The following is a 56,087-nucleotide window of genomic DNA, read 5'->3' as shown; positions in this document are numbered from 1 at the left end:
CCTTGGTAGGGACCTGTGGCAGGCTAGGCTCCGCGGCTTCTTCGCGCTTGAGCCGGTTGATGACCTTCACACCCATGAAAATCGCGAACGCGACGATCACAAAATCAATGATGCTTTGAATGAACTTGCCGTAGGCCAGGACAACGGCAGGCAAATCGCCCTGAGCAGCCTTCAGCGTTACAGCCAGGTCCCCGAAGTCCACACCACCGATCAACAGACCGATGGGAGGCATCACTACATCGCCTACAAAGGAAGAAACAATTTTGCCGAAGGCGGCGCCGATGATAATACCGACGGCCATGTCGACCACATTACCTTTGACCGCGAAGGCCTTGAACTCACTGATCACGCCCATAGGTTATTCCTTGTTACAGTTGAGGGGGGGTAGAAGCCAGTGTAAGTCAGTATCGCCGGACCTGCGCGACATAGCCGTTAACACTGTTCGCTGCTATCGACACATTAAAACGCAAATAGTTTTCAAAATGCCATCAGTCGCGCGCGAATTACGCGCCATTTCAGTGATTTACCACATTATTTTTTCAATCGGGCTGGTCAGGCTTTTCTATTTATCTTCTGGCCTTCAGGCCACTAGCCTCTGGCAAGCACTTGTTCAAGTGCATACAACAACCAGAGGAATTGCTGATGAAAAACCTTATGAGTCGCAGGCCCTTTGCTGCGCGAAAGCTGATGGTGATTGCCACTGCCAGCCTGTTATCCCTCTCTGTACAGGCCGCCAACTTAACCCGTGATAATGGCGCGGCAGTCGGCGATAACCAGAATTCGCAAACCGCCGGCGCAACCGGGCCGGTCCTGCTTCAAGACGTGCAGTTGATCCAGAAACTACAACGCTTTGACCGCGAACGCATTCCCGAACGTGTCGTCCATGCCCGTGGCACAGGGGCCCATGGTACTTTCACCGTAACGGATGATCTCAGTGACTTGACCAAAGCCCAAGTCTTTGCCGCAGGTGTTGCCACCCCGGTGTTTGTGCGCTTTTCTGCCGTAGTCCACGGCAACCACTCCCCGGAAACCCTGCGCGACCCCCGTGGCTTCGCAACCAAGTTCTATACCGGCGAAGGTAATTGGGACTTGGTTGGCAATAACTTCCCGACGTTCTTTATCCGCGACGCCATCAAGTTCCCGGACATGGTGCATGCCTTCAAACCGGACCCGCGCACTAACCTGGACGACGACTCGCGCCGCTTTGACTTCTTTTCCCATGTACCGGAGGCCACTCGCACACTGACCGAGCTGTACTCGAACGCCGGTACTCCTAGCAGTTACCGAGAGATGGATGGCAACGGTGTACATGCCTATAAGTTGATTAACGCCAAAGGTCAGGTGCACTACGTCAAGTTTCACTGGAAGAGTTTGCAGGGCCTGAAGAATCTTGACCCGAAACAAGTGGTTGAGGTCCAGGGTCGTGATTACAGCCATATGACTAACGACCTGGTCACGCATATCAACAAAGGCGACTTCCCCAAGTGGGACTTGTATGTGCAAGTGCTCAAGCCCGACGAACTTGCACAGTTTGAGTTCGATCCATTGGATGCCACCAAGATCTGGCCTAATGTGCCGGAGCGTAAAGTTGGACAAATGGTGTTGAACCGGAATCCGGCGAATGTCTTCCAGGAAACCGAGCAAGTTGCCATGGCTCCGGCCAATCTGGTACCAGGCATCGAGCCGTCGGAAGATCGCCTGCTGCAAGGCCGTGTCTTTTCCTATGCCGATACACAGATGTATCGCCTGGGGGCCAATGCCCTGCAACTGCCGATTAATGCGCCGCGGGTGACCGTCAACAACGGTAACCAGGACGGCGCGATGAACTTCGGCAAAACCACCGGCGGCGTGAACTACCAACCGAGCCGCCTGGCGCCACGGGAAGAACCACAAAGCGCGCGCTATAGCCAGATGGCACTGTCAGGCAGCACGCAACAGTCGAAGATTCAGCGCGAGCAGAACTTCAAACAGGCAGGTGACTTGTACCGTTCCTTCAGCAAAAAAGAGCGTCAGGACTTGATCGACAACTTCGGTGGCTCTCTGGCCACCACTGATGACGAGAGCAAGCACATCATCCTGTCGTTCCTGTACAAGGCCGACCCGGAGTACGGCACGGGCGTGGCCAAGGTTGCGAAAGGTGACCTTGCGCGGGTCAAGGCGCTGGCTGAAAAGCTGACTGACTGATCGTTGGTCCCTGTCGACGCCCGGTCAAGGGCGTCGACACTTGGCAGGAGACGTCTCATGCGTATCTATCTTGGTTTATTCACGGCATGCCTGACGTTCGGCGTCTGTGCCGAGCCCTCTGACCCGGATGCGGTCAAGGCGCAACTGCAGGCTTATTACTTTGATGCCGCCCGTCGGGGCGATGTGGACATGCTCAACACCTTTATCGAGTCCGGTTACTCACTCAATACCCGGGACGAGAAGGGCTATACCGCGTTGATCCTTGCGTCGTATCACGGCCAAGGCGCGTTTGTGGAGCGTTTGCTGGCGGCTGGCGCCGATGCCTGTGCGCAGGACCAACGCGGCAATACCGCGCTGATGGGCGCGATTTTCAAGGGTGAATTGACCATCGCCCGACGTTTGCTGGCCACCGACTGCAATCCCGACCAGCGCAACGGTGCCGGGCAGACGGCGGCAATGTATGCCGGGCTGTTCAAACGTGTCGAGTTACTGGACGCGCTGGAGGAAAAGGGCGCCGACTTGAATGCCGAAGACCCGGTGGGTAACAGCGCTTCACGATTGGCCAGCGGCGAAATCCGTACTGCGGCGCCACGCTGAGCTATCATCGCGGTTTTTCGGTTGGAGGTTTTCTACGATGGCAAAGGCCAAGCGCATGTACGGCTGCACGGAGTGCGGCGCGACCTTTCCCAAGTGGGCTGGCCAATGCGGTGAGTGTGGCGCGTGGAACACCCTCACTGAAACCATGGTGGAAAGCGGCGGCGCAGCGCCACCCAGCGGTCGTTCCGGCTGGACGGGCCAACAAGCCCAGATCAAGACCCTGGCCGAAGTCAGCGTCGAAGAAATTCCGCGTTTTTCTACTGCATCCGGTGAGCTCGATCGAGTGCTCGGCGGCGGTCTGGTAGACGGTTCGGTGGTATTGATCGGCGGCGACCCGGGCATCGGTAAATCCACCATCCTGCTGCAAACCCTGTGCAGTATCGCCAGCCGCATGCCGGCGCTGTATGTCACAGGTGAGGAGTCCCAGCAGCAAGTGGCCATGCGCGCCCGTCGCCTGGGCTTGCCACAGGACAAGCTGCGGGTCATGACCGAAACCTGCATCGAGAGCATCATCGCCACCGCCCGCCTGGAAAAGCCCAAGGTCATGGTGATCGATTCGATCCAGACGATTTTTACCGAACAACTGCAATCCGCTCCCGGCGGCGTTTCCCAGGTGCGGGAGAGTGCCGCACTGTTGGTGCGTTACGCCAAGCAAAGTGGCACGGCGATTTTCCTGGTCGGCCACGTGACCAAGGAGGGCGCGCTGGCCGGCCCGCGGGTGCTGGAGCATATGGTTGACACCGTGCTGTATTTCGAAGGGGAATCGGACGGTCGCCTGCGACTGCTGCGAGCGGTGAAAAACCGTTTCGGCGCGGTCAACGAGCTGGGTGTGTTCGCCATGACCGACCGGGGCCTGAAAGAGGTCTCCAACCCGTCAGCGATTTTTCTTACCCGGGCTCAGGAAGAAGTACCGGGCAGTGTGGTGATGGCGACGTGGGAAGGCACTCGGCCGATGCTGGTAGAAGTCCAGGCACTGGTGGATGACAGCCACCTGGCCAATCCGCGCCGCGTGACCCTTGGCCTGGACCAGAATCGCCTGGCGATGTTGCTGGCGGTCCTGCATCGCCACGGCGGCATTCCGACCCATGACCAGGACGTGTTCCTCAACGTGGTGGGCGGGGTCAAGGTGCTGGAAACCGCGTCCGATCTGGCCTTGATGGCGGCGGTGATGTCGAGCCTGCGCAATCGGCCGTTGCCCCATGACCTGCTGGTATTTGGTGAAGTGGGTCTGTCGGGCGAGGTGCGCCCGGTGCCCAGCGGCCAGGAGCGTCTCAAGGAAGCGGCCAAGCATGGCTTCAAGCGGGCCATCGTGCCCAAAGGCAACGCACCGAAAGAGGCGCCGCCGGGGTTGCAGGTGATTGCGGTGACACGCCTGGAACAGGCATTGGATGCTTTGTTCGAATAGTTCGCAACACCACAAGGCCAATGTGAGAGGGGGCTTGCCCCCGATTGGTCTGTGCCTGGTGTTAGTGGCCGTCACCCTGTGACCAATGTTTTACAAACAGCGATTAGCGAGTGCGCTGCGACGTAGCATGCACGGGGGCAACCTCTGCGCGCCTAAACATCTCCCTATTTGCGCTTTTTTCGTCGGTCCAAGGCTCTAGACCAACGTAGGGGGCTGGTCTTTAGGGCCGGGCGCGCTAAACTCGCAATGGCTGTCTTTCTGTCCACCCTGGCTGGAATATAAAAATGAAAAATAATAATGGCCTGCTACGCCATCTACCCTGGCTGGTGCTGGCAATTGTAGGGGCGTGCGCCTTGGGCGTAGTGGCATTGCGCCGAGGCGAGGCGATCAACGCCTTGTGGATTGTGGTCGCTGCGGTGGCCATCTATCTGGTTGCGTATCGTTACTACAGTTTGTTCATCGCTAATCATGTGATGCAACTCGATCCACGGCGGGCCACCCCCGCAGTGGTCAACAACGACGGTCTGGACTACGTGCCGACCAACAAACACATTCTTTTCGGCCACCACTTCGCGGCAATTGCCGGTGCAGGCCCCCTGGTCGGCCCGGTGTTGGCGGCGCAGATGGGCTATCTGCCCGGTACCTTGTGGCTGATAGCCGGCGTGGTGCTGGCGGGTGCGGTACAGGATTTCATGATCCTGTTCCTCTCCACGCGGCGTAACGGTCGCTCCCTTGGGGATATGGTTCGCGAAGAGATGGGCCGCATTCCCGGAACCATTGCGCTGTTTGGCTGCTTCCTGATCATGATCATCATCCTCGCGGTGCTGTCGCTGATCGTGGTCAAGGCCCTGGCTGAAAGCCCGTGGGGCATCTTCACGGTGATGGCAACCATCCCGATCGCGATGTTCATGGGCGTTTACATGCGCTACATCCGCCCGGGTCGCATTGGCGAGATTTCGATCATCGGTGTGCTGTTGCTGCTGGGTTCGATCTGGCTGGGCGGGCAGATTGCCGCTGATCCTGTGTGGGCCAAAGCCTTCACCTTCACCGGGATCCAGATCACCTGGATGCTGGTCGGCTACGGTTTTGTAGCGGCTGTGTTGCCTGTGTGGCTGATCCTTGCCCCGCGTGACTACCTGTCTACCTTCCTGAAAATCGGCACCATCATCGCCCTGGCTATCGGCATCCTGGTGACCATGCCTGATCTGAAAATGCCGGCGTTGACTCAATTTGTCGATGGCACTGGCCCGGTCTGGAAAGGCGGTCTGTTCCCGTTCCTGTTCATCACCATTGCCTGTGGCGCGGTTTCTGGCTTCCACGCGCTGATCTCCTCGGGCACCACGCCCAAGCTGCTGGCCAATGAGGCGCACTCGCGCTACATCGGTTATGGCGGCATGCTGATGGAGTCGTTCGTGGCCATCATGGCCATGGTTGCTGCATCGGTGATCGAGCCTGGCGTGTATTTCGCCATGAACAGCCCGGCTGCGGTAGTCGGCAGTGACGTGGTGACAGTGGCGCAGACCGTCAGCAGTTGGGGTTTTGCAATTACCCCCGAAGCGTTGCAAGCGGTGGCCAATGACATCGGTGAAACCACCATCCTGGCTCGTGCCGGCGGTGCGCCGACTCTCGCCGTGGGTATCGCGCAGATCCTGCACAGCGTGTTGCCGGGTGAAAATACCATGGCGTTCTGGTACCACTTTGCGATCCTGTTCGAAGCGCTGTTCATCCTGACCGCAGTCGACGCCGGCACCCGTGCCGGGCGCTTCATGCTCCAGGACCTGCTCGGTTCCTTCGTGCCGGCTCTCAAGCGCACCGAGTCGTGGACGGCCAACCTGATCGCGACCGCAGGCTGCGTGGCGATGTGGGGTTACCTGCTGTATCAAGGCGTGATTGATCCGCTGGGTGGCATCAACACCTTGTGGCCGTTGTTCGGTATCTCCAACCAGATGCTGGCCGGTATCGCGCTGATGCTCGCCACTGTCGTACTGATCAAAATGAAGCGCCAGCGCTACATCTGGGTAACCATGCTGCCAGCCGTGTGGCTGCTGATCTGCACCACCGCTGCAGGGTTTATCAAGTTGTTCGACGCCAATCCGGCAATCGGCTTCCTGTCGTTGGCGAAGAAATACAGCGATGCGTTGGCCAACGGGCAGATCCTGGCTCCGGCCAAAAGCATTGACCAGATGCAGCACGTGATCTGGAACGCCTACACCAACGCGACATTGACAGTGCTCTTCCTGTTCGTGGTCTTCAGTATCCTGTTCTATGCGCTCAAGGTTGGCATCGCCGCCTGGGGCACCAAGGAACGCACGGATAAAGAAGCGCCATTCCAGGCTGTTCCGGATGCGTAATAGAGGGTTGCAACCATGTTCAATGACTTGAGTCGCCTCGGTAAATACCTCGGTCAGGCCGCGCGCCTGATGGTCGGCATGCCCGACTACGACACCTACGTCGAGCATATGCAAACCAAGCACCCGGACAAGCCGATGATGGACTACGAGGCGTTCTTCCGGGAGCGCCAGGAGGCCCGTTACGGCGGCAAGGGTGGGCCCAAGTGCTGCTGACCCTGTAAGGGCAGCGGCGAACCTGTGGGAGCGGGTTTGTGTGGGAGCGGGCTTGCTCGCGATAGCATCACCTCGGTATACCAGATAGACCGAGTTGCCTGCATCGCGAGCAAGCCCGCTCCCGCACAAGCCCGCTCCCATATTTGTTTCTGTGTTCCTTCAAGGAGAATCTCTTTGTCCTCTCCCATTCCCGTCACCGTCCTCAGCGGCTTTCTCGGCGCTGGCAAGACCACTTTGTTGCGTCACCTGCTCAAGGCCGAGCACGGCTTGAAAATCGCCGTGATCGAAAATGAATTCAGCGACGCCGGTATCGACACTCAACTGTTGGGTGATGAGCCGGTGCAAGTCATGACCCTGTCTAACGGTTGCGTGTGTTGCACCATCCACACCGACTTGACCAAAGCCCTGTACCTGTTGCTCGAACGCCTGGACAGCGGTGAAATCGCATTTGATCGCCTGGTGATCGAATGCACCGGCCTGGCTGACCCGGCGCCCGTGGCCCAGACGTTTTTCATCGACGAAGAACTGCGCGAGCGCTACATCCTCGACGGCATCATCACCCTGGTGGACGCGGCCCACGCCGAGCACCACCTGACCCAGACCATCGCCCAGGCGCAGATTGGTTTTGCCGACCGCCTGTTGGTCAGCAAGCGCGACCTGGTGGACGACGCCACTTTCGATGCCCTCAGCGAGCGCCTGACTCGCATCAACCGCCGGGCGCCGATACGGGTGGTGGAACATGGCCAGATCGACTTGGCTGAGCTGCTGGATGTGCGCGGTTTCAACCTCAATGCCGGCATGAGCTTGCGCCCGGTGAGCCAGGCACCGTCCATCGACCGCATTTCCAGCCTGGTGCTGCGCACCGATCAGCCGCTGGATATCGACCGGCTCAGCGAGTTCATGAACGAACTGCTGGAAGACCACGGCAAGCAACTGCTGCGCTACAAAGGCGTGCTGAATATCGCTGGGGAAGAGCGGCGCATGGTGTTTCAGGGTGTGCTCAAACTCTACGGTTTCGACTGGGACACTGAGTGGGCCGAAGGCGAGACGCGCGAAAGTGTAATTGTGTTTATTGCCGACGAACTGCCGGAAGACAAGATCCGCGAAGGCTTTGCAAAGATCCACCAAGCCTGATTTGGAATACGATCAAAAAATGTGGGAGCGGGCCCGCTCCCACATGTCGACTGCATTCCAAATGCCAGCCGGCACAAAAAAGCCCGGCTGTTGAGCCGGGCTTCTTATTCACGCAATTGCAATCACGCGCCGTACACCGGCAGCTTCTTGCAGATAGCCTTGACCTTCTCACGAACGGCATCGATCACCGCTTCGTTGTTCAGGTCGGCCAGAATGTCGCAGATCCAGCCAGCCAGTTCCTTGCACTCTGCTTCCTTGAAGCCACGAGTAGTCACGGCCGGGGTGCCGAAGCGCAGACCCGAGGTGACGAACGGCGAACGCGGGTCGTTCGGTACCGAGTTCTTGTTCACGGTGATGAAGGCTTTACCCAGCGCGGCGTCAGCATCTTTGCCGGAGATGTCCTGCTTGATCAGCGACAGCAGGAACAGGTGGTTTTCAGTACCGCCGGAAACCACGTCAAAACCGCGCTCGATGAAGACGCTGGCCATGGCCTGGGCGTTTTTCACCACTTGTTGCTGGTAGGTCTTGAACTCAGGCTGCAAGGCTTCCTTGAAGCAGATGGCCTTCGCGGCGATCACGTGCTCCAGCGGGCCGCCCTGGGCGCCAGGGAATACTGCGGAGTTGAGCTTTTTCTCGATCTCGGCGTTGGCGCGAGCCAGGATCAGGCCGCCACGTGGACCGCGCAAGGTCTTGTGGGTGGTGGTGGTGACCACGTCAGCGAAAGGCACTGGGTTCGGGTACACGCCAGCGGCGACCAGGCCGGCCACGTGGGCCATGTCGACGAACAGATAAGCGCCGACCTTGTCTGCGATTTCACGGAAGCGCGGGAAATCCAGGATCTGCGAGTAGGCAGAGAAACCGGCAACGATCATTTTTGGCTTGTGCTCGACCGCCAGGCGCTCGACTTCGTCGTAGTCGATCAGGCCGTTGGCATCGATACCGTATTGAACGGCGTTGTACAGCTTGCCCGAGGAGGAAACGCTGGCGCCGTGGGTCAAGTGACCGCCGTGGGCCAGGCTCATGCCCAGGATGGTATCGCCGCCTTGCAGCAGGGCCAGGTAAACGGCCGCGTTGGCTTGGGAGCCTGCGTGTGGCTGGACGTTGGCGTAATCGGCACCGAACAGTTCCTTGGCGCGGTCGATGGCCAGTTGTTCAACGATGTCGACGAATTCGCAACCGCCGTAGTAACGCTTGCCCGGATAGCCTTCGGCGTACTTGTTGGTCAGAACCGAACCTTGAGCTTCCATCACGGCGGGGCTGGTGTAGTTTTCCGAAGCGATCAGCTCAATGTGCTCTTCCTGGCGCTGAGCTTCTTGCTCCATGGCGGCAAAGAGATCGGCGTCGTACTTGGCAATAGTCAAATCACGGCTGAACATGGCGGTCCTCAAGGATCGGGGGCAGAAAAGGAGGGCATTCTAACTCAATGGGTTTTAGAAGGCATATGAAACGAGGTCATGGCGATGAATCGCCAGATTCAAGTTGCAAGCGGCAAGCTTCAAGTAAAAGTGGATCCACTCCTACTTGCCGCTTCTAACTTGAAGCTCAGCGCTGCGCTCTTCATGTTCGATTGATTGGAGCTTTTGCTCCAATCAATCGAACATGAAGAGCGCATCGTTGCTGAACTGCGCCTCAAACCGATTGGCCGGCATCGGCCGCCCAAACAGGTAACCCTGGACTTCGTCGCACCCGTGCTCGCGCAGGAAGTCCAGTTGCTCGTGGGTTTCCACACCTTCGGCGATCACCGCAAGGTTCAGGCTGTGGGCCATGGCGATAATGGCCCGTGCGATCTGGGCATCTTGCTCGCCGCACGGCAGGCCGTCGACAAAGGTGCGGTCGATTTTCAGCACGTCGATGGGGAACTGTTTGAGGTAGTTGAGCGATGAGTAGCCGGTGCCGAAGTCATCCACGGCGATGCTCAGGCCCAGGTTTTTCAGGCTGGCGAGGATCTGCATGGCTTCGTTGACTTCGCGCATCAGGATGCTCTCGGTCAACTCCAGCTCCAGGCACGCTGGCGGCAGGCTGGTGTCCTTGAGGATGTTGGCGATCCGCCTGCCTAACTGGCCGTCGGAGAACTGTCGCGCCGAAATGTTCACCGAGACCTTGGGCACTCGCACCTTGTTCTGGTGCCAAGTCTTGAGTTGACGACAAGCCTCGCCGATCACCCAGTCGCCGACGTCCACTACTAGCCCCAGCTCCTCCAGCACCGGGATGAAGTCCCCAGGCGGAACCAGTCCTCGACGTGGATGACGCCAGCGCAACAGAGCTTCGGCTCCGGTCAGGCGTTTACCGTCGCCACTGAATTGCGGCTGGTAATAAAGCACGAACTCGTTCTGCTCCAAGGCATGGCGCAAGTCGCTTTCCAGCTCCAGGCGCTCCAGAGCGCTGGCGTTCATGTCCGCCTGATAGAACTGGAAGTTGTTTTTGCCACGCTCCTTGGCGTGGTACATCGCCGTGTCGGCGTTTTTCATCAACTGGCTCAGCTCGTTGCCGTCCTGAGGGCTCAGTGCGATGCCGATACTGGCGGTGACAAAAAACTCACGGCCTTCCAGCACAAAGGGCTTAACCAGGCTTGCCAGGATCTGTTCGGCCACATGAATCGCTCGGTTCAATGCCATTTCGCGGCTGATCCTGGGTTGCAGGAGCAGGGTGAACTCATCGCCGCCCATACGCGCCACCGTATCGTCCTCGGCCACACAGCCCAGCAGACGAGTGGCCATCTCCTTGAGCATGCGATCGCCGGCGGCGTGGCCCAGGGAGTCGTTGATCGGCTTGAAACGGTCGAGGTCAAGGAACATCAATACCACCCACGACTTTTGCCGTTCTGCCGACTGTAACGCTGTGTGCAGTCGATCCTGGAACAGTGTGCGGTTTGGCAGGTGCGTCAACGCGTCATAGTAGGCCAGGCGGTGAATGCGTTGTTCGCTGGCCTTGCGCTCGCTGATATCGCTGAAAAAACACACGTAGCTGGCCAGGTCGCCTTCATCATCGAGCACGGCGGTGATTCCGACCCAGGCCGGATAATGCTCGCCGCTACGGCGCTTGAGCCATACCTCGCCTTCCCAGGTGCTGTGTTGGTGCAATTGCTTGAGGACGTAACGCAGGTGGGCTTCCTGCTGTTCATCGACGGTCAGCATGTTCGGCAATTGATCGAGCACATCGGCTACGGCATAGCCACTGACACGGCTGAATGCCTCGTTGGCCTGCACGATGTAGCCGGCCGGGTCGGTGATCAGGATGGCCGAGGTGGAGTGCTCGAATACCGTGGCCGCCATGCGCAGGTCTTTCTCGGCCCGGCGTTGCTGGCTGATGTCACGGCCCACCCCGAGAATGCCTTCAAACGTACCCTGTTCGTCCCACACCAGCACCAGCCGCAATTCGATGGGTACTTTCCGCCCGTCGGCGCGCAGGCAGTCGAACAGAAACAACTGGGTCTGCACATCATCGCGCAGCCGGGCCAGGGCTTGGGGGTTGCCCAGGGCGCGGCTGACGCGCTCTATCAGGGTGTAGATGCCCATCAGTTGCTGCGGGTTGGCGATAGTCGATTGCCAGCCGTTCTTGAAGACCCAGTCGACCTCATAGCCCAACACCGTGTTCACCGAGGGACTTACATAGTTGAGGGCCAGTTTGCTGTCGGTGGAAAAGATCACATCGCTGATGCTTTCGGCCAGCATTCGGTAGCGCTGCTCGCTGTCACGCAGGGACTCGCTGGCTTCGATCTGGTCGGTGATGTCCTTGGCCACGCCGATGATCCGGGTGACTTGATCATGCTTGTCCCGCGCCAGCGCCTGTTCGCGAATCTCGAAGCAGCGCCATTGATTGTTGCGGTGGCGAAAGCGCAGTTGGCATTGCAGCTGGCTCTTGTAGCCGGCAGTACGCTGTTGCTGGCGCAGATCGTGATAATGCATGGCGTCTTCGGGGTGCAGCAGGATTTCCCAGAAGTACTCACCCATTTGCTGCAGTTCGGGCTTGTTGTAACCCAGGGTGTACCCCAGATGGTGGTTGCTGAAAATCATCCGCTGGCTGACCACCTCCTGCACGTATAGGTGATCGGGCACGGTACGCACAACATCCGACCAGAATCCCTCGCGCTCGACCAGTGACAGTTCGATCAGCTTGCGGCTGGTGATGTCGCTGATGCTGAGGATCACGGCCTTATAGTCGTGCTGTTCTTCCGGCAGGCGCATGACCAGCCACAGGTATTGGTCGTTGCCTTCGACGTCGCTGAGTTGAATCTCCAATTCCAGCTGTTTCTGCTGGGTAAGTACCGCCTCGAGCACGCGATAGCCAATGCCCGTGTGGTTGAGCGGGCAGCCGTCAATCAGGCGTTGCCAGGCTTGCTCGCAGGACGCCACGTTGAGCAGGCGCACCGCTACCTGGTTGACTTCGGTGATGCGCAGCTCTTTAAGCAATTGTTGGCGTTGCTCGGGGCTGTTTTGCAGCCAGTCCTGCAACTGCTCACGGGTTTGCAGGCGGCCCTTGTCGAAATGGCTGCGCAGGCCCGACAAATCGAGGACACACAAGGCCACGCCGGTGCCTTCGAAAATATCCTGGTAACGCCGCCGGCCTTCATTGACCTGGCGCTGACGCCGCCGCATGTTGAGCAGCACAATCACCGGAACCAGCGAAAAGGCCAGGCCCAGCAGGCACTTGCCGATAAAGGCGGGTAACAGTTGTTCCAGTACGGCCACGCGGTCAAACAGCCCACGCAGTTGCCAGTCACTATTGCTCAAGGGTGTGAGCAGTACGGTTTGGTTCAACTCGTCCGGGGTCAGGGTTCCCGACCACTGGGTTGGCATGCCGCTGTCACGGCTGACAATCCGGTGGTTCAGTCGATTTTCGACGACCCACATCGGCCGCTGCCAGTGACCATCCTGAAGTGTCAGGTTGCTCAGGTAGTCGGGAGTCAGGCGCAGTGCCCAATACATCTTGGCGCCGCCGCTTGGCTGATGCAGCAACAGATAAATCAGCGTGCCATCGTTGTTGTTGCTCAGGTAATAGGATTGGGCATGGCTGCGCTTGACCAGCTCTTGCAGCCAGGCACTGTCCTGGTTGTTATCGGCGGTATCGCTGATCATGGCGCCGCTTGGGGAGAGCAGGGCGATGCTGCGTAGTTGCGGCAACGAACGTTGCAGGGTGCGCATCAGGGCTTGTTGCTGCTCGGTGTCGTGCGGTGGCTCGACAATCGGCAGCAGATTGAGGGCGATCTGTGCGCTCAGGGCCATGTTCAGGCTGAACTGCTCGGCAAGGTCGGCACTGTAGTCGATAGTGTGCTGCTGTTGGTCTTTCTGGTTCTGTTGCAGTTGGTCCAGCAGTTGCCAGAACAGTAAGGCAAGCAGCATCAAGACCAGCGTCGCCAATGCACCCTTGAGCGGGCCGTGCAGGGGTGCGCCCGGCGCAATGTGGGCTGCGCGCAGGGGACTTGGCTTTGTTACGTTGGTCAAGCTGTGATCCTGCGGTTTGGCTGGAATGGCGCGCGACGTGCACTATAAACCGGACGCCCGAAGGGCGGTTAGCATGCCTTGTGTTGTGGCAAAGTGCCAGCGCTGCTTGGCTGGACGGGTCAGGCGCATTCAGGTAGCTTTGCCGGTTACGCGAGGGCGTTCCAGCCCCAGACAATCAGGTTTTTTCCGCACGCAGGCATTGATCACGATCAACGGCCCGCGCCGCGCATGGCCTGGCACGGGTTACGCCCGCTTAATTCATCGGTCACTGACGCTAGGTTCATCATGGCTCAATACGTATTCACCATGCATCGGCTGGGAAAAGTTGTTCCGCCGAAGCGGGAAATCCTGAAAAACATTTCGCTGTCTTTTTTCCCCGGCGCCAAGATCGGCGTGCTCGGCCTCAACGGTTCGGGTAAATCCACGCTGTTGAAAATCATGGCCGGCGTCGACACCGAGTTCGAAGGCGAAGCCCGCCCGATGCCGGAGCTGAACATCGGCTACTTGCCACAGGAGCCGATCCTGGACCCGACCAAGACCGTGCGTGAAGTGGTCGAGGAAGCGGTCAGCGTGATCAAGAACGCTCAGGCTCGTCTGGATGAGGTCTACGCGGCTTACGCTGAAGAAGATGCCGACTTCGACAAACTGGCTGCCGAACAAGCCAAGCTGGAAGCTATCCTGCAAGCCAGCGACGGTCACAACCTGGAACGCCAGTTGGAAGTCGCCGCCGATGCGCTGCGTCTGCCAGCGTGGGACGCCAAGGTCGAATTCCTGTCCGGTGGTGAAAAGCGCCGCGTGGCCTTGTGCCGCCTGCTGCTGTCGGCGCCTGACATGCTGCTACTCGACGAACCGACCAACCACCTGGACGCCGACTCCGTCGCGTGGCTGGAGCATTTCCTTCACGACTTCCCAGGCACCGTGGTTGCGATCACGCACGACCGTTACTTCCTGGACAACGTTGCTGGCTGGATCCTCGAACTCGACCGTGGCGCCGGTATCCCTTACGAGGGTAACTACTCTGGTTGGCTGGAAGCCAAGTCCGATCGTCTGGCCGCCGAATCCAAGCAACAGTCGGCCCATGAAAAAGCCATGAAGGAAGAACTGGAGTGGGTGCGCAAAGGCGCCAAGGCCCGTCAGTCAAAATCCAAGGCACGCCTGCAACGCTTCGAAGAAATGCAATCGCAGGAATTCCAGAAGCGCAGCGAAACCAACGAAATCTACATCCCTGCCGGCCCACGCCTGGGTGACAAGGTTATCGAGTTCAAGAACGTTACCAAGGGTTATGGCGATCGCGTGCTGATCGACAACCTCTCGTTTGCCATGCCTAAAGGCGCCATCGTTGGCGTGATCGGCGGCAACGGTGCCGGTAAATCCACACTGTTTCGTATGTTGATGGGCAAGGAAACGCCGGACTCGGGTAGCATCGAGATCGGCGAGACCGTACAGCTTGCCTGCGTGGATCAGAGCCGCGACGACCTCGACGGCAGCAAGACGGTTTTCCAGCAGATTTCCGACGGGTCCGACCAGATCCGCATCGGCAACTACGAAATCCCGTCACGCACCTACGTCGGCCGCTTCAACTTCAAGGGCGGCGACCAGCAGAAGTTCGTCAAGGACCTGTCCGGTGGTGAGCGCGGTCGCTTGCACCTGGCCCTGACCTTGAAAGAGGGCGGCAACGTCCTGCTGCTCGACGAACCGTCCAACGACCTCGACGTTGAAACCCTGCGTTCCCTGGAAGAGGCCCTGCTGGACTTCCCGGGCGCTGCGATTGTGATCTCTCACGATCGGTGGTTCCTGGACCGTGTGGCCACGCACATCCTGGCGTACGAAGACGACTCGCAAGCGGTGTTCTTCGAAGGCAACTACACCGAGTACGAAGCCGATCGCAAGAAGCGCCTGGGCGAAGCTGCGGCCCAGCCGCACCGTGTACGACACAAGAAGCTGGCCTGATTCAGGTTGGTGGGTTGAATGAGCGGAGCCTTCGGGCTCCGTTTTTTTGCGCGGTTTTCAGAACGACCGAGGTGAATTCATCGCAGGCAAGCCAGCTCCCACATTCCCCCGCGTTACAAGGGACGTACTCGATCAAATGTGGGAACTGGCTTGCCTGCGATGACGGTTTACTTATTGGTGCAAGGTTTAGTCTCGACTCCCTATCGAGGTGCAAAAAAGTCATTTATTTATATTCAATGCACCATTTAAATTCACAAATGCGACATGTTGCCCTGTCGCAGTGCGACATGAGTTGTTAAAGTCCGGCTCAAATCTGCGCTAACGACAACAAATTTGCCGAGACTTTTCATGATCGAATCCGTTGAAACCTTCCTTGCCCGCCTCAAAAAACGCGACCCGGACCAGCCTGAGTTCCATCAGGCCGTAGAAGAAGTATTGCGCAGTCTGTGGCCGTTTCTTGAAGCCAATCCCCACTATCTGACATCGGGCATCCTGGAGCGTATTTGCGAGCCGGAACGCGCCATTACCTTCCGAGTGTCGTGGGTGGATGATCACGGCAAGGTCCAGGTTAACCGTGGCTTTCGGATCCAGATGAACAGTGCCATCGGCCCGTACAAAGGCGGCCTGCGCTTTCACCCGTCAGTGAATCTGGGTGTGCTGAAGTTCCTCGCCTTTGAACAGACCTTCAAGAACTCCCTGACCTCGCTGCCCATGGGCGGAGGCAAGGGCGGCTCGGACTTCGATCCCAAGGGCAAAAGCGACGCAGAGGTCATGCGTTTTTGCCAGTCGTTCATGAGCGAGCTGTATCGCCATATCGGCGCAGACGTTGACGTACCCGCCGGCGATATTGGCGTTGGCGCCCGGGAAATCGGCTTTTTGTTCGGTCAATACAAGCGCCTCGGCAACCAGTTCACATCGGTACTAACCGGCAAGGGCATGAGCTACGGCGGCAGCCTGATCCGCCCGGAGGCCACCGGTTTTGGCTGTGTGTACTTTGCCGAGGAAATGCTCAAGCGCCAGGGCCAGCGGGTCGAAGGCAAGCGCGTGGCCATTTCCGGTTCCGGCAACGTGGCGCAATATGCGGCGCGCAAGGTTATGGACCTGGGTGGCAAGGTGATTTCCCTGTCCGACTCCGAAGGCACCCTGTACAGCGAAAGCGGTTTGACCGAAGCGCAATGGTCCGCTGTGCTGGAGTTGAAAAATGTCCAACGTGGCCGCATCAGCGAGCTGGCCGAGCGTTTTGGCCTGGAGTTCCGTGCAGGTACGCCTTGGGAGCTGGCGTGCGACATCGCCCTGCCATGTGCGACCCAGAACGAACTGGACGCCGATGCAGCCCGTACCTTGTTGCGCAATGGCTGTATTTGTGTGGCCGAAGGCGCGAACATGCCCACCACCCTGGAGGCTGTGGATATCTTTATCGAGGCTGGCATTCTGTTCGCCCCCGGCAAAGCTTCCAACGCCGGTGGCGTAGCGGTGAGCGGCCTGGAAATGTCGCAGAACGCCATGCGCCTGCTGTGGACTGCCGGCGAAGTGGACAGCAAGCTGCACAACATCATGCAATCGATCCACCATGCTTGTGTGCACTACGGCGAAGAAAACGGCCGGATCAATTACGTGAAGGGGGCGAATATCGCAGGCTTTGTGAAAGTCGCGGATGCGATGCTGGCGCAAGGTATCGTCTAAACGCCGGGTTCGATGCGCAGGATCTCGATCAATTGATCACCGGCGGGGCGCTTCCACAGCACCTCATCGCCGACCTGCGCACCCAACAGCGCCCTGCCCAGGGGGGACCCCCAGTTGATCAGGCCCAAGGTGGCGTCGGCCTGGTCTTCACCCACCAGTTGAATGCGCAGCTGTTCATCCTGCTTGTTGGCGAACGTGACCCAACTACCGATCTGCACTTTCTCGGTAGAAGTGGCCGGTGCGACAACCTGTGCGCTTTGCAGTCGCTGCTTGAAATAGCGCAAATCACGCTCAAGGTCGGCCAGGCGTTGTTTGTCTGCCTGTTCACCCTTGGCGGATTCCAGGCCATGCTCGTGCTGCAACTGCGTCACCTTGGCCTGTAGCAGCTCCAACCCTTGAGCGGTGAGGTGATTGGGTTGCGTGCTGACCTGGCGTTCCACAGGTTGGTTGGCCTGGGCGGCGGCGCTGTCTTCGTTGACGAAAGCTCGACTCATGGCATTTTCTCCTCAATAGAGTTTGGGCCATGATCGCAGGTGATTAGTTTCGATGAATGTCTGAAAGCGTCCTGTTTCGGGCGATGGTGGGAACGTCAGATGAGGGGTGATTATTGCGCCGATCACAGAGGTCGAAACCTACGCTTCTCTATGTATTGGCCTAAGCCTTGGACTCCTTCGAAAGCACAGCGTGCTCAGCCAATTCCTGCTGGATAAACGCGGCAATCATCGCTCGATAAACCTGTTCGGTTACGTCAGGGTTGGCGCCCAGGCTCTGTGATAAATCGCGCACCTTGTCAATCACCTGTTCAACACGCTGAGGCGCTTTAACGCTATCACTGTCTTTTTTGAAGCGAGCGGCCTGGGACACGAATCCCCCTCGCTCGGCCAGCAGCGCAACGATCTGGTGATCAAGGCGATCGATGTTTTTCCGGACTTGTTCAAGAGTGGTGCAAATAATGGCCATGTCGTAAGAACTCAACGGGGTGGGATGCAATTAATACGAACCAAGTGTGAGAGCGGGTTTGCTCGCGATGACGGTGTGTCAGCACCGAAAATATCGACTGACCCACCGCTATCGCGAGTAAGCCCGCTCCTACATTTTCAGGTGTGTGCCGGGGCGGCGAGCTGGGTCAGTAGTGATACCACTTCACTTCCAGCATCACTTCATTGACCGGCGTCGCCAGGTGGCTGAACTCACGTTGCGCACTCAAGCGTACGCCGAGATTACGCGACACTTCCCACTGTTGATTCAGGCTGATACTACGCCGCACTTCTCCATTGGTGAAGAAATCGCCCTTGGCTTCCAGGCTGAGGTTGCCCAGCGGGTTTTTCCACAAGAGGCCGGTGTTGAAGCCGGCAGCGGGGGAGATGAATTCGCTGAAATCATTGTTATGTTCCACGCGCACGGTGCCGAGGGCGAAGCCGAGCATGTCGTCGCGCAGTTGCCAGGTACCGCCGGCACCGCCGTTGACGTGGCTGACCAGGGTTTCGTCGTCATGTTTGCCCGGTACACGCTCAAGACCGCCAGTGACTTGCCAGGACAATGGTTGCAGCAACTCGTTACGCGGGGTCAACGAGCGGATGGTCGCCAGGTCCAGTTGTTGCAGCTGCCAGTTATTGCCTTCGTACTGGCGCAGCTTCATTTGCAGGATTTCGATCTGTGCGCCCAAAGGGAAACCTTCGGCGTTGTCGTTAAGGTCGTGGTAGGCCATGCGCAGGCCGTATTCGCCGAAGGCCTTGTCGCTGCGCGTGCCGATACCGGCTTGCCAGGTGCGCGATTCGTGACCGTTTTCGGGCAGGCCGGGAGGCTCGATCTGCAGGTTCGGGGCCGGGTTTTGATTGATCGCCCGCAGCAGTTCGTAGCTACGCTGGGAGCGCTCAGGGTCGCGCTCAAGGCCGTTGGCGCGGTAGCGGCCCAGGCGATAGGCTGCGTCGACGATCAGGGCCTGACGTTCTTTGGTCATGGTTTTGAAGACTGGGTCCTGCAATTGTTTCTGGTCGTCGCTGATCCTCAACACCCATTGTTGTTCCTCGCTGTCCAGCGGCTTGGCACGTTCCAGCAATTCGCGTTCGCGAGAAGGGCGGTAATCGATTCTTTCCACCAGGCCTGCTTCTTTCACGGCTTTTACGGTGTCGGTGGGAATGGCCGTCAGCGGGAACTGTTCCGTCAGGCGCAAACCGGGGCGGGCTACCTGGAGCAGCTCCAGAAGGCGGTAAGAGCAATTTTCGTCGAAGAAGAAATAGTCGAACTGGATCTGCTTGAGTTCCCATACGTGCTCGACCATACGCTCGGTCTCGACCTGGGTCAGGTTCAGCCTGTACTCCCACAAGTCACGGTTTTCCAGGCTACGGTATTCCGAGAGTTTTTCCTGGTATGGCACCAGCGCGAACAGCCCGGGGTAGCCGCCCATCAGGCCTTTCCAGGCATACAGTAAGCTGTTGTCCGAGCCCTCGATATAGGCGCCGAAGTTGATTGCGTAGCTGAGCAGGGCGGTCTTGTTGCTCTGCACGTCAGCCTGATCGATGCGCAGCAGAGTGTGGCCAAACATCGACGATGGGCTGTTGAGATACGCCGCCGGAAAGATCATCACGGCGCTGTGTGGCGCGACGTCCTTGAACCATTGCTTGAACTCCTTGCAGTCCACGGCGGGCAAGTCAGTCAGCTGCAACTGATCCTTGAGCCAGCGGGTGCGTGCCGGATAAACGCATTGGGTGTGTTTTTCACCGAGGCTGGCGGGGGCGTATAGCGCATCAACCGTGGCTTTGAGTTCGGCGTCCGGGCGGTGGGCGCCGTCTTTGGCGAGGAAGAACTTCTGGTCGCTGACATAGCTGCGCCAGCCGCTGATCTTGCCGCTTTCATAGTGACCCAGTGACAGCCAGAACGGATCGTTGGCCAGTTGCTGCAAACGTTGATCATCAATATGCGGGGCCGCGTACAGCGGAGCGCAGGCGAAGAGTGCCAGGCAGGCAAAGCGTTTGAGCATAGGGGCATCTTAAGTCGGAATAAAATAAAGACCCAAAAAAGGGTAGGTCCAAAAAAATAAAACCCGCGCCTTACAAGGCGCGGGTAGCTGGAGCTTAAGCCTGGGTGGCGTACTTCGCCAGACGGGCGTCACCTTTGAGAACAGCGATGGTATTGGAGTGCACGTCTTCTGCGGTCACGTCAGCCTTGCTGAAGATCTGCTGGAAGTGTTCGTGGGTCACGGCTGCGAAGTGGTCGCGATCTTCAGGTGCAACGCCCAGTACCACGGCGTAGGTGGTCAGTGCTTCGCCATTGCCTTTAGCCATGTCTTCGGATAGCTCGTTCATCATGCCATTCATGGCAATCCACGATTTGCCGCCGTAAGTCAGCGCGCTGTTGGTGCTGCAGCCGTTAGTACCCGAGGTCATGCCAAAGGTGGCGTTACCCGAGGTGCCGTTGGTGGTGGAGGCCAGGAAGTGAGCGGGAGTACCGCGCTGGCCTTCGAACAGCATGTTGCCCCAACCGCAGTTCGGGCCGCCTGGCGCTTCAGCCATTGCATTGAGGGAGACGACGGTGAAGAGAGTACCGAGAAGGATCCGTTTCATAGCTTTGTTCTCTTTGTGTGCAAACCAATGGACAAGGATTCAGGCACTTCTTAGCGCCCTAGGGGCCGGTTATTATTCCAGTCCGCGCAATTTGGAGTTTAGGCAGGTTCTAAGGGTTCCGTGAGTTTTTGTAAAACAATCGGCTAAAGCCTGTTTTTTTGTAGGATGAGTCCTGTGTCTATGCTTTCCCTCAGCCGTGCCTTGCCAGCCAGCCATACCCGGCGCCAGAATGCCGTCATCTGCCCCGCCTGATGTAAGGAAGCCCGATGCCTGATCCTGTAGCTGCCAGCTTGCGTCTAGCGCCCGAAGCGCTGACTCGCCCTTTCTCCGCTGAACAGTTCAGCTTCTCGACCACCAATGATTTGGAGCCCTTTCGCGGTGTGCTTGGCCAGGAACGTGCGGTCGAAGCCTTGCAGTTCGGTGTGGCCATGCCACGCCCCGGTTACAACGTGTTTGTCATGGGCGAGCCGGGTACCGGTCGCTTTTCGTTCGTCAAACGTTACCTGAAGGCCGAAGGCAAGCGCCTGCAGACCCCGGCGGACTGGGTCTATGTGAATAATTTTGACGAGCCTCGCGAGCCGCGTGCCCTGGAGTTGCCAGCGGGCGGCGCAGCGGCGTTCATTGCCGATATCAATGCACTTATCGATAATCTGGTAGCAACTTTCCCGGCGGTCTTCGAACACCCGACGTACCAGCAGCGTAAAAGCGCCATCGACCGCGCCTTCAACCAGCGTTACGACCGTGCCCTGGACGTGATCGAACGCCTGGCCCTGGAAAAAGACGTAGCGCTGTACCGCGACAGCTCCAACATCGCCTTTACGCCAATGCTTGATGGCAAGGCGCTGGATGAGGCTGAGTTCTCGCAGTTGCCGGAAGCCGATCGCGAGCGTTTCCACACTGATATTTCTGAGCTGGAAGAGCGCCTCAACGAAGAACTCGCCAGCCTGCCGCAGTGGAAGCGCGAGTCCAATAACCAGTTGCGCCAGTTCAACGAAGAGACCATCACCCTGGCCTTGCAGCCTCTCTTGGCGCCACTGTCGCAGAAGTATGCGGAAAACGCCGGGGTGTGCGGTTACCTGCAGGCGATGCAGGTCTACCTGCTCAAGACTGTGGTCGAGCAGTTGGTGGACGATGCGAAGACTGACGCCCAGGCCCGCAAGCTGCTGGAGGAGCAGTACTGTCCGAGCCTGGTGGTAGGGCATCCGAGTACGGGCGGCGCGCCGGTGGTGTTCGAGCCGCACCCGACCTACGACAACCTGTTCGGTCGTATTGAATACAGCACCGACCAGGGCGCGCTCTACACCACCTACCGGCAATTGCGCCCGGGCGCATTGCACCGCGCCAATGGCGGCTTCCTGATTCTGGAAGCCGAGAAAATGCTCAGTGAACCGTTTGTCTGGGACGCGCTCAAGCGCGCCCTACAGTCGCGCAAGTTGAAAATGGAATCGCCGTTGGGCGAGCTGGGCCGCCTGGCCACGGTGACCCTGAACCCGCAGGTGATCCCGTTGAATGTCAAGGTCATCATCATCGGCGCCCGCTCGCTGTACTACACGCTGCAAGACCTGGATCCGGATTTCCAGGAAATGTTCAGGGTGCTGGTGGATTTCGATGAAGACATCCCGATGGTCGACGAAAGCCTGGAGCAGTTCGCCCAGTTGCTCAAGACCCGCACTTCGGAAGAAGGCATGGCACCGCTGACCTCGGATGCGGTGGCGCGCCTGGCAACCTATAGCGCGCGATTGGCGGAGCATCAGGGGCGCTTGTCGGCGCGCATTGGCGATCTGTTCCAGTTGGTCAGCGAGGCGGACTTCATCCGTCACCTGGCGGGCGACGAGATGACCGACGCCGGTCACATCGAACGGGCGCTCAAGGCCAAGGCCACGCGCACCGGACGTGTCTCGGCGCGGATTCTCGACGACATGCTCGCCGGGGTGATCCTGATCGATACCGCTGGTGCGGCCGTGGGCAAATGCAATGGGCTGACGGTGCTTGAGGTGGGCGATTCGGCCTTCGGCGTGCCGGCGCGGATTTCCGCCACGGTATATCCGGGGGGCAGCGGGATCGTCGATATCGAGCGCGAAGTCAATCTCGGGCAGCCGATTCACTCCAAGGGGGTAATGATCCTCACCGGTTACCTGGGCAGTCGTTATGCGCAGGAATTCCCCCTGGCGATCTCTGCCAGTATTGCCCTGGAGCAGTCCTACGGTTACGTCGATGGCGACAGCGCCTCTCTGGGTGAAGCGTGCACCTTGATCTCGGCGCTGTCGAAGACGCCGCTCAAGCAGTGTTTTGCGATCACCGGCTCCATCAACCAGTTCGGTGAAGTGCAGGCGGTGGGCGGGGTCAACGAGAAGATCGAAGGCTTTTTCCGTCTTTGCGAGGCGCGTGGCCTGACCGGTGAACAGGGGGCGATCATTCCGCAGGCGAACGTTGCGACGCTGATGCTCGATGAGAAGGTATTGCAAGCCGTTCGGGCGGGGCAGTTCCATATTTACGCTGTGCGCCAGGCCGATGAGGCCTTGAGCTTGCTCGTCGGCGAGCCGGCCGGTGAACCGGATGAACAAGGCCAGTTCCCCGAGGGCACCGTGAATGCGCGGGTGGTGGAGCGTCTGCGGGCGATTGCCGAGATGATCAGCGAAGAAGACCTCAAGGAGGCGGAAAAGGAGCTGGCGCAACAGGCGTTGGCCGAAGCCAGGCCAAGCTGATCGGTTGCCGGACGAGGGGAACGGCTCCCCTCGTCATGCTTTTGCCGCTATCAACCCTGGTCACTTGCCCGTTGGTCCTTGTGTCCTTGGTTTGTACGGGTTTTCTTCTATTCTCAGCTCAAGGGATATGCACAGGAACCGCTGGATAGAAACAGTCTCGGCGGTTGGAGGCTGAACACCGGATCTACCGAGGGTCGCCGCTATGCCGCGCAACCTTTGTCTCACTCGCCAGTGCCTGGGCCTGGTCACCAGAATCGAATGCTCCATTCGTCCCCTCGCGGGGGATGCGGGTATGTGGACCTTATTGTTTGCGGCCGGCATGACCGGCGAGCAGCCTTCGACGATCAAGTCCCAAGGGCCGTTTCATGGACCGTTCGTGGCTGAAAATATCCTGGAGGCCATTGTGCAAAGCCTGACCTTGCATGGCTACCAGTTGGCTGATGATCCGCAGATATGGTGCTTGCACGTGCAGGCGCATTTGCGGCAACTCAATGGCGGACGGGTGAAAGTGCTAAGCGATACTCGCTGAACTGGCTACTTTGTCTCTGGCTTGTCCAGTTTTACCTCAAACCCATATTGCACGGTGTTCAACGCGGTGCGTTGGTAGGTTTCGATCGTCGTCGGCTGGCCGTAAAAGTAGTGCACATCAAACAGCGCAGTGCCGTGCTCCGCGGCACGATGGCTGACATTGAGAATTTCCTTCAAGTAATTGCCACTGGTGTCCTTGGCGAAAAAACGCCAGCTATCGGACGGGAAGAGCGCCTGGTCGACGATCAATGCATTGTCGTCCAACGACAGTCCGCCAGGTAATCGCGCGGTGTCGATGCTGCCTTTTTCAATGCTGGCGAGGAACAACGGAAGTGAGCCCACAACGTATTCGGGGTTCTCCGGGAACAGATTGAGGTCGTAGGTCAGGGTGCCGCGCCATGGGTCGACCTCAAAGGCCTCTGTGGGCAGCTCAATGGGTTCGCCGCGCTTGCCTTCATCGTCGGCGGTAAAAAATGTCACGGGGGCATCGCTGCTGGTGCGGGTTGCGCCGACCAGGTCGTCATTGAACGTGTAGGGATGATCGAACTCGACGCGGGCGGCGCTCGCGTCTTCGACTGACTGGCTGACGCGGACGCTGTTTTTCAGTTGATCCTCAGTGAGCGTGGCGTCCTTGAGCCAATCCTGAACCTGATCGTCATATACCGTTACCGGCATGGGCAGGCGTTGTACGGTTTTTTCCAGGGTGTTCTTGTCGAGGCGTCGAATCGCCAGTTCCAGGTCCTTGCGTGTGACAGTGGCGCCAGAAAAGTCCAGGACACTGACTTGCAGGTTATCGATCAGCCCGTTGAAGTAAACCTTGGTGTAGTGGCTGGGCTGCTTGTGCTCGAAAGCTTTCTGCTGCTCGTGGAGTTGTTGTTCCAAAGCATCGGACCAGGTTTTTTGTTTCTGCATTTTGGCCAACTGCGTCTCGTAGAACGCCAGTTGGGCTGCACTCTCATTGATCGAGCCGGAACGGGTCAGAAAACGCCCCGAGGTGTCCCGCGCCTGTACCAGCAGCGGACTGGGCGATACATCCGCGACTTCCGGGGCCTGGGGGGCGCTGTTGGTCAGTTCGATTTCGGCATGGTTCTTTTCCAGGCTGAGCAGTTTGACGCTGACGTTTTCTTCGCGCCGTGAGTGGCCCACATCTTTGCGGCTCAGGTCAAAGGTAAAGACCTTGCGCGGCGCGATGACCTCAATCCGGCCCTTGAGCGTTACGGGTTGTGGCTGGCTTGTGTTTTCAGTCTCGATGCCTTCGACAAACGGATACGTCACCGTTAAATCATCGGGGTTGGTCAGGTTGGAGCTGCTGGGGCTCAACTGGATCCCTGGATCGGTTTCTGACCATTCGGGCTGGAAGGGGACGGTTTCGTTGTTGCTCAGGGTCACCGATTGCCATTCCAAGCCATTGGGAAACGAAAACGCGGCTGGGGCGAAGGGGAAAACCGGCTGCAAGTCCGTCAGGTAGTCCGAGTGCGAGGCCTTGCGCAGGACGAACAGCCCCTTGATGTAGGTGTCTGCCAAGGCTTGAGGCGTGGGGTAATGCTTGAGTAAAGCGAGGCTGTCTTCGCCGTACTCGGCCTCGATGGGTTTGGTGCTGAGCTTGAAGCGTGCGCGCTCCAGCAGTAGCAGAGAGCCACCCAGCTCGGCCACGGCTGACTTGAGCGTCGGATCCTGAATGGCGTCCAGGGAGTGCTCGAACTGGGCGGTTTTCTCGTCGAGACTGGTTTGCCGGTGTTCGTCGTCGGGGGAGCAGCCGCTGCTGGCCAGCAACACCACACCTAGGCCAAGGCAGGCCAATGGAGATCGCACATCCATCATCTGAGATTCCTGTCCGACATCATCGAGCTGAGTTGATCAGCCCGACACTAGCAGAAAAAACCTTTTACAGAAGCGGTACAGGGCAGTTTTTCAGGTGGGTTCTGGCCAATGTGCGCGACTGATATACTCGCCCGCATTTCTAGCCACGCTGTGTGAGATCCAATGGAACGTTTTATCGAAAATGCAATGTACGCCTCGCGCTGGTTGCTGGCACCGATCTATTTCGGGCTGTCACTCGGGCTGCTGGCGCTGGCGCTGAAATTCTTCCAGGAAGTGATTCACCTGCTGCCCAACGTCTTCGCAATGGCCGAATCGGAACTGATTCTGGTGTTGTTGTCGTTGATCGACATGGCGCTGGTCGGCGGATTGTTGGTGATGGTGATGATTTCCGGCTATGAGAATTTCGTCTCGCAACTGGATATCGACGACAGCAAGGAGAAGCTCAACTGGTTGGGTACCATGGACTCTTCGTCGCTGAAGATGAAAGTGGCGGCGTCCATCGTGGCGATTTCCTCGATTCACTTGCTGCGTATCTTCATGGATGCCAAGAACGTCGATCCACAGCACCTGATGTGGTACGTGATCATTCACATGACGTTCGTGATTTCGGCCTTTGTCATGGGTTACCTGGATAAAATGACCAAGCATTGAGCCACTGCTGGTGCCTTCTGGCGTCGGGCTCATCAAGCGTGGGGCGAGTGTGCTAGTCTGCTCGCCCTTTTAGTTTGGACAACGCGCAAGATCCTGCGTTTTTGCAGGTTTTTGAGGTTGTCCTACAGCGGAGCCCTTTAATGTCCGAAGTCAATCTGTCCACCGACGAAACCCGTGTCAGCTACGGCATTGGCCGCCAATTGGGCGACCAGTTGCGCGACAACCCGCCGCCTGGCGTCAGCCTGGACGCGATCCTGGCCGGCCTGACCGACGCATTCGCGGGCAAGCCAAGCCGTGTTGATCAAGAGCAAATGGCGGCCAGCTTCAAGGTGATCCGCGACATCATGCAAGCCGAAGCTGCGGCCAAGGCTGAAGCTGCTGCAGGCGCTGGCCTGGCTTTCCTGGCTGAAAACGCCAAGCGTGAGGGCATCACCACCCTGGCTTCCGGTCTGCAGTTCGAAGTACTGACTGCGGGTGAAGGCGCCAAGCCAACCCGTGAAGACCAGGTACGGACCCATTATCACGGTACGCTGATCGACGGCACTGTGTTCGACAGCTCCTACGAGCGCGGCCAGCCTGCCGAGTTCCCTGTCGGCGGCGTGATTGCTGGTTGGACCGAAGCTCTGCAATTGATGAATGCCGGCAGCAAATGGCGCCTGTATGTGCCGAGCGAGCTGGCTTATGGCGCGCAAGGCGTTGGCAGCATCCCGCCACACAGCGTCCTGGTGTTCGACGTCGAGTTGCTCGACGTTCTGTAAGGCCTGCTGATTACCTGTTGGGGAGAGCCCGCTCACCCCAACAGGACTCTGCACAATGGCTCATGGGTGAAACTTGCCATTAAGCTCCGTCACCGGGCGCAACGCTCGGGCATAGCAGAACAGAAACAGATTACGCACCACCTCCTTCAGCACTCCCGGCTCACTGGAACTCAAGCCATTGACGTCCAGGTCGCCTTGATCCTGCAGCTCATTCAACGCTTCTTCTTCCAGTACGGCGCAGACTTCTCCGGTTTCCCGATGGAGTATCCGCAGGTAGGGATGTGGGCGGTCCAGCCAGGCATCAATCAAATAAGTCATGGTCGCTTCTCCTTGAGGGTTTCAATGAGAATAATTCTTATTCGCTGAATAGCAAGTCCCTATTGGCGATTTCCTGGTTTTTCTGTGCGGGCGTTGTGTGCAGGCAAGATGGCTGGCTTTTTGCTACTGAAGAGGGGTTGACGCAGGGAGGGCGAAGCGCCACCTCGTGCCGGGCACGAGATGGGGGCAGCACAATCAGACTTTACGAACGAACTCGGATTTGAGTTTCATCGGGCCGATACCGTCGATCTTGCAGTCGATATCGTGATCACCGTCGCACAGGCGGATGTTCTTGACCTTGGTGCCCACCTTGACCACCAGCGAAGTGCCCTTGACTTTGAGGTCTTTGATCACAGTGATGGTGTCGCCGTCCTGCAGGACGTTCCCGACGGAGTCCTTCTTGACGGCCTCATCGCTGGCCGCTTCGGTTTCGCCGTTGACTGACCACTCATGGGCGCATTCCGGGCAAATCAGCTGGGCGCCATCTTCGTAGGTGTATTCGGAATTGCATTTCGGGCAGGGTGGCAACGTGCTCACTAAGGCTCCTTGAGTTTCAGGATGGCTAAAAGTCGCACATTATATAGGGTTTTATGGCTGGTAGGACACGGTTTGGGCTGGCAATACATTCTAAATATTGGCAATACAAACAAAATGTGGGAGCGGGTTTGCTCGCGAAAGCGGTGGGTCAATATCTAAGATATTGACTGACACTACGCTTTCGCGAGCAAGCCCGCTCCCACACACGCCCGCGTTCGCAGATATTGCTCAGTGTGTACGCGCGACCGCAAACTCACTCAGCTCAACCAGGGCGTCCCGGTATTCGCTGGCCGGAAGGGCTTCCAGGCATTGGATTGCACGGGACACATAGTCTCGCGCCAACTGCGCGGTGTAATCCAGGGAACCCGAGGCTTCCACGGCAGCGCGGATGCTCTCCAGGTCTTCGATGCCGCCTTTCTGGATCGCCTTGCGCACCAGTGCCGCCTGTTCCGGCGTGCCTTCGCGCATGGTGTAGATCAGCGGCAGTGTCGGCTTGCCCTCGGCCAGATCGTCACCGACGTTCTTGCCCAGGGTCTCGGCGTCGCCACGGTAGTCGAGCAGGTCGTCAACCAGTTGGAACGCTACACCCAAGTGATCGCCAAAGGTGCGCAGCGCTTCGGCCTGCTCGGCGGTCGCACCGCATAGCGCAGCGGCGCTGTGGGTCGAGGCCTCGAAGAGCATTGCGGTCTTGCCGCGAATCACTTCCATGTAGGTTTCTTCGGTGGTGCTGGCATCGCGGACTTTCGACAGTTGCAACACTTCGCCTTCGGCGATGATGCGAGTGGCCTGGGAAAGAATCTTCATCACCGGCATCGAGCCCAGCTCGACCATCATTTCAAAGGAGCGCGAGTACAGGAAATCGCCCACTAGCACGCTAGGCGCATTGCCCCACATGGCATTGGCGGTCTCGCGGCCACGGCGCATGCCGGACATGTCGACCACGTCGTCATGCAACAGGGTCGCGGTGTGCAGGAACTCGATAGTGGCAGCCAGCAGGCGCAGGTCATCGCCTTCGCGGCCCAAGGCCTTGCCACAGAGCAACACTAATAAAGGACGCAGGCGCTTGCCGCCCGCCGACGTAATGTAGTCACCAATTTTGGAGACCAGCGGCACTTTAGAAGTCAGCTGCTTCTTGATGATGCCGTCGACGGCGCTAAAATCGTCCGCCACCGCGCGGTAGAAAGCTTGGGGTTGCATCAGCGACAGTCGCTCCAGAAGGGTTGCGCGGCATGCTAGGACCCACGCCCCGGAGTGTCAAGGCGCGATAGACGGCTACTTGCAACACTTCTGTTGCTTGCGTACAATCGCGCACCCTGAACTTCCTGGGCAGCACCTGCCTTACGCAATTGCATACGGGACGTCCATCCCATGCAGCCATGCCAGCCAATACCTCTTCTTATAAAGCGCTGGGTGAGCAGGATTATCGGAGAAATACCATGTCGTACGCAGTAATCGTTACTGGTGGCAAGCAATACAAGGTCGCCCCAGGTGAATACCTGAAGATCGAAAAACTGGAAATCGCTACCGGCGAATCCGTTACCTTTGATCGCGTTCTGTTGGTCGCCAATGGCGATGACGTGAACATCGGCGCTCCAGTTGTTGCTGGCGCTACCGTTGTGGCTGAAGTGATCTCCCAAGGTCGTCACGATAAAGTCCGCATCATCAAGTTCCGTCGTCGTAAGCACCACATGAAGCGTATGGGCCACCGCCAGTGGTACACCGAGATCAAAATCACCGGTATTCAGGCTTAATTTCAGCCTAATTCCTCACTAGGAGAATTGACTCATGGCACACAAAAAAGCTGGTGGTAGTACCCGTAACGGTCGCGACTCAGAAGCCAAACGCCTTGGCGTTAAGATGTATGGCGGCCAGAAAATCATTCCGGGCAACATCATCGTGCGTCAGCGCGGCACCCAATTCCACGCCGGTTACGGTGTAGGCATGGGTAAAGATCACACCCTCTTCGCGAAAATCGAAGGCGTGATCAAGTTTGAAGTAAAAGGCGCGTTCAACCGCCGTTACGTGAGCGTTGTCGCAGCCTAACTGCGAGATCGCTGGAAAAGCCCTGTCTCGCGACGGGGCTTTTTCGTTTGTGGGGTGAGTCTCTTGCAAAGCTGTTTGTGATGGGCTCCGGGGCTGGATTTGCGGTCGCTGATTGAGGTCGCTACGCTCATTTTTGCAAGAGTCTTATGTCTTGGTTTTTTAAGCTCGTCCGTGCGGCGAGAGGCGTTTTGTTATGAAGTTCGTTGATGAAGTTTCCATCCGAGTAAAGGCAGGCGACGGCGGTAACGGTTGCATGAGTTTCCGTCGCGAGAAGTTCATCGAAAACGGTGGCCCGAATGGCGGTGATGGCGGTGATGGCGGTTCCATCTACATGATGGCCGACGAAAACCTCAACACGCTGGTGGATTATCGCTATACCCGTCACTTTGATGCCGAGCGTGGCTCTAACGGTGGCAGCACCGATTGCACCGGCAAAAAAGGTGAAGACCTGATCCTGCGGGTTCCGGTCGGTACCACGGTGATCGACTCCGCGACCCAGGAAGTGATCGGCGACCTGACCAAGGCCGGTCAGCGCCTGATGGTGGTCCAGGGTGGCTGGCACGGTCTGGGTAATACCCGATTCAAGTCCAGCACCAACCGAGCGCCGCGCCAGACTACGCCGGGCAAGCCGGGCGAGCAGCGTGATCTCAAGCTGGAAATGAAAGTGCTGGCAGACGTTGGTTTGCTGGGCTTGCCGAATGCTGGCAAAAGTACCTTTATCCGCTCGGTTTCAGCCGCCAAGCCGAAAGTCGCTGACTATCCGTTTACGACCTTGGTGCCAAACCTGGGTGTGGTCAGTGTCGATCGCTGGAAAAGCTTTGTGGTCGCGGACATTCCGGGTTTGATCGAAGGTGCCTCCGACGGCGCCGGCCTGGGGATTCGCTTCCTCAAGCATTTGTCCCGTACCCGTTTGCTGCTGCACCTCGTCGACATGGCGCCGCTGGATGACACCAGTGCCCCGGACGCTGCCGAAGTGATCGTCAGTGAGCTGACCAAGTTCAGTCCTGCCCTGGCCGAACGTGATCGTTGGTTGGTGCTGAACAAGTGCGACCAGATCCTTGAGGAAGAGCACGAGGAGCGGGTCAAGGAGATCGTTGATCGCCTGGAGTGGGCCGGCCCGGTTTATGTGATCTCGGCCATCGCCAAAGAAGGTACTGAGCGACTGACTCGCGACATCATGCGCTACCTCGAAGATCGCGCTGACCGCCTGGCGGCAGATCCGGTGTTCAAGGCCGAGCTCGCCGAGCTCGACCAGCAGATCGAAGACGAAGCTCGTGCCCAGTTGCAGGCGCTGGACGATCAGCGTGCCCTGCGTCGCAGTGGCGTGAAGTCCGTCCATGACATCGGTGACGACGATTGGGATGAAGAAGACGTGGATGATGAGGATGGGCCAGAAATCATTTACGTGCGCGACTGATCCGTTGCGATAAACTTAAGCGCCGCTCACTTGAGCGGCGTTTTGGTATCTGGAAATCGGTAGTCACGAATAACGTTATGGGTGGCGCTGGGTCGCGCGGCCCTCAATCTAAGGTTGAAGATGATGCGGAGCAAAGTGACAGGTGCGCAACGCTGGGTCGTGAAGATCGGTAGTGCGCTGCTGACGGCGGATGGCAAGGGATTGGATCGTGCGGCCATGAGCGTCTGGGTTGAGCAGATGGTGGCTTTGCATGAGGCCGGTGTCGAGCTGGTGTTGGTGTCGTCCGGGGCAGTTGCTGCCGGGATGAGTCGCCTCGGCTGGACCGCGCGACCCAGCGCGATGCATGAGTTGCAGGCTGCGGCGGCCATTGGTCAGATGGGGCTGGTACAGGCTTGGGAATCCAGTTTTGCCGAGCATGGCCGGCATACTGCACAGGTTCTGCTGACTCATGATGACTTGTCCGACCGCAAGCGCTATCTCAATGCCCGCAGCACTTTGCGTGCACTGGTCGAGCTGAAGGTGATCCCGGTGATCAACGAGAACGATACGGTGGTGACCGACGAAATCCGTTTCGGTGACAACGATACCCTGGCGGCACTGGTGGCCAATCTGGTGGAGGCTGACTTGCTGGTGATCCTGACAGATCGCGATGGCATGTTCGACGCTGACCCGCGCAACAACCCTGAAGCCCAGTTGATTTACGAAGCGCGTGCCGATGATCCGGCGCTTGATGCGGTGGCGGGCAGTGTGGGTGGTGCGCTGGGTCGTGGTGGTATGCAGACCAAGCTGCGTGCGGCGCGCCTGGCGGCGCGTTCCGGTGCTCACACCATAATCGTTGGTGGGCGCCTGGAGCGGGTGCTGGACCGCCTCAAGGCTGGTGAGCGCATTGGTACTCTGCTGTCGCCGGAGCGTGGCATGCTGGCGGCGCGCAAGCAGTGGCTGGCCGGGCATCTGCAGACCCGTGGCACGCTGGTGCTGGATGCGGGTGCTGTGTCTGCGCTGTCCCAAGGCAACAAAAGCCTGCTGCCGGTGGGGGTCAAGCTGGTCCAGGGCAGCTTCCGTCGCGGGGAGATGGTGGTGTGCGTCGCGCCGGACGGTCGTGAAATTGCCCGTGGCCTGGCCAACTACAGTGCGCTTGAGGCGCAAAAAATCATTGGGCAGTCGTCTGAGTCGATTGTCGGTCTGTTGGGTTACATGGCGGAACCGGAGCTGGTTCACCGCGATAACCTGATTCTGGTTTGACTGAAGGGAAGTCTTGATGCGTGTAATGAAGGGGTTGTTCGGATTGCTGCTGGCGATGCCGCTGTTGGTTTCGGCCGAAGAGATCGCTCAGGTGTCCACCGTGTTCAAGTTTGTCGGGCCTAATGACCGGATCGTGGTCGAGGCGTTTGATGATCCGAAGGTCGATGGCGTGACGTGCTACCTGTCGCGTGCCAAGACGGGTGGGGTGAAGGGCGGTCTGGGTTTGGCGGAAGATCGCGCCGAGGCGTCGATTGCCTGTCGCCAGGTAGGGCCGATTCGTTTCAGGGGGGAGTTGAAAGACGGCGATGAGGTGTTCAAGGAGCGCACGTCGCTGGTGTTCAAGACCATGCAGGTGGTGCGTTTCCTCGACAAGAAGCGTAATACCCTGGTGTATCTGGTCTACAGTGACCGGCTGATCGAAGGTAGCCCGCAAAATGCGGTGACGGCGATTCCGATTCTGCCGTGGCCTGGTGCGCAATAAGCGCAATGGCACGGCTCTGCTTTATGTGAGAGCGAGCAAGCTCGCTCTCACATTTGTTTGTGGTGCTTGTTGAATCGCAGGTAATAAAAAACCGACCCTGGGGTCGGTTTTTTAACAAGCTTATCGCTTAGGCTGCAGCAGCAAGGTTCAGAGCCTTGATGTGGCCATTCAGACGACCTTTATGGCGAGCAGCTTTGTTCTTGTGGATGATGCCTTTATCGGCCATACGGTCGATAACTGGCACGGCCAGAACGTAAGCAGCTTGAGCTTTTTCAGCGTCTTTTGCGTCGATGGCCTTAACTACATTCTTGATGTAGGTACGAACCATGGAACGCAGGCTGGCGTTGTGGCTGCGACGCTTCTCAGCCTGTTTTGCACGTTTTTTGGCGGAAGGTGTGTTGGCCACCGTCGAGCTCCTCGAAAGACTTTTTAGGAAATAGCAAACAAAATAGGCCGCGAATCATGCCGATGAGTTGAAGTCTTGTCAAGGGCGGCTGATGCGAACTGCTGAGTGGTCGATCTGAAGAGGCGGGTGATTTATTTCCGGCGCTTGACCTGTAAACTCGCGAGCTTTGGCTCTGTGCTGTTGCAGGCGCGGAGTATCGCATATGTGGGCGCTTTGTTCGCCTGCTCTTTATCTATAGGCAAAAACTCTTTCGATGAATCTGCTCAAGTCGTTGGCCGCCGTCAGTTCTATCACGATGATTTCCCGGGTTCTGGGGTTTGTGCGTGACACCCTCGTGGCGCGTATTTTTGGCGCGAGTATGGCCACGGATGCCTTCTTTATTGCCTTCAAGCTGCCCAACCTGTTGCGTCGGATCTTCGCCGAGGGCGCATTTTCCCAGGCCTTCGTGCCGATCCTGGCGGAATACAAGACCCAGCAGGGCGAAGAGGCGACCCGTACCTTTATTGCTTATGTGTCGGGTCTGCTGACCTTGGTGCTGATGCTGGTGACGGTTGCCGGCATGCTCGCCGCTCCCTGGATTATCTGGGCCACCGCCCCCGGGTTTGCCAATACGCCGGAAAAGTTCGCCCTGACCACTGATCTGTTGCGGGTGACCTTTCCTTACATATTGCTGATTTCCCTTTCGTCGCTGGCGGGCGCGATCCTCAATACCTGGAATCGTTTCTCGGTGCCTGCGTTCGTGCCGACCCTGCTCAATGTCAGCATGATCATCTTTGCCCTGTTCCTGACGCCGTATTTCGATCCGCCGGTCATGGCGTTGGGTTGGGCGGTTCTGGCGGGCGGCCTGGCGCAATTGCTGTATCAGCTGCCGCACCTGAAAAAGATCGGCATGCTGGTATTGCCGCGCCTGAACCTCAAGGACACCGGGGTCTGGCGCGTGATGAAAAACATGCTACCTGCAATTCTCGGGGTTTCGGTCAGCCAGATCTCCCTGATCATCAACACTGCCTTCGCCTCATTGCTGGTGTCGGGTTCGGTGTCGTGGATGTATTACGCCGACCGCTTGATGGAGTTGCCGTCAGGTGTACTGGGGGTGGCCTTGGGCACTATTTTGCTGCCGACCTTGGCGCGGACTTACTCCAACAAGGACCGACATGAATATTCGCGAATTCTCGACTGGGGCCTGCGTCTGTGCTTTGTGCTGGTGCTGCCGTGCTCCCTTGCCCTGGGGATTCTGGCCGAGCCGCTGACGGTGTCCTTGTTCCAGTATGGCAAGTTCAGCGCGTTCGATGCCTCAATGACCCAGCGTGCATTGATCGCTTATTCGGTGGGGCTGTTGGGGATTATCGTGATCAAAGTCCTGGCGCCCGGTTTTTACGCCCAGCAAAACATTCGGACCCCGGTAAAGATTGCGATCTTCACCCTGGTGGTCACGCAGTTGTTCAACCTGATATTCATCGGGCCGCTCGCCCATGCCGGCCTGGCGTTGGCCATTAGTGTTGGCGCCTGCATCAACGCCGGCCTGCTGTTTTATCAGTTGCGCAAGCAACAAATGTTTCAGCCGCAGCCGGGTTGGGGGATGTTTGCCCTCAAATTGCTGGTGGCGGTGGCGGTGATGTCGGCTGTATTGCTGGGGCTGATGCAACTGATGCCTGCCTGGGACCAGGGCCATATGCTGGAGCGCTTCCTGCGTCTGGGTCTTTTGGTAGTGGCCGGCATCGTCGCGTACTTTGGCATGTTGCTATTGATGGGCTTCCGCCTGCGGGACTTCAATCGCAAGGCGCTGAATTGATCGCAATCAACAATAAGCCGCCTGTTTTCTCGATTCGATCCATTTGCCCTGCGCAGTTGCCTGTCGTCCGGGGCCGGGTGTGGTTATAATCGACCACTTTATGAGCAAGAAGCGCGTTATGCAGCTGGTTCGAGGTCTCCACAACCTGCGCCCCGAGCATCGGGGCTGCGTCGCCACTATTGGCAACTTTGACGGTGTTCACCGTGGCCACCAGGCTATCCTGGCCCGGCTGCGCGAGCGTGCGGTCGAGTTGGGCGTGCCCAGCTGCGTGGTGATTTTTGAACCGCAGCCCCGCGAGTTTTTCACGCCCGATACGGCACCAGCACGCTTGGCGCGCCTGCGGGACAAGTTGCAATTGCTGGCCGAGGAGGGTGTGGATCGCGTTCTGTGCCTGGCCTTCAACCAGCGTTTGCGCAGTCTCAGCGCCACCGAGTTTGTCGACAGGATCCTGGTCAAAGGCCTGGGAGTGCAGCATTTGGAGGTCGGCGACGACTTCCGCTTCGGTTGCGACCGGGTCGGGGATTTCGATTTCCTGCAAAAAGCCGGTGAAACCCAGGGTTTTACCGTCGAAGCCGCGCAAACCGTCGAACTGGACGGCCTGCGTGTGAGCAGCACCCAGGTGCGAAACGCCTTGGCCGCTGCCGACTTCGACCTGGCCGAGCGTTTGCTCGGTCGCCCGTTCCGGATTGCCGGGCGGGTCTTGCACGGCCAGAAGCTGGCGCGCCAATTGGGCACGCCAACCGCCAACGTGCAACTCAAGCGCCGCCGTGTGCCGCTGACCGGGGTTTACCTGGTGAGCGTCGATATCGATGGCCAATCGTGGCCGGGAGTCGCCAATATAGGCGTCAGGCCAACGGTTGCAGGTGATGGCAAGGCCCACCTGGAAGTTCACCTTTTGGATTTTGCCGGGGATTTGTATAACCGGCGTTTGACGGTGGTTTTCCACCAAAAGCTGCGTGAAGAGCAGCGATTCGCCTCCCTGGAGGCGCTGAAAACGGCGATCAATGCGGATGTCGCCGCCGCCCGTGCACTAGCCGCACCTAGCGCCCATCGCTAATGAAGAGCCTTAAATGACCGACTATAAAGCCACGTTAAACCTTCCGGACACCGCCTTCCCAATGAAGGCCGGCCTGCCACAGCGCGAACCGCAGATCCTGCAGCGCTGGGACAGTATTGGCCTGTACGGAAAGTTGCGCGAGATTGGCAAGGATCGTCCGAAATTCGTCCTGCACGACGGCCCTCCTTATGCCAACGGCACGATTCACATCGGTCATGCACTGAACAAGATTCTCAAGGACATGATCATCCGCTCGAAAACCCTGGCGGGTTTCGATGCGCCTTATGTCCCGGGCTGGGACTGTCATGGCCTGCCGATCGAACACAAAGTCGAAGTGACCCACGGCAAGAACCTGGGCGCGGACAAGACCCGCGAGCTGTGCCGTGCCTACGCCACCGAGCAGATCGAAGGGCAGAAGTCCGAATTCATCCGCCTGGGTGTATTGGGTGACTGGGCCAATCCGTACAAGACCATGAACTTCAAGAACGAGGCCGGGGAAATCCGCGCCTTGGCCGAAATCGTCAAGGGTGGTTTCGTGTTCAAGGGCCTCAAGCCCGTGAACTGGTGCTTCGATTGCGGTTCGGCCCTGGCTGAGGCGGAAGTCGAGTACGAAGACAAGAAGTCCTCGACCATCGACGTGGCGTTCCCGATTGCCGACGACGCCAAGCTGGCCGAGGCCTTTGGCCTGGCAAGCCTGGCCAAGCCTGCTGCCATCGTGATCTGGACCACTACCCCTTGGACCATTCCCGCCAACCAGGCGTTGAACGTGCATCCCGAGTTCACCTACGCCCTGGTGGATGTTGGTGATCGCCTGCTGGTCCTGGCCGAAGAACTGGTCGAGTCCTGCCTTGCCCGTTACAACCTGCAAGGCGCGGTGATTGCCACGACCACCGGAACTGCGTTGGAACTGATCAATTTCCGGCACCCGTTCTATGACCGCTTGTCGCCAATCTACCTGGCGGACTACGTAGAGCTGAGCGCCGGCACTGGTGTGGTTCACTGCTCGCCCGCTTATGGCGTGGACGACTTCGTGATCTGCAAGCAGTACGGCCTTGCCAACGATGACATCATCAATCCAGTGCAGAGCAATGGTGTTTACTCACCATCGCTGGAGTTCTTTGGTGGCCAGTTCATCTTCAAGGCCAACCCGGCAATCGTCGACAAGCTGGCGGAAGTCGGTGCGCTGCTGCACACCGAAACCATCAGCCACAGCTACATGCACTGCTGGCGCCACAAGACCCCGCTGATCTACCGCGCGACTGCGCAGTGGTTTATCGGCATGGATAAAGAGCCGGTCGTTGGCGATAGCCTGCGCAAGCGCGCGATCAAAGCCATCGAAGATACCCAGTTCGTCCCGGCCTGGGGTCAGGCGCGCCTGCACTCGATGATCGCCAATCGTCCGGACTGGTGCATCTCTCGCCAGCGCAACTGGGGCGTGCCGATCCCGTTCTTCCTGAACAAGGAAAGCGGCGAGCTGCACCCGCGTACCGTCGAACTGATGGAAGTCGTGGCCCAACGCGTCGAGCAGGAAGGTATCGAGGCCTGGTTCAAGCTTGATGCCGCCGAATTGCTGGGTGATGAAGCGCCGCAATACGACAAGATCAGCGACACCCTCGACGTCTGGTTCGACTCGGGCACTACTCACTGGCACGTCCTGCGTGGTTCGCACCCGATGGGCCACGAGACCGGCCCGCGTGCCGACCTGTACCTGGAAGGTTCGGACCAGCACCGTGGCTGGTTCCACTCGTCCCTGCTGACCGGCTGCGCCATCGACGATCATGCTCCGTACCGCGAGTTGCTGACCCACGGTTTTACCGTCGACGAGAACGGCCGCAAGATGTCCAAGTCCCTGGGCAACGTGATTGCGCCGCAAAAGGTCAACGATACCCTGGGTGCCGACATCATGCGCCTGTGGGTGGCCTCTACTGACTATTCAGGCGAGATGGCTGTGTCGGAGCAGATCCTGCAGCGCAGTGCCGATGCATACCGGCGTATCCGCAATACCGCACGTTTCATGCTGTCGAACCTGACCGGCTTCAACCCGGCCACCGATCTGTTGCCGGCCGAGGACATGCTCGCCCTGGACCGTTGGGCTGTGGATCGCACCCTGTTGCTGCAGCGCGAGTTGCAGGAGCATTACGGCGAATACCGCTTCTGGAACGTTTACTCGAAGATTCACAATTTCTGCGTGCAGGAGCTGGGTGGCTTCTACCTCGACATCATCAAGGACCGCCAGTACACCACCGGCGCCAACAGCAAGGCTCGCCGTTCGGCGCAAACCGCGCTGTACCACATCTCCGAGGCGTTGGTGCGCTGGATCGCACCGATTCTGGCCTTTACCGCCGATGAGTTGTGGGAATACCTGCCGGGCGAGCGTAACGAGTCCGTAATGCTCAACACCTGGTACGAAGGCCTGAGCGAGCTGCCGGCTGACTTTGAGCTGGGACGCGAGTATTGGGAGGGGGTCATGGCAATCAAGGTTGCGGTGAACAAGGAGCTGGAAGTCCAGCGTGCGGCCAAGGCCGTGGGCGGTAACCTGCAGGCCGAAGTCACGCTGTTCGCAGAGGAAGGCCTGAGCGCCGACCTGGCCAAGCTGAGCAATGAATTGCGCTTCGTGCTGATCACCTCGACCGCCAGCCTCGCACCGTTTGCCCAGGCTCCGGCCGATGCCGTGGTCACCGAGGTACCGGGCCTCAAGCTCAAAGTGGTCAAGTCGGCCTTCGCCAAGTGCGCCCGTTGTTGGCATTGCCGTGAAGACGTCGGCGCGAACCCGGAGCATCCAGAAATCTGCGGTCGTTGCGTCGACAACATTTCCGGTGCCGGTGAGGTTCGTCACTATGCCTAAAGCCAGTCGTTTTGGACGTCTGGGCTGGCTCGTCCTGAGCTTGCTGGTGCTGATCATCGATCAGGTCAGCAAGGCTCATTTCGAGGGCACCCTGGAAATGTTCCAGCAAATCGTGGTGATTCCTGACTACTTCAGCTGGACCTTGGCCTACAACACTGGCGCGGCATTCAGCTTCCTCGCCGACGGCGGTGGTTGGCAGCGCTGGCTGTTTGCGCTGATCGCCGTCGTGGTCAGTGCGGTGCTGGTGGTATGGCTCAAGCGCCTGGGGCGCAACGACACCTGGCTGGCGGTTGCGCTGGCCTTGGTGCTCGGCGGCGCGCTGGGTAACTTGTATGACCGCATTGCCCTGGGCCATGTGATCGATTTCATTCTGGTGCATTGGCAGAACCGCCACTATTTCCCGGCGTTCAACTTTGCTGACAGCGCCATCTGCGTTGGCGCAATCATGCTGGCGTTGGATATGTTCAAAGGCAACAAGCCCGGAGAGACCGTAAATGACTGATCAAGTATTGGCCGAACAACGCATCGGCCAGAACACGGAGGTCACCTTGCATTTCGCACTGCGCCTGGAAAACGGCGACACGGTCGACAGTACTTTCGATAAGGCACCGGCGACGTTCAAGGTCGGCGACGGTAACCTGTTGCCGGGTTTTGAAGCCGCATTGTTCGGCTTCAAGGCCGGCGACAAACGCACCCTGCAGATCCAGCCGGAAAACGCTTTTGGCCAGCCCAACCCGCAGAACGTGCAGATCATTCCTCGTTCGCAGTTTCAGGACATGGAATTGTCGGAAGGCCTGCTGGTTATCTTCAACGATGCGGCAAATACCGAGTTGCCGGGCGTAGTGAAAACTTTTGACGATACTCAGGTGACAGTCGACTTCAATCATCCGTTGGCCGGTAAAATATTGACCTTTGATGTTGAAATTTTCGACGTTAAAGCGATCTGATTGACGGAACACTGGACAAGTGTGGGAGCGGGCTTGCTCGCGATAGCGGTGTATCAGGCAATATATTTGCTGAATATGTATCAGTAATCGCGAGCAAGCCCGCTCCCACATTTGATCTGTGTTGTTCAATAGAGATCATCCGCCGGCGGCTGCAATGATCCAATCTCTTGCGCTGCAAGACACGAGGCACAGTATGCAAATCAAACTCGCCAATCCCCGTGGCTTCTGCGCTGGCGTGGACCGGGCGATTGAAATCGTCAACCGCGCCCTGGAGGTCTTCGGGCCGCCTATCTATGTGCGTCACGAAGTGGTTCACAATAAATTCGTGGTCGAAGACCTGCGCGCACGCGGTGCCATTTTTGTCGAAGAGCTGGACCAAGTGCCGGATGACGTCATCGTCATCTTCAGTGCTCACGGGGTTTCCCAGGCCGTGCGCACTGAGGCTGCGGGCCGTGGCCTTAAAGTCTTCGATGCTACCTGTCCGCTGGTGACCAAGGTGCATATCGAGGTGGCACGTTACAGCCGTGACGGTCGTGAATGCATCCTGATCGGCCATGCTGGTCATCCGGAAGTCGAAGGCACCATGGGCCAGTACGACTCGAGCAATGGTGGCGCGATCTACCTGGTGGAAGATGAGAAAGACGTCGCTGCCTTGCAGGTGGTAAACCCTGACAGGTTGGCCTTCGTGACACAAACTACCTTGTCCATGGATGACACCAGCCGCGTCATTGATGCGCTGCGCTCGCGCTTCCCCGCGATTGGCGGGCCGCGCAAGGACGACATCTGCTACGCCACGCAAAATCGTCAGGACGCCGTCAAGCAACTGGCCGATGAGTGCGATGTGGTGTTGGTGGTCGGCAGCCCCAATAGCTCCAACTCCAACCGCCTGCGCGAACTCGCGGAGCGTATGGGCACCCCGGCGTACCTGATCGATGGCTCCGAGGACATGCAGCGTGGCTGGTTCGATGGTATTGAACGTATTGGCATCACGGCGGGTGCCTCGGCACCGGAAGTCCTAGTGCGTGGTGTGATCCAGCAATTGCAGGCATGGGGCGCGACGGGCGCTGACGAGTTGGCAGGGCGCGAAGAGAACATCACCTTCTCCATGCCCAAGGAGCTGCGGGTTCGTTCGCTGCTCTGAGACCCAGGCCCGCCACATATCCGCGACATAACGCCTGCTCGGTCTTGTCACTGCGCAGGCTGATGCGGCCGGTGGGCGCCAGCACCACCTGATACAGACTCAGCGGCTGGTCCGTTGAGCAAACATGCACGGTACCCGCCCTGAAGCCTCCTGCTGACAATAGCGGTTCACCCAGGGCGCTGAAGCGAATCTGGGTTCGCACAGGTGTATTGCCCACGATCGGTATGCGTCCGCTGTCCTGGCGCTCCAGCAGGACCGGGTTGTCATCGTCCAGGTGACCGCGCCCATTCAAATCCAGCACCACTTTCCAGCCCAGGCTCCAGTCATCGTCCAGGGCATGGATGATAACGCTTCGATTGCGGACAATCGCTTGCGTGCGGGCGTAGCGCAGGCCGCCAGCCAGTGTTTGCGCAGCGCTCTGCTGTCGTTGTGATTCCAGCAGGCTCTTGAAACCGGGTACGGCCAACTGAGCCAGAAAACCGCTCAATATCAAACCCAACAGCAGTTCGATCAACGTGAAGCCTCGTTGTTTCATGCTTCGTCCCTCCGTGGACGTTCCGTCATCTGGCGGCACCCAAGCCTGAAAAAGGTGGGTGACCGAATGGCAGGCATAGTTATAGCGTCTACGGAGGCGCATCGAATGATGGCCTTTCTGCCCAAAGTATTTCGCTTTATTCCGGGGGGCTGCATAGGCGGCGGTGCGCGGCTAGTCTTGGGCGAACAGGGCAACTCCTGGTTTTTTGACAACCCTCGACATGGATGACGATGGTAATGAACGCGTGTCCGTTAACCTCTTGTACTACGCCTGTCACGCCGGGGCAGTCAGGCATGAGCTTGATCGAAGTGTTGGTTTCGGTACTGGTCCTCGGGGCTGGCCTGTTGGGTGCGGCCGCGGTTCAACTCAATGCGCTCAAGTACACCGACAGTTCACGGATGATTAGCCAGGCCAGTTTTATCGCCTACGACATGCTCGATCGGATCCGTGCCAACTCTGGCGCCGACTACACATGGGAGTCTCCCGGCGTTGCGCCTGCCAGTAGTTCGATAGCTAGCGTGCGGGATCTGGATCTGCACGATTTTGAAGCCAATATCCTTGGTTTTGCAGGGAAGGCTGGCAAAGGCTCGATTGCCATCAGCCAGCGAGACGTCAGTATCAGCATCAGTTGGGATGATTCCCGTGCGGCCCACGCTGCCGATACCCGGGAAATGTTCATCCTGACCAGCCGTATTGCTGCCGATCCAAGGGCTGGGCAATGACCCGCCCGAATGAAGGATTCGGGCTGCTTGAGCTGTTATTGGCGCTGGCCTTGGGGTTGGTTGTGGTGTTGGCTGCTATCCAGGTGTCCCTGGCTACCCGGAGTACCTATGTCAGTCAGTATGCATCGGAGTTATTGCAGGATGACGCACGATTTATCCTGAGCAAGATGACCCAGGAAATTCGCCTGGCAGGCATGTTTGGTTGTCTATCGCTCCCCTCGATCACTGACGCGCCGGTTGATTTTTCCCGGCCTGTCGGCTGGTTCGCCGGTGGTGGCTCAACGGGCTTGATACTGGTCACTGCCGATGTCGGTGCGCAAGGCAGCCGTCCTGATTGGACGGTGCTGTCCGACTGCGTTGAAAGTGCCCAGGCTTATGCCGGCTCACCGCGGCCGGGAAGTGGGCAGATCAGTTTTCCGCTTCGTAGGCTGACCTATACCTACGAGTCGGGTCAATTGAAACTCAGCACCCTCGCAACTCCGGCCAAGGCAGTACTGGTAGATAACGTACGTGCATTCGAACTCAGTTTCGGAATGGCTGGCGCATCCGGATCCACTGTCGTCACCCGGTACGACAGCCAGCCCGCCGACGAGTCCCTGATCCGTAGCGTGCGTATTGTGCTGACCCTCCAGGACCCCGGCGGTCGTGTTCGGGATCAGACTTATAGCGTGGTCGCTGCCTTGCGTAATCGCCTTGATTAGCCGTTGTCCTGGAGCCGGGCAGGGAGGCATGGTCTTGTTGGTTTGTCTGGCGCTCCTGCTGTTGTTGACGCTCGTCGGCCTTTCTTCGATGCAGGCTGCCACTTCACAGGAAAAGCTAGCCGGCAGCCTTTGGCATCGTAATCAGTCCTTTCAGGCCGCAGAAAGTGGACTCAGATTTGGCGAATCCGCAGTGCAGGCGCCAGGGTTTGAGTTGCGAGCTTGTCTGTCACAGGTTACGTGCGCGCCGCCCCGTGAGTCGATGTCGGTTAGCGTGCCTGGAGTCGATCCGCTTTCGGTAGTCAATTGGATCGGCATGAAGCAAGGGCTCTACGGCATACAGAACCTGGGGCGCGGGGTGGGACAGGCGCATTTGCCGCCCGGTACCCCGGCGACTCTTTACCGTGTAACAGCAGTAGGGATCAGCGGCCATTCACGCACCGTGCTGGAGACGATATATGCGCGTGTGCCATCGGGAGATACCGGTGGTGAGCGATTCCGACGGGTCTTGTGGCGACAACTGCACTAGGTGGACAGCGCAATGAGCAACAGTAGAGGATTTACCCTGATCGAGTTACTGATTTCGATGGCAATTATTGCCACCTTGGCCGCAGTTGCCTATCCCCGCTATATCGCTCATACGAAAAAGGCCTACCGTGCAGAGATCGTCGGGCTGCTCTCCGAGCAAGCGCAGTACCTTGAACGGCATTATGTGAGAAATGGGTCTTTTATTGACGCGGCGGGCATCAGTGAAGGCAATGATCGCTATAGAATCACGGTGATTTTGAATCCGCAGGATTTCAGCTTGATCGCTACACCGCTCTCCAGTGCCATGGCGGGTGACCGATGTGGTGACTTCAGCTTGAGCAGTACTGGCGCGCGAACCAATCCAGGCGCAGAGAACGGCGCAACTCGCCAGGAATGTTGGGGGCGATGAGGCCGTTGGGGCTACGAAGGGGGCTGCAGCGCACTTTTTTTATTGGCTGGATCAAATAATGACTAAGCAGCAAACAGTGATTGTCGGTGGTGGTGTTATCGGGTTGTTGACGGCATTCAATCTGGCGACCCAGGGACAGCCGGTGGTTTTGCTCGACCGTTCGGCGCTGGGGCAAGAGTCGTCCTGGGCGGGGGGCGGGATTGTTTCGCCGTTGTACCCGTGGCGCTATAGCCCGGCAGTCACTGCGCTGGCGCATTGGTCCCAGGATTTTTATCCCCAGTTGGCCGAGCGTCTTTTCGCGGCCACGGGCGTCGATCCCGAGGTACATACCACGGGGTTGTACTGGCTGGATCTGGAGGATGAGGCCGAGGCGCTCGCCTGGGCTGTTCGCGAAGGCCGGCCGTTGAGTCCGGTGGATGTTTCAGCAGCCCATTATGCCGTCCCGGTACTGGGTCCTGGATTTTCCCGGGCCATTTACATGGCGGATGTGGCTAACGTGCGAAACCCCCGGTTGGTCAAATCCCTCAAGGCTGCGTTGCTGGCCTTGCCCGGTGTGACGATTCATGAGCAGTGCGCGGTAGACGGGTTCATTCGCGAGGGTGAGAGGATTGTCGGGGTCAATACCGCCTCTGGCGAAATACGCGGCGAGCATGTGGTCCTCGCGGCTGGCGCCTGGAGTGGGGAACTGCTGCACAGCCTTGGCCTCGTGTTGCCGGTGGAGCCGGTCAAGGGGCAGATGATCTTGTACAAATGTGCGCCGGATTTTCTTTCGGGCATGGTTCTGGCAAAGGGGCGTTATGCCATTCCGCGCCGGGATGGGCACATTCTGATTGGCAGCACGCTGGAGCATGCAGGCTTCGACAAGACGCCGACCGAAAGTGCCCTGGAAAGCCTGAAGGTGTCGGCTGTGGAGTTGATTCCTGCCCTGGCTGATGCCGAGGTAGTGGGGCATTGGGCGGGATTACGGCCTGGATCGCCGCAAGGTATTCCTTACATCGGCGAGGTCCCGGGATTTGAAGGGTTATGGCTCAACTGCGGGCATTACCGCAATGGGTTGGTGCTGGCGCCGGCGTCCTGCCAGTTGTTTGCTGATCTGCTGCTCGGGCGCCAGCCAATCATTGATCCCGCCCCTTATGCGCCGGCCGGACGGATTTAATCGGCGGCATCAACCCGGCGCGGAGCGGCGGTATTCGCTCCGGCAGGCGATTTCAACGATCGATGGATCTGGGGCCTTGTTCCAGGTGCGCTTGAGTGCAATACCACTCCTGTCGCTGGCTCAACGCCCGGTCCTGGGGTAGGTGTACGCCGCAGTGCGCGCAGCGGACCATCGGTGTCGCACCGTGTTCATCCGGCCTTTGCTGTGTAGACGCGGGGCGCTTGAACTTGCGCCACAACCATATCGCGGCAGCAATCAGGGCAATCCAGAACAGTAAACGAACCATGGCAGGTAGCTTCTCGACAGGAAATGCGCCAGTTTAGCCAAGGACGTGGTTGACGCACAGAGTAATAAAGTTGCGCCACGAAAAAGGAGCCCCTATGGGCTCCTTTTTGGTGTTGCGCTGGCCGGTATCAGTCAAAGACACCGAACGTCATGTAGCTGAACCACGAGCGATCTTCGTTGTTGCCGAGTGCTTCGGGTTCCTGTTCCTCTACCACGTCGCCGTTTTCGTCATGTGGCTTCAGGTCCGAAGGGATGGCATCCTTGGCGTCCTGGTACTGCTTGATCACGTCCTGGTTGGCGCGGGTTTCGCCCGGCGGCAGCGGCGGACGGGATTCGATCAGGCCCAGGGTGTACTTGCTCAGCCAAGAGCGGTTGTCCGCTTCGGCAACCTGTGGCACGAACTGGCCGTCTTGCAGGCTAGGGTGATCCGGGTAGTTGAGTTTCAAGGTTTCCAGGCTGGTGTTCGCCAGGGTGTCTAGGTGCAGACGCTGGTAAGCCTCGGTCATCACTGCCAGGCCGTCACCCACCGAAGGGGTTTCCTGGAAGTTTTCCACAACGTAGCGACCACGGTTGGCGGCTGCTACATAGGCCTGGCGGGTCAGGTAGTAGTGCGCAACATGGATCTCGTAGGAAGCCAGCAGGTTGCGCAGGTAGATCATGCGCTGCTTGGCGTCGGGAGCGTAGCGGCTGTTGGGGTAGCGGCTAGTCAGTTGGGCAAACTCGTTATAGGAGTCGCGGGCGGCGCCAGGGTCGCGCTTGGTCATGTCCAGCGGCAGGAAGCGCGCCAGCAGGCCGACGTCCTGGTCAAACGAGGTCAGGCCCTTGAGATAGTAGGCGTAGTCCACGTTCGGGTGCTGCGGGTGCAGACGGATAAAACGTTCGGCCGCGGACTTGGCAGCTTCCGGCTCGGCGTTCTTGTAGTTGGCGTAGATCAGCTCGAGCTGGGCCTGGTCGGCGTAGCGGCCAAACGGGTAGCGCGACTCCAGTGCTTTGAGCTTGGCGGTGGCGCTGGTGTAGCTATTATTGTCCAAGTCTGTCTGAGCTTGCTGGTACAGCTCGACTTCGCTGAGGTTTTCGTCGACGACGTCCTTTGTTGACGAGCAAGCAGCAGTCATGGCGAGGATGGCGATCAGCAGCAGGTGTTTCACTTGCATGGCGGCTTGCGTCCCTATGACGGCCGCTGTCTTGGGCGGGGCCGTCCTGTTATGATGAGCGCCCCGTTGAAAGCCTCGGGGCAAAAGACGCCGTATTTAACCACAAGCGCGCAGCCGAAACCAAAGGCTGTGCCACGCCTAGTCTGAGCATGTCCGATAAAATTGAACTTAGCGCAGAGGTGCCGTCCGAATTGGGCGGCCAACGCCTCGATCAAGTCGCCGCACAATTATTCGCTGAGCACTCGCGCTCGCGCCTTTCCGCCTGGATCAAAGACGGCCGCCTGACTGTGGATGGAGCGGTAATCCGCCCGCGAGACATAGTGCATGGCGGTGCGATTCTTGAGCTGACTGCCGAGCAGGAAGCCCAGGGAGAATGGATTGCCCAGGACATCGAGCTGGATATCGTCTATGAAGACGACGACATCCTGGTCATCAACAAACCCGCAGGCCTGGTGGTTCACCCGGCGGCCGGGCACGCTGATGGCACTTTGCTCAATGCCCTGTTGCACCATGTGCCGGACATCATCAATGTCCCGCGCTGCGGCATTGTCCACCGCCTGGACAAGGACACTACCGGTCTGATGGTGGTGGCCAAGACCATTCAAGCGCAGACGCAGTTGGTAACACAATTGCAGAGCCGCAGCGTCAGCCGGATCTACGAATGCATCGTGATCGGTGTGGTGGTGGCCGGTGGCAAGATCAATGCACCCATTGGTCGCCACGGCCAGCAGCGTCAGCGCATGGCGGTGATGGAGGGCGGCAAGCAGGCCGTCAGCCATTATCGCGTACTGGAGCGTTTCCGTTCCCATACACATGTGCGGGTGAAGCTGGAAACCGGTCGTACCCACCAGATTCGGGTACACATGGCACATATCAACTTTCCGTTGGTCGGTGATCCGGCCTATGGCGGCCGCTTCCGTATTCCCCCGGCAGCCAGCCAGACCATGGTCGAATCACTCAAGACGTTCCCGCGCCAGGCACTGCATGCACGCTTCCTGGAACTGGATCATCCGACGAGCGGTAAGCGAATGAGCTGGGAATCGCCATTGCCGGACGATTTTGTCTGGTTGTTGTCGCTGCTCAAGCAGGATCGTGAGGCGTTTGTCGGGTGAGTGACTGGCTGATTCCTGACTGGCCTGCGCCGATCGGGGTGAAAGCCTGCGTCACCACGCGTGCGGGCGGCGTCAGTCTGGCGCCGTTCGATAGCCTCAACCTTGGCGATCATGTCGAGGACGACCATGAGGCCGTCCTTGATAATCGCCGTCGTCTTGGCGACGTGTTCAATATCCAGCCGGCCTGGTTGCGCCAAGTCCATGGTGTGAGCGTGGTCGAAGCCGATCCAGGACGGATTGCCGAAGCCGATGGTAGTTGGACTCGAACCCCTGGCATCGCCTGCACGGCAATGACTGCTGATTGCCTGCCGGCATTGTTCTGCACGCGAGACGGTACGCGAGTCGCGGCTGCTCATGCCGGCTGGCGTGGGTTGGCGGCAGGCGTGCTGGAGGCGGCGGTCGACAGTCTGCAAGTCGAGCCTGGCGAAATACTGGTCTGGCTGGGCCCGGCCATTGGCCCGCAAGCCTTCGAAGTCGGCCTGGAAGTACGTGAAGCCTTTATACAGAGGCATCCGCAAACATCGGAAGCCTTCGTCCCCAGCCAAAAACCGGGCAAGCTGATGGCTGATATCTATCAGTTGGCCCGCCTGCGCCTGGCTGCTCACGGTGTAATGGCGGTCTACGGTGGCGGTTTCTGCACCGTGACCGATCCGCGCTTCTTTTCTTACCGGCGCAGCCCTCGCACCGGACGATTTGCCTCCCTTATCTGGCTCGAACGCTAGACTCTCCTGATCCATATCAAATACCGACAGCTTGATTCTTCCAGAATCCACCCCATCTATAAGGGTATCTGGCAGGTTTCTTCATCAGGATTGTTTTATAGCTCCGGCCTGCTCAAAAGGAAGGTGACTAATGCGTATTGATCGTTTAACCAGCAAATTACAGTTGGCGTTATCGGATTCCCAGTCCCTGGCGGTTGGCCTCGACCATCCGGCCATTGAGCCTGCGCACTTGATGCAGGCGCTCCTGGAGCAGCAGGGGGGGTCTATCAAACCTCTGTTGATGCAGGTGGGCTTTGATGTCAACAGTCTGCGCAAGGAGTTGAGCAAAGAGCTCGACCAACTGCCGAAAATCCAGAATCCCACGGGCGACGTGAACATGTCCCAGGACTTGGCGCGCCTGCTCAATCAAGCAGACCGCCTGGCCCAGCAGAAGGGCGACCAGTTCATTTCCAGCGAGCTAGTATTGCTTGCGGCCATGGATGACAACAGCAAACTCGGCAAGTTGTTGCTGGGCCAGGGCGTCAGCAAAAAAGCCCTGGAAAATGCCATCAACAATCTGCGTGGTGGCGAGGCGGTGAACGACCCCAATCATGAGGAGTCGCGTCAGGCCCTGGATAAATACACCGTCGATCTGACCAAACGCGCTGAAGACGGCAAGCTGGACCCGGTGATCGGCCGTGACGATGAAATCCGTCGCACCATCCAGGTCCTGCAGCGTCGCACCAAGAACAACCCTGTGCTGATCGGTGAGCCCGGCGTGGGTAAAACCGCGATTGCCGAAGGTCTGGCCCAGCGCATCATTAATGGTGAAGTGCCGGACGGCCTCAAGGGCAAGCGCTTGCTTTCCCTGGACATGGGGGCGTTGATCGCGGGTGCGAAGTTCCGGGGCGAGTTCGAAGAGCGCCTCAAATCCCTGCTTAATGAGCTGTCGAAGCAGGAAGGGCAGATCATTCTGTTTATCGACGAGCTGCACACAATGGTTGGCGCCGGCAAGGGAGAAGGCTCCATGGATGCCGGCAATATGCTCAAGCCTGCACTGGCCCGGGGTGAATTGCATTGCGTGGGGGCCACTACACTCAACGAATATCGCCAGTACATTGAAAAGGACGCGGCCCTGGAGCGTCGCTTCCAGAAAGTGTTGGTGGAAGAGCCAAGCGAAGAAGACACCATTGCGATCCTGCGTGGCTTGAAAGAACGCTATGAAGTCCACCATAAGGTGGCGATCACCGACGGCGCGATCATTGCGGCGGCCAAGCTGAGCCACCGCTACATTACTGACCGTCAGTTGCCGGACAAGGCCATCGATTTGATTGATGAAGCGGCCAGCCGCATCCGCATGGAGATCGACTCCAAGCCTGAGGTGCTGGATCGCCTGGAGCGGCGCCTGATTCAATTGAAAGTCGAATCCCAGGCGCTGAAAAAAGAAGATGACGACGCGGCGAAGAAACGCCTGGAGAAACTCAAGGAAGAAATCGTCCGTCTGGAGCGTGAGTATTCGGATCTGGAGGAAATCTGGACCTCGGAAAAGGCCGAAGTACAGGGATCCGCGCAGATCCAGCAAAAAATCGAGCAGTCACGTCAGGAGCTGGAGGCCGCACGCCGTAAAGGCGACCTGAACCGCATGGCCGAGTTGCAGTACGGCGTGATTCCGGACCTGGAGCGCAGCCTGCAAATGGTCGACCAGCATGGCCACAGTGAAAACCAGTTGCTGCGCAGCAAGGTGACCGAGGAAGAAATCGCCGAGGTCGTTTCCAAGTGGACCGGTATTCCCGTGTCGAAAATGCTTGAAGGCGAGCGCGACAAACTGTTGAAGATGGAAAGCCTGTTGCACCAGCGCGTCATTGGCCAGGAAGAGGCCGTGGTGGCGGTGTCCAACGCAGTAAGGCGCTCCCGGGCCGGCTTGTCCGACCCGAACCGTCCGAGTGGCTCGTTCATGTTCCTCGGCCCGACCGGTGTGGGTAAGACGGAGCTGTGCAAGGCTTTGGCAGAGTTCCTTTTCGATACCGAAGAGGCCATGGTGCGTATCGATATGTCCGAGTTCATGGAGAAACATTCCGTAGCCCGCTTGATCGGGGCGCCGCCAGGGTATGTAGGTTACGAAGAGGGCGGCTACCTGACCGAAGCGGTACGGCGCAAGCCTTACGCGGTAATCCTGCTGGATGAGGTCGAAAAGGCCCACCCGGATGTGTTCAACGTGTTGCTGCAGGTGCTCGAGGATGGCCGCCTGACGGACAGTCACGGGCGGACCGTGGATTTCCGCAATACGGTGATCGTGATGACTTCCAACCTGGGTTCGGTACAGATCCAGGAGCTGGTCGGGGATCGTGAGGCCCAGCGCGCGGCAGTTATGGATGCGCTGACGACCCATTTCCGCCCCGAATTTATCAACCGGGTCGACGAGGTGGTGATCTTCGAGCCACTGGCGCGGGATCAGATCGCGGGTATCACCGAAATTCAGTTGGGTCGCCTGCGCAGTCGCCTGGCCGAGCGCGAGTTGTCGCTGGAGCTGAGCCAGGAGGCGTTGGACAGGCTGATCGCAGTCGGTTACGACCCGGTGTATGGCGCACGGCCATTGAAGCGTGCGATCCAGCGCTGGATCGAGAACCCGCTGGCACAGCTGATCCTGTCGGGCAGCTTTATGCCGGGCACCAGCGTTACAGCCACGGTGGCGAACGACGAGATAGTCTTCCACTAAGCGCTGGCAGTACCGAAATAGAAGAGGCCTTGCATTGCAGGGCCTTTTTTTTCGATAGGGCGTTGAACTGTAAGGCAAAGGCTTGTAAAGTGCGCCCCGCAGCAACGTCAGCCCACGGGTTTCTTCTCCCCAAGGAGAAATCAGAAAGAAGCGCAAATCATTGTCTTAAAAGCAATTTAAAGGGTTGACAGGGGTTTTTAAGATTGTAGAATAGCGCGCCTCAGAGGCATGAACGTAGCGATACGGGCAAGTCGAAGAGAAGGTAACAAGCGGTAACGTAGTACTTTGAAATATGTAGTTCCGTGATAGCTCAGTCGGTAGAGCAAATGACTGTTAATCATTGGGTCCCAGGTTCGAGTCCTGGTCACGGAGCCAATTTCAAACCGGGGTATAGCGCAGTCCGGTAGCGCGCCTGCTTTGGGAGCAGGATGTCAGGAGTTCGAATCCCCTTACCCCGACCATATTTGGGTCGTTAGCTCAGTTGGTAGAGCAGTTGGCTTTTAACCAATTGGTCGTAGGTTCGAATCCCACACGACCCACCATTTTTGAAACCAGTTAACGCTGGAATCAGATCTTAAGATCAGAGGCCAAAAGCGCTGATCGAAGAAGGCGACTTGAAAAGGTCGCCTTTTTTTTACCGGGGTATAGCGCAGTCCGGTAGCGCGCCTGCTTTGGGAGCAGGATGTCAGGAGTTCGAATCCCCTTACCCCGACCATATTGAAAATCCCTGTATCGAAAGATGCAGGGATTTTTTTTGCCTGTACAAATCCTGAAAGCACCGCAGATCAAATGTGGTAGGGGGCTTGCTCCCGATTATGGTGTGTCAGTCGCTAAATGTTTGACTGAACCACCGCAATCGGGAGCAAGCCCCCTCCCACATTGATCGAGTCCCATCCGGGACCGTGGTATCAGTGCAGTTTGAGACGCGGCTCGGTGCCTCGTCCAATCTTGCTGCCCAGCATCAACATCGCTGTGCGGAAGAACCCGTACAGCGCCATCTGATGCATGCGGTACAGCGACACATAAAACATCCGTGCCAGCCAACCTTCCAGCATCACGCTGCCTGTCAGGTTGCCCATCAAGTTGCCCACAGCCGAAAAGCGCGACAGCGAGATCAGCGAACCGTAATCGGTGTACTTGTAGGTGGGCAGCGTCTTGCCTTCGATGCGCAATTTCAGCGACTTGGCCAACAGCGACGCCTGCTGATGAGCGGCCTGCGCCCGGGGCGGTACGTTGCGATCAGTGCCCGGTTGCGGGCAGGCGGCACAGTCACCAAAGGCGAAGATGTTTTCGTCGCGTGTAGTCTGCAATGTCGGCAGTACTTGCAACTGATTGATGCGGTTGGTTTCCAGGCCATCGATGTCCTTGAGAAACGCCGGGGCGCGGATACCTGCGGCCCAGACCTTGAGACTTGCTGGAATCACCTGGCCGCTGCTGGTGATCAGGCTGTCGGCGGTGACTTCGCTCACTGCCGAGTTGGTCATTACGGTCACTCCGAGCTTCTCAAGAGTTTTATGCACAGGCGCGCCAATACGTTCCGGCAGGGCAGGCAGCACCCGCGGGCTGGCTTCGATCAGGGTGATATGCATGTTTTCCGGCTTGATCTTGTCCAGGCCGTAGGCCGCCAGTTCATGAGCGGCATTGTGCAGCTCGGCGGCCAGTTCGACACCGGTAGCGCCTGCGCCAACGATCGCCACGCTAATCTGTTCCACCGCGTCGGTTTGCCCTGCATGGGCGCGCAAGTAATGGTTGAGCAATTGCTGGTGGAAGCGTTCAGCTTGCTTGCGGGTATCGAGGAACAGGCAGTGTTGTGCCGCGCCTTCGGTGCCGAAGTCGTTGGTGGTGCTGCCGACGGCAATCACCAGGCTGTCATAATTCAAGACCCGCGCTGGCACCAGTTCCCGGCCCTCTTCATCAAGGGTTGCGGCCAGTTGGATTTTCTTCTGTTCACGATCCAGCCCACTCATGCGCCCCAACTGGAACTCGAAGTAGTTCCATTTTGCCTGGGCGACATAATTGAGCTCGTCTTCAGAGGAGTTCAGCGAGCCGGCGGCTACCTCGTGCAGCAGAGGCTTCCAGATATGGGTCAGGTTGGTGTCCACCAGCGTGATGCTGGCGGTGCCGCGCTTGCCCAGAGTTTTACCCAGGCGGGTAGCCAACTCCAGGCCGCCGGCGCCGCCGCCGACGATAATAATACGATGGGTCATGGGGGTATCTCGCAAGGCTAAAAGAAATCGGTGCAATTACCCGTGCGAGCGCAAGGCAGCTCATAGCGTCAGGTAACTCAGAAAACGGCTCAACAGACCCAGGGCGATCACCACCGCCAGTATCACTCCAAGGAGCAGCCAAGGCCGGAAGGGCTGGCGCTCAACCTGGTGCTGGGACAGTTGCAGGTATTCTTCGACATGCTGTTGGTCGTCGGGGTTCAGGCGGCTGGTCATAAGGGCCTCGTCAGGTAGACGTTGCAAAAGCAGTGAACGTTACACCAAGCGAGCTTGGGCATTGCCAGAAGCATAGTCGTTGAACCTCGGGGCTTGCGTTCATCAGCAATCGACAGTCGAAAAACGTTTGCTCTTTGTATTCCCAGGCTTGGGGTTTCGCCATGTTGCTGGTCAGCCTCAAAGGCTGATACCGACGTCAAACACAATACTGCGTCCCAGATTGTTACGCAGAAAGTCCGGGGCGTCGGGATGCGCGAACAGAACCCTGGCAAACGTCGGTCCGACCAGGGACAGCGAGCGCCAACCTTGGCGCAAATATTCGGTGGGGGGCGGGAAGTGGCTGTTGAGATCCAATACTTCGCGCTTCAGGCTGGCGAAGGCAATGATGTCCAGATCTCCCAGATCCATGCCGCGCTCTTTATAGTTGTGAGCTTTCTTGCGCAGGGTTGGCGCCAGGCGCATTAGAAACTCGTGGGCGGGTATGCGCTTGGGTTTGGCTTCGCGCCGCACCAGTTGGCTCAGGGAGAATGCACTGCGCCGGCGCAGCAACTCGTCGCGCCATTCGTCATTGAGGCGCCGACCTTCGTCGAGAACAAAAAACACTTCGAAACTGGCGTCGCGAAACAGCACGTCAGGCGGCTCTTGCCCTGCGGCGTGAAACTCTTCGGCGCGATAGGGTACGTTCAAGCCTTGCAGCAGACGCTGGCAGACCCAACGCTCGCGTTCCCATTTGCGGGCATTGGACAGGAACGCATTGGCTTGTTCGGCCGCTATGGTGAGCAGGCGCAAATAATCTGAGTCATCCATGGCCCAAGCTTAGCGTTCAAATGATGACTGAAGGAAGTCCTGCTTCAAAAGCTCGGTGTAGACTGGCCATTCGCTCAGTGGTCTCGCGCAAGGAGTTCGCGATGAAGTGTTCCGTAGTGATATTTCCAGGCATTTTGCCGATGTCGGCTCGACGGTCAGGCTACGCGGCCATCCATGTGCGTCGGTCGTTGGAGCTATTTCAGCCGTGATCAGCGCTACTGTCCTGGCACCGGAAACCCTCAGCGTTGGCTGGCTGCTGTATGCGCCTTTGGTGATGTGGGCGATCCTGCGTTCACCCTGGGTCGAGCTGTTTTCCGACCGACGGCGCCAACACTTGTTATTCGGTACGGTGTTCGCGTTGTTCATGTTGTGGTTGGTACGCCGGGATTTCGACACGGGTGTGTCCTATCACTTTATCGGTATGACCGCAGTGACTCTGTTGCTCGACTGGCCCCTGGCAATTGTCGGTGGGCTGGCGGCCCAGATGGGTTTGGTTGTGCTCGGTCGTCAGGACCTGGCCGCAGTCGGGGTCAATGGCATGCTCCTTATTCTGCTGCCTGTGCTGGTGACTGAAGCGTGCGCATTACTGGTGGAGCGGGCTCAGCCGCGAAACCCCTTCGTATACATCTTCTGTTCAGGTTTTTTTGCCGCTGCACTATCGGCGTTGTTGTGCCTGTTGGCGGGACTCGGACTGCTTTGGCTGGACGGTCGTTTCGCAATGCCGGAATGGATTGAGGACTTCATCGGCTACTTGTGGCTGATTATCTTTCCCGAGGCGTTTATCAATGGCGTAGTGATCAGTGCGCTAGTGGTGTTTTGCCCGGAGTGGCTGGAGACCTTCAACCGCACGCGCTACCTCTCGGCGCCCTGGAAGGACGACGATTCGCGGCCTTGATCCAAATCAAATCCTGGAGGCGCAAGTGGTCTCATGCTTTGCGAAACTTTCAGGAGCATGATCATGAGTGTGTACGAGTGGGCACGGCAGGAGTTGCGCCGAAGTCAGGATGCAGCGCAGGAAATCGGCTTTGACCCGGGTTTGACACTGCGAGCCCTGCTCAGTGCAGTGGTGCAGCAGAGCAAGGGCGTACGCAGTTTCGAGGACCTGGCCGACGAGTTGCAATACCTTGCGGAGAACCTCGATGACCAGCAGGAATATGCCTTTATGCGTCCTTAATGGCGCGGCGGCAGGTCTTCGGAGAACAGTTCGTCTTCAGCGTCCCGTGCAATGGGAATCTTGTGTTCTTCAGCTGCCCAGGCGCCCAGGTCGATCAGTTTGCAACGGTCCGAGCAGAACGGTCGGTTGAGGTTGGTCGCTTTCCATTCCACGGGCGCACCGCAGGTTGGGCAGTCGACGGTCAAAGGTTGGCTCATGTTCGGCCTCCACGCAAAGTTAGGTAAAAATGGTGCAATCGCTCGACCTCGCTGTGCAACCAGGCGAGGTCTCGGTCATTGACCAGCACGTCATCGGCATGGTTCAGGCGCTCTTCCCGGCTGGACTGGGCCTTGAGGATTGCCTGCACCTGTTCTTCGCTGATGCCGTCGCGCTGCAGGGTACGTTGAATCTGTAGCGATTGCGGCACGTCGATTACCAGGATGCGCTGGGTCATGCGGTT

Annotated in this window: 53 protein-coding genes and 4 tRNA genes (2 of these 57 cut by a window edge); 37 read left to right on the top strand and 20 right to left on the bottom strand. The window is 58.4% G+C overall.

Features of this window, described 5'->3' with window-relative positions:
• On the bottom strand, positions 1-355 hold the 5' portion of the coding sequence (gene mscL / locus OQ460_RS21040; RefSeq protein ID WP_410019262.1) for a large-conductance mechanosensitive channel protein MscL. Its footprint begins 62 nt before the window's first position; the window shows 355 of its 417 coding nt (coding positions 1-355); the start codon lies at positions 353-355; the stop codon falls past the left edge of the window.
• 299 nt (positions 356-654) lie between these two features.
• On the opposite strand from mscL, the gene OQ460_RS21035 reads away from it, so the two are divergent.
• The 6 genes from OQ460_RS21035 to yjiA all read left to right on the top strand — a co-directional run bounded on the left by OQ460_RS21035 (position 655) and on the right by yjiA (position 7,884).
• Entirely contained in the window at positions 655-2,184 is a 1,530-nt protein-coding gene (locus OQ460_RS21035) for a catalase (RefSeq protein ID WP_410022075.1), read from the top strand.
• 57 nt (positions 2,185-2,241) lie between these two features.
• The gene (locus OQ460_RS21030; protein WP_410019261.1) at positions 2,242-2,781 is read left to right on the top strand and encodes an ankyrin repeat domain-containing protein; all 540 of its coding nucleotides are present in this window, start codon (positions 2,242-2,244) and stop codon (positions 2,779-2,781) included.
• A gap of 37 nt (positions 2,782-2,818) precedes the next feature.
• A complete protein-coding gene (radA, locus tag OQ460_RS21025; protein WP_410019260.1) occupies positions 2,819-4,186 on the top strand; it encodes a DNA repair protein RadA in 1,368 nt (455 codons plus the stop codon).
• Between the two features lie 284 nt (positions 4,187-4,470).
• Positions 4,471-6,537, top strand: a complete 2,067-nt coding sequence (locus OQ460_RS21020; protein ID WP_410019259.1) for a carbon starvation CstA family protein — start codon at positions 4,471-4,473, stop codon at positions 6,535-6,537.
• A 15-nt stretch (positions 6,538-6,552) separates the two neighbouring features.
• Positions 6,553-6,750 (top strand): YbdD/YjiX family protein, encoded by a 198-nt coding sequence (locus tag OQ460_RS21015; RefSeq protein WP_084376418.1) that lies wholly within the window; start codon positions 6,553-6,555, stop codon positions 6,748-6,750.
• 174 nt (positions 6,751-6,924) lie between these two features.
• Complete coding sequence (gene yjiA / locus OQ460_RS21010) at positions 6,925-7,884, top strand: GTPase (protein WP_410019258.1); 960 nt, start codon at positions 6,925-6,927, stop codon at positions 7,882-7,884.
• A gap of 122 nt (positions 7,885-8,006) precedes the next feature.
• Here the strand turns inward: yjiA and glyA are convergent, their stop codons facing one another.
• Both glyA and OQ460_RS21000 read right to left on the bottom strand, forming a co-directional pair.
• Positions 8,007-9,260, bottom strand: coding sequence for a serine hydroxymethyltransferase (glyA, locus tag OQ460_RS21005; RefSeq protein ID WP_410019257.1), 1,254 nt, complete (start codon positions 9,258-9,260; stop codon positions 8,007-8,009).
• Positions 9,261-9,473: 213 nt separating this feature from the next.
• A complete protein-coding gene (locus OQ460_RS21000) occupies positions 9,474-13,325 on the bottom strand; it encodes a bifunctional diguanylate cyclase/phosphodiesterase (RefSeq protein ID WP_410019256.1) in 3,852 nt (1,283 codons plus the stop codon).
• 285 nt (positions 13,326-13,610) lie between these two features.
• Here OQ460_RS21000 and ettA point away from each other — a divergent pair, with 285 nt between their 5' ends.
• Entirely contained in the window at positions 13,611-15,275 is a 1,665-nt protein-coding gene (ettA, locus tag OQ460_RS20995; protein WP_410019255.1) for an energy-dependent translational throttle protein EttA, read from the top strand.
• 348 nt (positions 15,276-15,623) lie between these two features.
• Positions 15,624-16,958, top strand: a complete 1,335-nt coding sequence (gene gdhA, locus OQ460_RS20990) for an NADP-specific glutamate dehydrogenase (protein ID WP_410019254.1) — start codon at positions 15,624-15,626, stop codon at positions 16,956-16,958.
• Here gdhA and OQ460_RS20985 read toward each other — a convergent pair.
• From OQ460_RS20985 to OQ460_RS20970, 4 genes are all read right to left on the bottom strand, one after another.
• Complete coding sequence (locus OQ460_RS20985; protein WP_410019253.1) at positions 16,955-17,452, bottom strand: GreA/GreB family elongation factor; 498 nt, start codon at positions 17,450-17,452, stop codon at positions 16,955-16,957. The genes gdhA and OQ460_RS20985 overlap by 4 nt on opposite strands.
• Before the next feature lie 160 nt (positions 17,453-17,612).
• Complete coding sequence (locus tag OQ460_RS20980) at positions 17,613-17,918, bottom strand: chorismate mutase (protein WP_410019252.1); 306 nt, start codon at positions 17,916-17,918, stop codon at positions 17,613-17,615.
• 166 nt (positions 17,919-18,084) lie between these two features.
• Positions 18,085-19,938, bottom strand: coding sequence for a DUF4105 domain-containing protein (locus OQ460_RS20975; RefSeq protein WP_410019251.1), 1,854 nt, complete (start codon positions 19,936-19,938; stop codon positions 18,085-18,087).
• Between the two features lie 94 nt (positions 19,939-20,032).
• Entirely contained in the window at positions 20,033-20,521 is a 489-nt protein-coding gene (locus OQ460_RS20970) for a DUF3015 domain-containing protein (RefSeq protein ID WP_029292080.1), read from the bottom strand.
• A 266-nt stretch (positions 20,522-20,787) separates the two neighbouring features.
• Here OQ460_RS20970 and OQ460_RS20965 point away from each other — a divergent pair, with 266 nt between their 5' ends.
• Positions 20,788-23,226 carry a Lon protease family protein gene (locus tag OQ460_RS20965; RefSeq protein WP_410019250.1) on the top strand — a complete coding sequence of 813 codons (2,439 nt, stop codon included), beginning with the start codon at positions 20,788-20,790 and terminating at the stop codon, positions 23,224-23,226.
• A gap of 202 nt (positions 23,227-23,428) precedes the next feature.
• Complete coding sequence (locus OQ460_RS20960; RefSeq protein WP_410019249.1) at positions 23,429-23,755, top strand: hypothetical protein; 327 nt, start codon at positions 23,429-23,431, stop codon at positions 23,753-23,755.
• 5 nt (positions 23,756-23,760) lie between these two features.
• Here the strand turns inward: OQ460_RS20960 and OQ460_RS20955 are convergent, their stop codons facing one another.
• A complete protein-coding gene (locus OQ460_RS20955; protein ID WP_410019248.1) occupies positions 23,761-25,575 on the bottom strand; it encodes a hypothetical protein in 1,815 nt (604 codons plus the stop codon).
• A 162-nt stretch (positions 25,576-25,737) separates the two neighbouring features.
• Here OQ460_RS20955 and OQ460_RS20950 point away from each other — a divergent pair, with 162 nt between their 5' ends.
• Positions 25,738-26,226, top strand: coding sequence for a TIGR00645 family protein (locus tag OQ460_RS20950; RefSeq protein WP_410019247.1), 489 nt, complete (start codon positions 25,738-25,740; stop codon positions 26,224-26,226).
• Between the two features lie 140 nt (positions 26,227-26,366).
• The gene (locus tag OQ460_RS20945; protein WP_410019246.1) at positions 26,367-26,984 is read left to right on the top strand and encodes an FKBP-type peptidyl-prolyl cis-trans isomerase; all 618 of its coding nucleotides are present in this window, start codon (positions 26,367-26,369) and stop codon (positions 26,982-26,984) included.
• Between the two features lie 60 nt (positions 26,985-27,044).
• Here OQ460_RS20945 and OQ460_RS20940 read toward each other — a convergent pair whose 3' ends face one another.
• From OQ460_RS20940 to OQ460_RS20930, 3 genes are all read right to left on the bottom strand, one after another.
• Positions 27,045-27,302 (bottom strand): hypothetical protein, encoded by a 258-nt coding sequence (locus OQ460_RS20940; protein ID WP_038443494.1) that lies wholly within the window; start codon positions 27,300-27,302, stop codon positions 27,045-27,047.
• 195 nt (positions 27,303-27,497) lie between these two features.
• On the bottom strand, positions 27,498-27,839 hold the full coding sequence (locus tag OQ460_RS20935) for a zinc ribbon domain-containing protein YjdM (RefSeq protein ID WP_410019245.1): 342 nt from the start codon (positions 27,837-27,839) through the stop codon (positions 27,498-27,500).
• 228 nt (positions 27,840-28,067) lie between these two features.
• Positions 28,068-29,036, bottom strand: coding sequence for a polyprenyl synthetase family protein (locus tag OQ460_RS20930; protein ID WP_410019244.1), 969 nt, complete (start codon positions 29,034-29,036; stop codon positions 28,068-28,070).
• Between the two features lie 239 nt (positions 29,037-29,275).
• Between OQ460_RS20930 and rplU the strand changes: the two genes are divergently transcribed.
• The 5 genes from rplU (at position 29,276) to OQ460_RS20905 (ending at position 33,022) form a co-directional block, all read left to right on the top strand.
• Positions 29,276-29,590 carry a 50S ribosomal protein L21 gene (gene rplU / locus OQ460_RS20925; RefSeq protein ID WP_003176051.1) on the top strand — a complete coding sequence of 105 codons (315 nt, stop codon included), beginning with the start codon at positions 29,276-29,278 and terminating at the stop codon, positions 29,588-29,590.
• Between the two features lie 34 nt (positions 29,591-29,624).
• Complete coding sequence (gene rpmA, locus OQ460_RS20920) at positions 29,625-29,882, top strand: 50S ribosomal protein L27 (protein WP_003176049.1); 258 nt, start codon at positions 29,625-29,627, stop codon at positions 29,880-29,882.
• Between the two features lie 193 nt (positions 29,883-30,075).
• A complete protein-coding gene (gene cgtA, locus OQ460_RS20915; RefSeq protein ID WP_410019243.1) occupies positions 30,076-31,299 on the top strand; it encodes an Obg family GTPase CgtA in 1,224 nt (407 codons plus the stop codon).
• 123 nt (positions 31,300-31,422) lie between these two features.
• Positions 31,423-32,541, top strand: a complete 1,119-nt coding sequence (proB, locus tag OQ460_RS20910) for a glutamate 5-kinase (protein WP_410022074.1) — start codon at positions 31,423-31,425, stop codon at positions 32,539-32,541.
• 16 nt (positions 32,542-32,557) lie between these two features.
• Positions 32,558-33,022, top strand: a complete 465-nt coding sequence (locus tag OQ460_RS20905; RefSeq protein ID WP_410019242.1) for a CreA family protein — start codon at positions 32,558-32,560, stop codon at positions 33,020-33,022.
• 127 nt (positions 33,023-33,149) lie between these two features.
• Here the strand turns inward: OQ460_RS20905 and rpsT are convergent, their stop codons facing one another.
• Complete coding sequence (gene rpsT / locus OQ460_RS20900; RefSeq protein WP_003215870.1) at positions 33,150-33,428, bottom strand: 30S ribosomal protein S20; 279 nt, start codon at positions 33,426-33,428, stop codon at positions 33,150-33,152.
• Positions 33,429-33,681: 253 nt separating this feature from the next.
• Between rpsT and murJ the strand changes: the two genes are divergently transcribed.
• The 6 genes from murJ to ispH all read left to right on the top strand — a co-directional run bounded on the left by murJ (position 33,682) and on the right by ispH (position 41,210).
• Entirely contained in the window at positions 33,682-35,220 is a 1,539-nt protein-coding gene (murJ, locus tag OQ460_RS20895; protein WP_410019241.1) for a murein biosynthesis integral membrane protein MurJ, read from the top strand.
• Positions 35,221-35,338: 118 nt separating this feature from the next.
• Positions 35,339-36,277 (top strand): bifunctional riboflavin kinase/FAD synthetase, encoded by a 939-nt coding sequence (gene ribF / locus OQ460_RS20890; protein ID WP_410019240.1) that lies wholly within the window; start codon positions 35,339-35,341, stop codon positions 36,275-36,277.
• Between the two features lie 13 nt (positions 36,278-36,290).
• Positions 36,291-39,122, top strand: a complete 2,832-nt coding sequence (gene ileS / locus OQ460_RS20885; RefSeq protein WP_410019239.1) for an isoleucine--tRNA ligase — start codon at positions 36,291-36,293, stop codon at positions 39,120-39,122.
• On the top strand, positions 39,115-39,624 hold the full coding sequence (gene lspA / locus OQ460_RS20880) for a signal peptidase II (RefSeq protein ID WP_410019238.1): 510 nt from the start codon (positions 39,115-39,117) through the stop codon (positions 39,622-39,624). The genes ileS and lspA overlap by 8 nt, the downstream gene beginning before the upstream one ends.
• Before the next feature lie 7 nt (positions 39,625-39,631).
• Positions 39,632-40,069 carry an FKBP-type peptidyl-prolyl cis-trans isomerase gene (fkpB, locus tag OQ460_RS20875; protein WP_410022073.1) on the top strand — a complete coding sequence of 146 codons (438 nt, stop codon included), beginning with the start codon at positions 39,632-39,634 and terminating at the stop codon, positions 40,067-40,069.
• A gap of 193 nt (positions 40,070-40,262) precedes the next feature.
• Positions 40,263-41,210 (top strand): 4-hydroxy-3-methylbut-2-enyl diphosphate reductase, encoded by a 948-nt coding sequence (gene ispH, locus OQ460_RS20870; RefSeq protein WP_410019237.1) that lies wholly within the window; start codon positions 40,263-40,265, stop codon positions 41,208-41,210.
• Here the strand turns inward: ispH and OQ460_RS20865 are convergent.
• Positions 41,164-41,745 carry a GspH/FimT family pseudopilin gene (locus OQ460_RS20865; RefSeq protein WP_410019236.1) on the bottom strand — a complete coding sequence of 194 codons (582 nt, stop codon included), beginning with the start codon at positions 41,743-41,745 and terminating at the stop codon, positions 41,164-41,166. The genes ispH and OQ460_RS20865 overlap by 47 nt on opposite strands.
• A 236-nt stretch (positions 41,746-41,981) precedes the next feature.
• Here OQ460_RS20865 and pilV point away from each other — a divergent pair, with 236 nt between their 5' ends.
• From pilV to thiO, 5 genes are read left to right on the top strand one after another with little or no spacing between them, the layout of a single operon-like run.
• Complete coding sequence (gene pilV, locus OQ460_RS20860; RefSeq protein ID WP_410019235.1) at positions 41,982-42,467, top strand: type IV pilus modification protein PilV; 486 nt, start codon at positions 41,982-41,984, stop codon at positions 42,465-42,467.
• Positions 42,464-43,168 carry a prepilin-type N-terminal cleavage/methylation domain-containing protein gene (locus OQ460_RS20855; RefSeq protein WP_410019234.1) on the top strand — a complete coding sequence of 235 codons (705 nt, stop codon included), beginning with the start codon at positions 42,464-42,466 and terminating at the stop codon, positions 43,166-43,168. The genes pilV and OQ460_RS20855 overlap by 4 nt, the downstream gene beginning before the upstream one ends.
• 28 nt (positions 43,169-43,196) lie before the next feature.
• Positions 43,197-43,694, top strand: a complete 498-nt coding sequence (locus tag OQ460_RS20850) for a pilus assembly PilX family protein (protein WP_410019233.1) — start codon at positions 43,197-43,199, stop codon at positions 43,692-43,694.
• 12 nt (positions 43,695-43,706) lie between these two features.
• Entirely contained in the window at positions 43,707-44,102 is a 396-nt protein-coding gene (locus tag OQ460_RS20845; RefSeq protein WP_410019232.1) for a type IV pilin protein, read from the top strand.
• 58 nt (positions 44,103-44,160) lie between these two features.
• Positions 44,161-45,258 (top strand): glycine oxidase ThiO, encoded by a 1,098-nt coding sequence (thiO, locus tag OQ460_RS20840; protein WP_410019231.1) that lies wholly within the window; start codon positions 44,161-44,163, stop codon positions 45,256-45,258.
• Between the two features lie 52 nt (positions 45,259-45,310).
• Here thiO and OQ460_RS20835 read toward each other — a convergent pair whose 3' ends face one another.
• Both OQ460_RS20835 and OQ460_RS20830 read right to left on the bottom strand, forming a co-directional pair.
• Positions 45,311-45,544, bottom strand: coding sequence for a PP0621 family protein (locus tag OQ460_RS20835; protein ID WP_410019230.1), 234 nt, complete (start codon positions 45,542-45,544; stop codon positions 45,311-45,313).
• Positions 45,545-45,671: 127 nt separating this feature from the next.
• Positions 45,672-46,697: an outer membrane protein assembly factor BamD gene (locus tag OQ460_RS20830; RefSeq protein WP_410019229.1), complete on the bottom strand. Its 1,026-nt coding sequence runs from the start codon at positions 46,695-46,697 to the stop codon at positions 45,672-45,674.
• 149 nt (positions 46,698-46,846) lie between these two features.
• Here OQ460_RS20830 and rluD point away from each other — a divergent pair, with 149 nt between their 5' ends.
• The 7 genes from rluD to OQ460_RS20795 all read left to right on the top strand — a co-directional run bounded on the left by rluD (position 46,847) and on the right by OQ460_RS20795 (position 51,941).
• Positions 46,847-47,809 carry a 23S rRNA pseudouridine(1911/1915/1917) synthase RluD gene (gene rluD, locus OQ460_RS20825; RefSeq protein ID WP_410019228.1) on the top strand — a complete coding sequence of 321 codons (963 nt, stop codon included), beginning with the start codon at positions 46,847-46,849 and terminating at the stop codon, positions 47,807-47,809.
• Positions 47,806-48,531: a peptidoglycan editing factor PgeF gene (gene pgeF, locus OQ460_RS20820; RefSeq protein ID WP_410019227.1), complete on the top strand. Its 726-nt coding sequence runs from the start codon at positions 47,806-47,808 to the stop codon at positions 48,529-48,531. The genes rluD and pgeF overlap by 4 nt, the downstream gene beginning before the upstream one ends.
• A 130-nt stretch (positions 48,532-48,661) precedes the next feature.
• Entirely contained in the window at positions 48,662-51,226 is a 2,565-nt protein-coding gene (gene clpB / locus OQ460_RS20815; protein WP_410019226.1) for an ATP-dependent chaperone ClpB, read from the top strand.
• A gap of 299 nt (positions 51,227-51,525) precedes the next feature.
• Positions 51,526-51,601, top strand: a tRNA-Asn gene (locus tag OQ460_RS20810).
• A 9-nt stretch (positions 51,602-51,610) separates the two neighbouring features.
• A tRNA-Pro gene (locus tag OQ460_RS20805) sits at positions 51,611-51,687 on the top strand.
• Between the two features lie 5 nt (positions 51,688-51,692).
• Positions 51,693-51,768: transfer RNA gene (locus tag OQ460_RS20800), tRNA-Lys, on the top strand.
• A 96-nt stretch (positions 51,769-51,864) separates the two neighbouring features.
• Positions 51,865-51,941 (top strand) — tRNA-Pro (locus OQ460_RS20795).
• Between the two features lie 193 nt (positions 51,942-52,134).
• Here the strand turns inward: OQ460_RS20795 and OQ460_RS20790 are convergent.
• From OQ460_RS20790 to OQ460_RS20780, 3 genes are all read right to left on the bottom strand, one after another.
• The gene (locus tag OQ460_RS20790) at positions 52,135-53,433 is read right to left on the bottom strand and encodes an NAD(P)/FAD-dependent oxidoreductase (RefSeq protein WP_410019225.1); all 1,299 of its coding nucleotides are present in this window, start codon (positions 53,431-53,433) and stop codon (positions 52,135-52,137) included.
• Positions 53,434-53,493: 60 nt separating this feature from the next.
• Positions 53,494-53,667 (bottom strand): DUF3094 family protein, encoded by a 174-nt coding sequence (locus tag OQ460_RS20785; RefSeq protein ID WP_410019224.1) that lies wholly within the window; start codon positions 53,665-53,667, stop codon positions 53,494-53,496.
• A 177-nt stretch (positions 53,668-53,844) separates the two neighbouring features.
• On the bottom strand, positions 53,845-54,474 hold the full coding sequence (locus OQ460_RS20780; RefSeq protein WP_410019223.1) for a DUF1780 domain-containing protein: 630 nt from the start codon (positions 54,472-54,474) through the stop codon (positions 53,845-53,847).
• Positions 54,475-54,679: 205 nt separating this feature from the next.
• Between OQ460_RS20780 and OQ460_RS20775 the strand changes: the two genes are divergently transcribed.
• Together OQ460_RS20775 and OQ460_RS20770 are read left to right on the top strand one after the other, a co-directional pair.
• Entirely contained in the window at positions 54,680-55,369 is a 690-nt protein-coding gene (locus OQ460_RS20775; protein ID WP_410022072.1) for an energy-coupling factor ABC transporter permease, read from the top strand.
• A 63-nt stretch (positions 55,370-55,432) separates the two neighbouring features.
• On the top strand, positions 55,433-55,648 hold the full coding sequence (locus OQ460_RS20770; RefSeq protein WP_084376378.1) for a hypothetical protein: 216 nt from the start codon (positions 55,433-55,435) through the stop codon (positions 55,646-55,648).
• Here the strand turns inward: OQ460_RS20770 and yacG are convergent.
• The gene (yacG, locus tag OQ460_RS20765) at positions 55,645-55,845 is read right to left on the bottom strand and encodes a DNA gyrase inhibitor YacG (protein ID WP_410019222.1); all 201 of its coding nucleotides are present in this window, start codon (positions 55,843-55,845) and stop codon (positions 55,645-55,647) included. The two genes, OQ460_RS20770 and yacG, sit on opposite strands and share 4 nt — an antisense overlap.
• Positions 55,842-56,087, bottom strand: partial view of a dephospho-CoA kinase gene (coaE, locus tag OQ460_RS20760; RefSeq protein WP_410019221.1) — the end only. The gene runs 378 nt beyond the window's last position; only the last 246 of its 624 coding nucleotides appear in the window; its start codon lies off the right edge, out of view; the stop codon is at positions 55,842-55,844. Before coaE ends, yacG begins: the two co-directional genes overlap by 4 nt.

The sequence above is a fragment of the Pseudomonas imrae genome (assembly GCF_046352735.2).
Taxonomy (GTDB): domain Bacteria; phylum Pseudomonadota; class Gammaproteobacteria; order Pseudomonadales; family Pseudomonadaceae; genus Aquipseudomonas; species Aquipseudomonas imrae.
The sequence above is the reverse complement of the archived record's forward strand: the minus strand, read 5'-3'. Positions and strand labels throughout refer to the sequence as shown.

Bases quoted from the DNA above. Each gene is read 5' to 3' on its own strand.
- OQ460_RS20980 (WP_410019252.1), bottom strand. From the start codon at position 17,918: ATGGCCATTATTTGCACCACTCTTGAACAAGTCCGGAAAAACATCGAT.
- OQ460_RS20845 (WP_410019232.1), top strand. From the start codon at position 43,707: ATGAGCAACAGTAGAGGATTTACCCTGATCGAGTTACTGATTTCGATG.
- OQ460_RS21015 (WP_084376418.1), top strand. From the start codon at position 6,553: ATGTTCAATGACTTGAGTCGCCTCGGTAAATACCTCGGTCAGGCCGCG.
- OQ460_RS20985 (WP_410019253.1), bottom strand. From the start codon at position 17,452: ATGAGTCGAGCTTTCGTCAACGAAGACAGCGCCGCCGCCCAGGCCAAC.
- OQ460_RS20960 (WP_410019249.1), top strand. From the start codon at position 23,429: ATGCCGCGCAACCTTTGTCTCACTCGCCAGTGCCTGGGCCTGGTCACC.
- OQ460_RS20785 (WP_410019224.1), bottom strand. From the start codon at position 53,667: ATGACCAGCCGCCTGAACCCCGACGACCAACAGCATGTCGAAGAATAC.
- OQ460_RS20835 (WP_410019230.1), bottom strand. From the start codon at position 45,544: ATGGTTCGTTTACTGTTCTGGATTGCCCTGATTGCTGCCGCGATATGG.
- OQ460_RS20965 (WP_410019250.1), top strand. From the start codon at position 20,788: ATGCCTGATCCTGTAGCTGCCAGCTTGCGTCTAGCGCCCGAAGCGCTG.
- thiO (WP_410019231.1), top strand. From the start codon at position 44,161: ATGACTAAGCAGCAAACAGTGATTGTCGGTGGTGGTGTTATCGGGTTG.
- ispH (WP_410019237.1), top strand. From the start codon at position 40,263: ATGCAAATCAAACTCGCCAATCCCCGTGGCTTCTGCGCTGGCGTGGAC.
- yacG (WP_410019222.1), bottom strand. From the start codon at position 55,845: ATGAGCCAACCTTTGACCGTCGACTGCCCAACCTGCGGTGCGCCCGTG.
- rplU (WP_003176051.1), top strand. From the start codon at position 29,276: ATGTCGTACGCAGTAATCGTTACTGGTGGCAAGCAATACAAGGTCGCC.
- OQ460_RS20855 (WP_410019234.1), top strand. From the start codon at position 42,464: ATGACCCGCCCGAATGAAGGATTCGGGCTGCTTGAGCTGTTATTGGCG.
- rluD (WP_410019228.1), top strand. From the start codon at position 46,847: ATGTCCGATAAAATTGAACTTAGCGCAGAGGTGCCGTCCGAATTGGGC.
- OQ460_RS20850 (WP_410019233.1), top strand. From the start codon at position 43,197: ATGGTCTTGTTGGTTTGTCTGGCGCTCCTGCTGTTGTTGACGCTCGTC.
- ettA (WP_410019255.1), top strand. From the start codon at position 13,611: ATGGCTCAATACGTATTCACCATGCATCGGCTGGGAAAAGTTGTTCCG.
- OQ460_RS20950 (WP_410019247.1), top strand. From the start codon at position 25,738: ATGGAACGTTTTATCGAAAATGCAATGTACGCCTCGCGCTGGTTGCTG.
- OQ460_RS20930 (WP_410019244.1), bottom strand. From the start codon at position 29,036: ATGCAACCCCAAGCTTTCTACCGCGCGGTGGCGGACGATTTTAGCGCC.
- rpmA (WP_003176049.1), top strand. From the start codon at position 29,625: ATGGCACACAAAAAAGCTGGTGGTAGTACCCGTAACGGTCGCGACTCA.
- lspA (WP_410019238.1), top strand. From the start codon at position 39,115: ATGCCTAAAGCCAGTCGTTTTGGACGTCTGGGCTGGCTCGTCCTGAGC.
- OQ460_RS20970 (WP_029292080.1), bottom strand. From the start codon at position 20,521: ATGAAACGGATCCTTCTCGGTACTCTCTTCACCGTCGTCTCCCTCAAT.
- OQ460_RS20865 (WP_410019236.1), bottom strand. From the start codon at position 41,745: ATGAAACAACGAGGCTTCACGTTGATCGAACTGCTGTTGGGTTTGATA.
- cgtA (WP_410019243.1), top strand. From the start codon at position 30,076: ATGAAGTTCGTTGATGAAGTTTCCATCCGAGTAAAGGCAGGCGACGGC.
- gdhA (WP_410019254.1), top strand. From the start codon at position 15,624: ATGATCGAATCCGTTGAAACCTTCCTTGCCCGCCTCAAAAAACGCGAC.
- OQ460_RS20975 (WP_410019251.1), bottom strand. From the start codon at position 19,938: ATGCTCAAACGCTTTGCCTGCCTGGCACTCTTCGCCTGCGCTCCGCTG.
- OQ460_RS21035 (WP_410022075.1), top strand. From the start codon at position 655: ATGAGTCGCAGGCCCTTTGCTGCGCGAAAGCTGATGGTGATTGCCACT.
- pilV (WP_410019235.1), top strand. From the start codon at position 41,982: ATGAACGCGTGTCCGTTAACCTCTTGTACTACGCCTGTCACGCCGGGG.
- clpB (WP_410019226.1), top strand. From the start codon at position 48,662: ATGCGTATTGATCGTTTAACCAGCAAATTACAGTTGGCGTTATCGGAT.
- murJ (WP_410019241.1), top strand. From the start codon at position 33,682: ATGAATCTGCTCAAGTCGTTGGCCGCCGTCAGTTCTATCACGATGATT.
- ileS (WP_410019239.1), top strand. From the start codon at position 36,291: ATGACCGACTATAAAGCCACGTTAAACCTTCCGGACACCGCCTTCCCA.
- OQ460_RS20945 (WP_410019246.1), top strand. From the start codon at position 26,367: ATGTCCGAAGTCAATCTGTCCACCGACGAAACCCGTGTCAGCTACGGC.
- OQ460_RS20780 (WP_410019223.1), bottom strand. From the start codon at position 54,474: ATGGATGACTCAGATTATTTGCGCCTGCTCACCATAGCGGCCGAACAA.
- OQ460_RS20940 (WP_038443494.1), bottom strand. From the start codon at position 27,302: ATGACTTATTTGATTGATGCCTGGCTGGACCGCCCACATCCCTACCTG.
- OQ460_RS20790 (WP_410019225.1), bottom strand. From the start codon at position 53,433: ATGACCCATCGTATTATTATCGTCGGCGGCGGCGCCGGCGGCCTGGAG.
- OQ460_RS20955 (WP_410019248.1), bottom strand. From the start codon at position 25,575: ATGATGGATGTGCGATCTCCATTGGCCTGCCTTGGCCTAGGTGTGGTG.
- proB (WP_410022074.1), top strand. From the start codon at position 31,423: ATGCGGAGCAAAGTGACAGGTGCGCAACGCTGGGTCGTGAAGATCGGT.
- radA (WP_410019260.1), top strand. From the start codon at position 2,819: ATGGCAAAGGCCAAGCGCATGTACGGCTGCACGGAGTGCGGCGCGACC.
- OQ460_RS21020 (WP_410019259.1), top strand. From the start codon at position 4,471: ATGAAAAATAATAATGGCCTGCTACGCCATCTACCCTGGCTGGTGCTG.
- OQ460_RS20770 (WP_084376378.1), top strand. From the start codon at position 55,433: ATGAGTGTGTACGAGTGGGCACGGCAGGAGTTGCGCCGAAGTCAGGAT.
- ribF (WP_410019240.1), top strand. From the start codon at position 35,339: ATGCAGCTGGTTCGAGGTCTCCACAACCTGCGCCCCGAGCATCGGGGC.
- OQ460_RS21030 (WP_410019261.1), top strand. From the start codon at position 2,242: ATGCGTATCTATCTTGGTTTATTCACGGCATGCCTGACGTTCGGCGTC.
- OQ460_RS20830 (WP_410019229.1), bottom strand. From the start codon at position 46,697: ATGCAAGTGAAACACCTGCTGCTGATCGCCATCCTCGCCATGACTGCT.
- OQ460_RS20905 (WP_410019242.1), top strand. From the start codon at position 32,558: ATGCGTGTAATGAAGGGGTTGTTCGGATTGCTGCTGGCGATGCCGCTG.
- glyA (WP_410019257.1), bottom strand. From the start codon at position 9,260: ATGTTCAGCCGTGATTTGACTATTGCCAAGTACGACGCCGATCTCTTT.